The 55075-nt window shown below is 67.8% G+C and carries 54 protein-coding genes (1 of these 54 running past the window's edge); 30 read left to right on the top strand and 24 right to left on the bottom strand.

Translation table 11 applies throughout. The features are described 5' to 3' along the window. The 4 genes from ACO1BU_RS08610 to ACO1BU_RS08595 all read left to right on the top strand — a co-directional run. On the top strand, nucleotides 1-761 hold the 3' portion of the coding sequence (locus ACO1BU_RS08610; protein ID WP_424135506.1) for a LacI family DNA-binding transcriptional regulator. Its footprint begins 274 nt before the window's first position; 761 of the gene's 1035 nt are visible here — the last part of the coding sequence; its start codon lies off the left edge, out of view; its stop codon occupies nucleotides 759-761. A gap of 280 nt (nucleotides 762-1041) precedes the next feature. Further along, a complete protein-coding gene (locus ACO1BU_RS08605) occupies nucleotides 1042-1548 on the top strand; it encodes a hypothetical protein (RefSeq protein ID WP_424135505.1) in 507 nt (168 codons plus the stop codon). Nucleotides 1549-1772: 224 nt separating this feature from the next. After that, nucleotides 1773-2984, top strand: coding sequence for a PQQ-dependent sugar dehydrogenase (locus ACO1BU_RS08600; protein WP_424135504.1), 1212 nt, complete (start codon nucleotides 1773-1775; stop codon nucleotides 2982-2984). Between the two features lie 8 nt (nucleotides 2985-2992). Further along, nucleotides 2993-3592, top strand: coding sequence for a c-type cytochrome (locus ACO1BU_RS08595; RefSeq protein ID WP_424135503.1), 600 nt, complete (start codon nucleotides 2993-2995; stop codon nucleotides 3590-3592). Between the two features lie 83 nt (nucleotides 3593-3675). Here ACO1BU_RS08595 and pqqE read toward each other — a convergent pair whose 3' ends face one another. From pqqE to ACO1BU_RS08555, 8 genes are all read right to left on the bottom strand, one after another. After that, entirely contained in the window at nucleotides 3676-4773 is a 1098-nt protein-coding gene (gene pqqE / locus ACO1BU_RS08590; protein ID WP_424135502.1) for a pyrroloquinoline quinone biosynthesis protein PqqE, read from the bottom strand. Beyond that, complete coding sequence (gene pqqD, locus ACO1BU_RS08585) at nucleotides 4770-5045, bottom strand: pyrroloquinoline quinone biosynthesis peptide chaperone PqqD (protein ID WP_424135501.1); 276 nt, start codon at nucleotides 5043-5045, stop codon at nucleotides 4770-4772. The genes pqqE and pqqD overlap by 4 nt, the downstream gene beginning before the upstream one ends. After that, nucleotides 5042-5770: a pyrroloquinoline-quinone synthase PqqC gene (gene pqqC / locus ACO1BU_RS08580; RefSeq protein ID WP_424135500.1), complete on the bottom strand. Its 729-nt coding sequence runs from the start codon at nucleotides 5768-5770 to the stop codon at nucleotides 5042-5044. Before pqqC ends, pqqD begins: the two co-directional genes overlap by 4 nt. Next, the gene (pqqB, locus tag ACO1BU_RS08575) at nucleotides 5767-6699 is read right to left on the bottom strand and encodes a pyrroloquinoline quinone biosynthesis protein PqqB (protein ID WP_424135499.1); all 933 of its coding nucleotides are present in this window, start codon (nucleotides 6697-6699) and stop codon (nucleotides 5767-5769) included. Before pqqB ends, pqqC begins: the two co-directional genes overlap by 4 nt. Nucleotides 6700-6750: 51 nt before the next feature. Next, nucleotides 6751-6840, bottom strand: a complete 90-nt coding sequence (gene pqqA / locus ACO1BU_RS08570; protein WP_424135498.1) for a pyrroloquinoline quinone precursor peptide PqqA — start codon at nucleotides 6838-6840, stop codon at nucleotides 6751-6753. A 126-nt stretch (nucleotides 6841-6966) separates the two neighbouring features. Next, nucleotides 6967-8547 carry an ABC transporter substrate-binding protein gene (locus ACO1BU_RS08565; protein WP_424135497.1) on the bottom strand — a complete coding sequence of 527 codons (1581 nt, stop codon included), beginning with the start codon at nucleotides 8545-8547 and terminating at the stop codon, nucleotides 6967-6969. A gap of 62 nt (nucleotides 8548-8609) precedes the next feature. Continuing rightward, entirely contained in the window at nucleotides 8610-10124 is a 1515-nt protein-coding gene (locus tag ACO1BU_RS08560; RefSeq protein ID WP_424135496.1) for a serine hydrolase domain-containing protein, read from the bottom strand. A gap of 64 nt (nucleotides 10125-10188) precedes the next feature. Further along, nucleotides 10189-10788 carry a TetR/AcrR family transcriptional regulator gene (locus tag ACO1BU_RS08555; protein ID WP_424135495.1) on the bottom strand — a complete coding sequence of 200 codons (600 nt, stop codon included), beginning with the start codon at nucleotides 10786-10788 and terminating at the stop codon, nucleotides 10189-10191. 120 nt (nucleotides 10789-10908) lie between these two features. Between ACO1BU_RS08555 and ACO1BU_RS08550 the strand changes: the two genes are divergently transcribed. Both ACO1BU_RS08550 and ACO1BU_RS08545 read left to right on the top strand, forming a co-directional pair. Continuing rightward, nucleotides 10909-12039 (top strand): efflux RND transporter periplasmic adaptor subunit, encoded by a 1131-nt coding sequence (locus tag ACO1BU_RS08550; RefSeq protein WP_424135494.1) that lies wholly within the window; start codon nucleotides 10909-10911, stop codon nucleotides 12037-12039. Nucleotides 12040-12053: 14 nt separating this feature from the next. Continuing rightward, nucleotides 12054-15242: an efflux RND transporter permease subunit gene (locus ACO1BU_RS08545; protein WP_424135493.1), complete on the top strand. Its 3189-nt coding sequence runs from the start codon at nucleotides 12054-12056 to the stop codon at nucleotides 15240-15242. 90 nt (nucleotides 15243-15332) lie between these two features. Here the strand turns inward: ACO1BU_RS08545 and ACO1BU_RS08540 are convergent, their stop codons facing one another. The 3 genes from ACO1BU_RS08540 to ACO1BU_RS08530 all read right to left on the bottom strand — a co-directional run bounded on the left by ACO1BU_RS08540 (nucleotide 15333) and on the right by ACO1BU_RS08530 (nucleotide 16645). After that, on the bottom strand, nucleotides 15333-15593 hold the full coding sequence (locus ACO1BU_RS08540) for an SDR family NAD(P)-dependent oxidoreductase (RefSeq protein ID WP_424135492.1): 261 nt from the start codon (nucleotides 15591-15593) through the stop codon (nucleotides 15333-15335). A gap of 39 nt (nucleotides 15594-15632) precedes the next feature. Next, the gene (locus ACO1BU_RS08535; RefSeq protein WP_424135491.1) at nucleotides 15633-15785 is read right to left on the bottom strand and encodes a hypothetical protein; all 153 of its coding nucleotides are present in this window, start codon (nucleotides 15783-15785) and stop codon (nucleotides 15633-15635) included. Nucleotides 15786-15967: 182 nt separating this feature from the next. Next, nucleotides 15968-16645 (bottom strand): FadR/GntR family transcriptional regulator, encoded by a 678-nt coding sequence (locus ACO1BU_RS08530; RefSeq protein ID WP_424135490.1) that lies wholly within the window; start codon nucleotides 16643-16645, stop codon nucleotides 15968-15970. Nucleotides 16646-16786: 141 nt separating this feature from the next. Between ACO1BU_RS08530 and ACO1BU_RS08525 the strand changes: the two genes are divergently transcribed. The 7 genes from ACO1BU_RS08525 to ACO1BU_RS08495 all read left to right on the top strand — a co-directional run bounded on the left by ACO1BU_RS08525 (nucleotide 16787) and on the right by ACO1BU_RS08495 (nucleotide 24194). Continuing rightward, on the top strand, nucleotides 16787-17779 hold the full coding sequence (locus tag ACO1BU_RS08525; protein WP_424135489.1) for a Bug family tripartite tricarboxylate transporter substrate binding protein: 993 nt from the start codon (nucleotides 16787-16789) through the stop codon (nucleotides 17777-17779). A 12-nt stretch (nucleotides 17780-17791) separates the two neighbouring features. Next, on the top strand, nucleotides 17792-18994 hold the full coding sequence (locus ACO1BU_RS08520) for a mandelate racemase/muconate lactonizing enzyme family protein (RefSeq protein WP_424135488.1): 1203 nt from the start codon (nucleotides 17792-17794) through the stop codon (nucleotides 18992-18994). 22 nt (nucleotides 18995-19016) lie between these two features. Further along, on the top strand, nucleotides 19017-19994 hold the full coding sequence (locus ACO1BU_RS08515) for a Bug family tripartite tricarboxylate transporter substrate binding protein (protein WP_424135487.1): 978 nt from the start codon (nucleotides 19017-19019) through the stop codon (nucleotides 19992-19994). An 11-nt stretch (nucleotides 19995-20005) separates the two neighbouring features. Beyond that, nucleotides 20006-20959, top strand: a complete 954-nt coding sequence (locus ACO1BU_RS08510) for a 2-hydroxyacid dehydrogenase (RefSeq protein WP_424135486.1) — start codon at nucleotides 20006-20008, stop codon at nucleotides 20957-20959. 31 nt (nucleotides 20960-20990) lie between these two features. After that, entirely contained in the window at nucleotides 20991-21953 is a 963-nt protein-coding gene (locus ACO1BU_RS08505) for a Bug family tripartite tricarboxylate transporter substrate binding protein (RefSeq protein ID WP_424135485.1), read from the top strand. A 103-nt stretch (nucleotides 21954-22056) separates the two neighbouring features. Continuing rightward, nucleotides 22057-23106 (top strand): malate/lactate/ureidoglycolate dehydrogenase, encoded by a 1050-nt coding sequence (locus ACO1BU_RS08500; RefSeq protein ID WP_424135484.1) that lies wholly within the window; start codon nucleotides 22057-22059, stop codon nucleotides 23104-23106. 86 nt (nucleotides 23107-23192) lie between these two features. Then, on the top strand, nucleotides 23193-24194 hold the full coding sequence (locus ACO1BU_RS08495) for a Bug family tripartite tricarboxylate transporter substrate binding protein (RefSeq protein ID WP_424135483.1): 1002 nt from the start codon (nucleotides 23193-23195) through the stop codon (nucleotides 24192-24194). Between the two features lie 689 nt (nucleotides 24195-24883). Here ACO1BU_RS08495 and ACO1BU_RS08490 read toward each other — a convergent pair. The 7 genes from ACO1BU_RS08490 to ACO1BU_RS08460 form a co-directional block, all read right to left on the bottom strand. Continuing rightward, entirely contained in the window at nucleotides 24884-25969 is a 1086-nt protein-coding gene (locus tag ACO1BU_RS08490) for a TRAP transporter substrate-binding protein (RefSeq protein ID WP_424135531.1), read from the bottom strand. A gap of 19 nt (nucleotides 25970-25988) precedes the next feature. After that, nucleotides 25989-26813, bottom strand: a complete 825-nt coding sequence (locus tag ACO1BU_RS08485; RefSeq protein WP_424135482.1) for an ABC transporter permease — start codon at nucleotides 26811-26813, stop codon at nucleotides 25989-25991. Further along, nucleotides 26806-27621 (bottom strand): ABC transporter ATP-binding protein, encoded by an 816-nt coding sequence (locus ACO1BU_RS08480; protein ID WP_424135481.1) that lies wholly within the window; start codon nucleotides 27619-27621, stop codon nucleotides 26806-26808. Before ACO1BU_RS08480 ends, ACO1BU_RS08485 begins: the two co-directional genes overlap by 8 nt. Next, nucleotides 27605-28636 (bottom strand): ABC transporter substrate-binding protein, encoded by a 1032-nt coding sequence (locus tag ACO1BU_RS08475; protein WP_424135480.1) that lies wholly within the window; start codon nucleotides 28634-28636, stop codon nucleotides 27605-27607. Before ACO1BU_RS08475 ends, ACO1BU_RS08480 begins: the two co-directional genes overlap by 17 nt. 116 nt (nucleotides 28637-28752) lie before the next feature. Then, complete coding sequence (locus ACO1BU_RS08470) at nucleotides 28753-29859, bottom strand: xanthine dehydrogenase family Fe-S subunit (RefSeq protein ID WP_424135479.1); 1107 nt, start codon at nucleotides 29857-29859, stop codon at nucleotides 28753-28755. Beyond that, nucleotides 29856-30686: an FAD binding domain-containing protein gene (locus ACO1BU_RS08465; RefSeq protein WP_424135478.1), complete on the bottom strand. Its 831-nt coding sequence runs from the start codon at nucleotides 30684-30686 to the stop codon at nucleotides 29856-29858. The genes ACO1BU_RS08470 and ACO1BU_RS08465 overlap by 4 nt, the downstream gene beginning before the upstream one ends. Then, nucleotides 30683-33064, bottom strand: a complete 2382-nt coding sequence (locus ACO1BU_RS08460; RefSeq protein ID WP_424135477.1) for a xanthine dehydrogenase family protein molybdopterin-binding subunit — start codon at nucleotides 33062-33064, stop codon at nucleotides 30683-30685. The genes ACO1BU_RS08465 and ACO1BU_RS08460 overlap by 4 nt, the downstream gene beginning before the upstream one ends. A gap of 187 nt (nucleotides 33065-33251) precedes the next feature. Between ACO1BU_RS08460 and ACO1BU_RS08455 the strand changes: the two genes are divergently transcribed. Continuing rightward, nucleotides 33252-33821, top strand: a complete 570-nt coding sequence (locus ACO1BU_RS08455) for a MarR family winged helix-turn-helix transcriptional regulator (protein WP_424135476.1) — start codon at nucleotides 33252-33254, stop codon at nucleotides 33819-33821. Here ACO1BU_RS08455 and ACO1BU_RS08450 read toward each other — a convergent pair. Both ACO1BU_RS08450 and ACO1BU_RS08445 read right to left on the bottom strand, forming a co-directional pair. After that, nucleotides 33818-34339: an aromatic-ring-hydroxylating dioxygenase subunit beta gene (locus tag ACO1BU_RS08450; protein WP_424135475.1), complete on the bottom strand. Its 522-nt coding sequence runs from the start codon at nucleotides 34337-34339 to the stop codon at nucleotides 33818-33820. The two genes, ACO1BU_RS08455 and ACO1BU_RS08450, sit on opposite strands and share 4 nt — an antisense overlap. Before the next feature lies 1 nt (nucleotide 34340). Next, complete coding sequence (locus ACO1BU_RS08445) at nucleotides 34341-37199, bottom strand: FAD-dependent oxidoreductase (RefSeq protein ID WP_424135474.1); 2859 nt, start codon at nucleotides 37197-37199, stop codon at nucleotides 34341-34343. Nucleotides 37200-37417: 218 nt separating this feature from the next. On the opposite strand from ACO1BU_RS08445, the gene ACO1BU_RS08440 reads away from it, so the two are divergent. The 3 genes from ACO1BU_RS08440 (at nucleotide 37418) to ACO1BU_RS08430 (ending at nucleotide 40389) form a co-directional block, all read left to right on the top strand. Then, complete coding sequence (locus ACO1BU_RS08440; protein ID WP_424135473.1) at nucleotides 37418-37741, top strand: flavin reductase family protein; 324 nt, start codon at nucleotides 37418-37420, stop codon at nucleotides 37739-37741. A 318-nt stretch (nucleotides 37742-38059) separates the two neighbouring features. Continuing rightward, nucleotides 38060-38989 carry an amidohydrolase family protein gene (locus ACO1BU_RS08435; RefSeq protein ID WP_424135472.1) on the top strand — a complete coding sequence of 310 codons (930 nt, stop codon included), beginning with the start codon at nucleotides 38060-38062 and terminating at the stop codon, nucleotides 38987-38989. A 425-nt stretch (nucleotides 38990-39414) separates the two neighbouring features. Beyond that, entirely contained in the window at nucleotides 39415-40389 is a 975-nt protein-coding gene (locus tag ACO1BU_RS08430; protein ID WP_424135471.1) for a Bug family tripartite tricarboxylate transporter substrate binding protein, read from the top strand. Between the two features lie 265 nt (nucleotides 40390-40654). Here the strand turns inward: ACO1BU_RS08430 and ACO1BU_RS08425 are convergent, their stop codons facing one another. Together ACO1BU_RS08425 and ACO1BU_RS08420 are read right to left on the bottom strand one after the other, a co-directional pair. Continuing rightward, entirely contained in the window at nucleotides 40655-41902 is a 1248-nt protein-coding gene (locus ACO1BU_RS08425; protein WP_424135470.1) for an alpha-hydroxy acid oxidase, read from the bottom strand. Further along, nucleotides 41892-42659: an MBL fold metallo-hydrolase gene (locus tag ACO1BU_RS08420; RefSeq protein WP_424135469.1), complete on the bottom strand. Its 768-nt coding sequence runs from the start codon at nucleotides 42657-42659 to the stop codon at nucleotides 41892-41894. The genes ACO1BU_RS08425 and ACO1BU_RS08420 overlap by 11 nt, the downstream gene beginning before the upstream one ends. 336 nt (nucleotides 42660-42995) lie before the next feature. On the opposite strand from ACO1BU_RS08420, the gene ACO1BU_RS08415 reads away from it, so the two are divergent. The 5 genes from ACO1BU_RS08415 (at nucleotide 42996) to ACO1BU_RS08395 (ending at nucleotide 46276) form a co-directional block, all read left to right on the top strand. Continuing rightward, nucleotides 42996-43976 carry a Bug family tripartite tricarboxylate transporter substrate binding protein gene (locus ACO1BU_RS08415; RefSeq protein WP_424135468.1) on the top strand — a complete coding sequence of 327 codons (981 nt, stop codon included), beginning with the start codon at nucleotides 42996-42998 and terminating at the stop codon, nucleotides 43974-43976. 159 nt (nucleotides 43977-44135) lie between these two features. Continuing rightward, on the top strand, nucleotides 44136-44543 hold the full coding sequence (locus ACO1BU_RS08410; protein ID WP_424135467.1) for a Rid family hydrolase: 408 nt from the start codon (nucleotides 44136-44138) through the stop codon (nucleotides 44541-44543). A gap of 44 nt (nucleotides 44544-44587) precedes the next feature. Continuing rightward, entirely contained in the window at nucleotides 44588-45103 is a 516-nt protein-coding gene (locus ACO1BU_RS08405) for a 3-hydroxyanthranilate 3,4-dioxygenase (protein ID WP_424135466.1), read from the top strand. Between the two features lie 312 nt (nucleotides 45104-45415). Beyond that, nucleotides 45416-45859 carry a class II aldolase/adducin family protein gene (locus ACO1BU_RS08400; protein WP_424135465.1) on the top strand — a complete coding sequence of 148 codons (444 nt, stop codon included), beginning with the start codon at nucleotides 45416-45418 and terminating at the stop codon, nucleotides 45857-45859. Nucleotides 45860-46069: 210 nt separating this feature from the next. After that, nucleotides 46070-46276: a hypothetical protein gene (locus ACO1BU_RS08395; RefSeq protein WP_424135464.1), complete on the top strand. Its 207-nt coding sequence runs from the start codon at nucleotides 46070-46072 to the stop codon at nucleotides 46274-46276. Nucleotides 46277-46299: 23 nt separating this feature from the next. On the opposite strand, the gene ACO1BU_RS08390 is transcribed toward ACO1BU_RS08395, so the two are convergent. Beyond that, complete coding sequence (locus ACO1BU_RS08390; RefSeq protein ID WP_424135463.1) at nucleotides 46300-47274, bottom strand: Bug family tripartite tricarboxylate transporter substrate binding protein; 975 nt, start codon at nucleotides 47272-47274, stop codon at nucleotides 46300-46302. Between the two features lie 180 nt (nucleotides 47275-47454). On the opposite strand from ACO1BU_RS08390, the gene ACO1BU_RS08385 reads away from it, so the two are divergent. Further along, nucleotides 47455-47883, top strand: coding sequence for a DUF805 domain-containing protein (locus ACO1BU_RS08385; protein WP_424135462.1), 429 nt, complete (start codon nucleotides 47455-47457; stop codon nucleotides 47881-47883). A gap of 27 nt (nucleotides 47884-47910) precedes the next feature. Here the strand turns inward: ACO1BU_RS08385 and thrC are convergent, their stop codons facing one another. Further along, the gene (gene thrC, locus ACO1BU_RS08380; protein WP_424135461.1) at nucleotides 47911-49311 is read right to left on the bottom strand and encodes a threonine synthase; all 1401 of its coding nucleotides are present in this window, start codon (nucleotides 49309-49311) and stop codon (nucleotides 47911-47913) included. 101 nt (nucleotides 49312-49412) lie between these two features. Between thrC and ACO1BU_RS08375 the strand changes: the two genes are divergently transcribed. From ACO1BU_RS08375 to ACO1BU_RS08345, 7 genes are all read left to right on the top strand, one after another. Then, complete coding sequence (locus tag ACO1BU_RS08375) at nucleotides 49413-50051, top strand: histidine phosphatase family protein (protein WP_424135460.1); 639 nt, start codon at nucleotides 49413-49415, stop codon at nucleotides 50049-50051. Beyond that, nucleotides 50048-50443, top strand: a complete 396-nt coding sequence (locus ACO1BU_RS08370; RefSeq protein WP_424135459.1) for a putative quinol monooxygenase — start codon at nucleotides 50048-50050, stop codon at nucleotides 50441-50443. The genes ACO1BU_RS08375 and ACO1BU_RS08370 overlap by 4 nt, the downstream gene beginning before the upstream one ends. After that, nucleotides 50440-50919 carry a CinA family protein gene (locus tag ACO1BU_RS08365; RefSeq protein ID WP_424135458.1) on the top strand — a complete coding sequence of 160 codons (480 nt, stop codon included), beginning with the start codon at nucleotides 50440-50442 and terminating at the stop codon, nucleotides 50917-50919. The genes ACO1BU_RS08370 and ACO1BU_RS08365 overlap by 4 nt, the downstream gene beginning before the upstream one ends. 88 nt (nucleotides 50920-51007) lie before the next feature. Further along, nucleotides 51008-51568 carry a TetR/AcrR family transcriptional regulator gene (locus tag ACO1BU_RS08360; protein WP_424135457.1) on the top strand — a complete coding sequence of 187 codons (561 nt, stop codon included), beginning with the start codon at nucleotides 51008-51010 and terminating at the stop codon, nucleotides 51566-51568. Further along, nucleotides 51565-52596 (top strand): HlyD family efflux transporter periplasmic adaptor subunit, encoded by a 1032-nt coding sequence (locus ACO1BU_RS08355; protein WP_424135456.1) that lies wholly within the window; start codon nucleotides 51565-51567, stop codon nucleotides 52594-52596. The genes ACO1BU_RS08360 and ACO1BU_RS08355 overlap by 4 nt, the downstream gene beginning before the upstream one ends. Next, the gene (gene devC, locus ACO1BU_RS08350) at nucleotides 52593-53816 is read left to right on the top strand and encodes an ABC transporter permease DevC (protein ID WP_424135455.1); all 1224 of its coding nucleotides are present in this window, start codon (nucleotides 52593-52595) and stop codon (nucleotides 53814-53816) included. Before ACO1BU_RS08355 ends, devC begins: the two co-directional genes overlap by 4 nt. After that, nucleotides 53816-54517 (top strand): ATP-binding cassette domain-containing protein, encoded by a 702-nt coding sequence (locus ACO1BU_RS08345; protein WP_424135454.1) that lies wholly within the window; start codon nucleotides 53816-53818, stop codon nucleotides 54515-54517. Before devC ends, ACO1BU_RS08345 begins: the two co-directional genes overlap by 1 nt. The last annotated feature ends 558 nt before the right edge of the window (nucleotides 54518-55075 follow it).

Below are 55075 nucleotides of genomic sequence, written 5' to 3'. Positions count from 1 at the left end.
CTGCCGTGCTGGCGGATGCCAGCTATGCGCTGCTGCTCGCCGATCCAGGCGACGATCCGGACCGGGCCGCGAACTTCGTGGCGGAACTGGCTGCGCGCCGCGTGGATGGCATGCTGATCGCAACCGCGGCGCGGGAGGGTGACCCGGCCCTGGCCGCCTGTGCTGCCCGAGGACTGCCGGCGGTGCTTCTCAACCGCTCCAGTGGTGATGCGCCCGCCGTGGTGTCGGATGACCGTATCGGCATGGGCCTGACGGTGCGGCACCTGATCAGCCTGGGACACAGGCGGATTGGCCATATCGCGGGGCCGGCAGCCCTTTCCACCGGCCTGTTGCGGACCAAAGGCTTCACGGCCGCGATGCGCGAGGCAGGGCAGGAGGTAAATTCCGCCGATATAGAGGCCGCCACCGCCTATTCACGCGCCGAGGGGGCGATGGCGACGGAACGCCTGCTCGCGCGGTGTCCGGATCTGACGGCGCTCGCCTGCGCGAATGACCTTCTGGCGCTGGGGGCCTATGACGCCTGCCGGGCGCTCGGGCGCCGCATCCCGGACGACATCTCCGTCACCGGGCATAACGACATGCCGCTGGTGGACATGATCGACCCGCCGCTCACGACGGTGCGCATCGCGCATTCGGAAATGGGACGGCAAGGCGCGCAGCTCCTGCTCGCGATGCTGGCAGGGCGTATCTCCGTGCCGGGGGTGGTCCTGACGCCCGAACTCGTCCTGCGCGCATCGACCGCGCGTCCTGCCGCCGCCTGAAGATGGTGAGATGCGGGAGGCAGGATCACGCCGCCGGGACGAGCCGGCGGTTCGAGCATGGCTTTCCAGCCCCGGGCCAAGCCCCAGGATGGCAGCCCCTCTCCTACAACCTGCCCTTCGCCGTGCCCAAATAACCCCTTCGCCAAAGACCATTGTGGTCAGAAACATGCTGCGGACAGACGGATCAATGCCTCGTGCGCCTTTCAGGCGGCCCTTGCCTGAGGCGCCGGATTGGAGGAACGCTCCCCCCAGCCCCGTTGTTTGGGCCGGAGGTATGGGCATGGCATGGCGTATGAGGGCGGTCCTGGCCCTGGCTCTGCCTCTCATTCTGTCCGCCCATCCCGGCCTCGCCGCGCCGCGGGAGCGCGCGGTGGGTTCCATCATCGAGATCGCTCCGTCAAGCCGTCCGGCACCCAGGTCATCGGTCGACCATTCCGGGAAGGCACGCCGGCTTGAGGCCGCCGTGCTGAATGCCGATCCATCCGGCGCGCCGGCGACCGCGGTCAGTACGGTGTTCCCGCCGGGCACGACGGCCAAGGTGCAGAATGTGCAGAATGGACGCGCCACCCTGGTTCAGATTCGGGGCGCCAGCGCAGGCGAGGACACCCGGCCGCTTGCGATCACGCCGTCGGTCGCCCGTGCCCTGGGCGTCAGCGGGAATCATGCCCAGATTTTAGTCATGCCCCTGGCGGTGCCGCAGCCGGATGGGACGATCCGGCTGGGCGAAGGCACCGGCCTGGCGGGACGGACCGCGGCTCCCGCGCTCAGCGATCGCCCGCAGGATTAAGCTGAATGCCATATGGCCTGGCAGATGTATCTGCCAGACGCCACCGGCCCTTGAGGGCCGCGATCAACCATCGCGGTCGGCTGCACCTCCTTTGATGGATGGAGTAAATCGGAGGAAGAGCAGGGCGGCGGTCACAGGACTGGACCGGTCCGACATTGTTTTTGGATGGGGCGATGGTTAGGCTTCCGCCGCAATGGCGCAAAGCGCCAAGGGAGGAAGTTTTGATGTCCCATCTCGCGTTGCGTATTTCGCTCGCCGGCATGCTCTGCGCTGCAATCAGCCTGCCTGCGCTGGCCCAGCAGCCCGCCGCCCCACCCGGATGGGCGCAGGGGCGCCCGCCGGAGCAGGCCAACAGTCCCCTTGCTCCCCATGCCCCGCGCCTGACCGCGACGCCGGTCGAACGCATTCCTGTGAATTCATTGCGCCTGCCCGAGGGCTTCCGGGCGGAAATTTGGGCATCCGGCATGCCCGGCGCGCGCATGATGACGCGGGGCGAGGACGGCACGGTTTATGTCGGCACCCGCACCATCGGCCGTGTCTATGCCGTGAAGGAGGAGAACGGCACTCGCACGACGCGCGTGCTGGCGCAGCGGTTGAACAACCCGAACGGGGTCGCCGTGCGTGATGGCGCGCTCTATGTCATCGCGATCAACCAAGTGCTGCGCTACGATAACATCGCGAGCAACCCGAATGCGCAGCCCGTCGATCTGACCGAAGCCTTCGCCCTGCCGACCGAGGCGCATCACGGCTGGAAATTCGCGGCTTTCGGGCCGGACGGCAAGCTCTATATGAATGTCGGTGCGCCCTGCAACAGCTGCAATGTCGACGAGAATCGCCACGCGCTGATCCTGCGCTACAACCCCGATGGCACGGGCCGCGAGATCGTCGGGCGCGGCGTCCGCAACTCGGTGGGCTTCGACTGGAGGCCGGGCACCAACGTGCTCTACGCCACCAATAATGGCCGTGACTGGGTTGGTGCCGATACCCCGCAGGACACGATGCACCGGCTGGACCGCGTGGGGCAGCATCATGGCTTTCCCTATTGCTCGGGCGAGGGCTGGCAGGATCCGGGCCATGCCGGTCGTGTCTGCTCCGAATTCCCGGCGCCCGTCGCACTTCTCGGGCCTCATGTGGCGGCGCTGGGAATGCGCTTCTACACCGGCACGATGTTCCCCGAAGCCTATCGCGGCCGTGCCTTCGTCGCGCGCCACGGGTCCTGGAACCGTGATGAGAAGAGTGGGTTCGACGTGGTGACAGTGACGCTGAACGAGGACGGCACGCAGGGAAAGGTGGAGCCCTTCATGACCGGTCTGCTCGACACCAGCAACAACAGTTACAAGGGCCGCCCGACCGATGTGCTGGTAATGCCTGATGGCGCGCTGCTCGTCTCCGACGAGGAGAATGGCGCCATTTACCGCATCTCCTACGGGCGGTGACCGGACGGGTGCGGAAGCTTGTTCTGTTGGGGCTGGCGTTGATAGCGCCAGCCCTTTTCTCTCCCCACTCCCATGCCGAGGATACGCCTGCCACGCACGGTGCCGCGCTGGCCGAGGAGCGGGGTTGTGGGGCATGCCACGGCGAGCGCGGCATCTCCGCGACGCCGAGCATTCCCTCTCTGGCCGGGCAGCAGAGCGCGTTCGTTGCGTTGCAACTTGTTCTATTCCGGGAGGGTTTGCGTGACGTGCCAGCCATGGAGAAGGCCTCCGAGGGTTTGACGGACGCGCAGGTGGAAGAGTTGGGCTCCTGGTTCGCCTCTCTGCCGCATGCGCCGCCGCCGGATCGGTCAGAGCGGAATGCTGGCGTCTATGACAAAGGCGCGGAACTCGCCGAACGGCTGCGTTGTGGCGTGTGCCACCTGCCCAATCTGACCGGACAGAATCAGGTGCCGCATATCGCCGGCCAGCGTGAGGAGTACCTCGCGGCGACGCTGCGGGCCTATCGCGACGATCAGCGACGGGGCACGGACACGCAGATGAACGGCGTGGTGCAAGGGCTGAGCGATGCGGAGCTCGACGCGATCGCGCATTACGTGTCTCAGCGGTGAGGTGAAACGGCCGGGGGAGTGAACTCTCACCGCCATGCACGGGTCCGGGGAGAATTCTTTCTCGCCGGACCCATTCCGCCGCATTACGCTTTGGCGGATGTCATCTCGCGATAGGTGAAAACCGTATCGGCTGCTGCCGCCTCTTGCACGGCAAGATCCAGCAGATGGTGGTGCGGCGACAGCGCACAGGCGGGATCGACATTCGCGGCATCGCCGGTCAGGGCGAAAGCCTGGCAACGGCAGCCGCCCCAGTCCTGCTCTCGCCGGTCGCAGCCACGGCACGGCTCGGGCATCCAGCCTGTGCCGCGGAAGCGGCGGAAGGCGTCGGAATTGGCCCAGATCTCGGCCAGAGAGGCGTCGCGGACATTTGGGAAGTCGAAGCCAGGCAGGCTTTCGGCGGCGTGGCAGGGCAGCACGCGGCCGGCAGGCGAGACGGCGATGAAGGAGCGTCCCCAGCCCCCCATGCAAGCTTTGGGACGCTTCGCATAGTAGTCCGGAACCACATAGTCGATCACCAGGCGGCCTTTCAGAGCGGCGCGCGCCTGCGTCACGGTGGCGGTGGCGGCATCGAGCTGCGCGCGGCTGGGCAGCAGCGTGTCACGGTTGCGCAGGGCCCAGCCGTAATACTGCACATGCGCCACTTCCAGCCGCCCTGCACCGAGCGACAGGGCAAGCTCGATCAACTCGGGCAGATGGTCGAGGTTCTGGCGGTGGACCACAGCGTTCAGTGTCAATGGCAGGCCGGCGACGTGCACCGCCTCCGCAAAGCGCAGCTTGCGTGCATGGCCGCCGGGGAGGCCCCCGATGCGATCGGCCGAGGCTTCTTCCGCGTCCTGCACGGAGAGCTGGACATGATCGAGTCCTGCTTTTGCAAGGGCAGCAAGGCGCGCAGCGTCAAGCAAGACGCCGGAAGTGATCAGGTTGCTGTAGAGTCCGGCCGAGGCGGCATGGCCGACGATCTCCGCCAGGTCACGCCGGGCCGCCGGCTCTCCGCCGGAAAGGTGAAGCTGCAACACACCAAGTGCAGCCGCCTCACGGAACACGCGGCCCCAGGTTGCGGTGTCCAACTCCGCCGAGGCGCGCGACAATTCCAGAGGGTTGGAGCAATAGGGACAACGCAACGGGCAGCGATGCGTCAGTTCCGCGAGAAGACCCAGCGGCGGGGAGACGGCGCCGTTCATTCCGCCACCACGCCACGTGCGGCGAGATCCTCCAGCAAGGCCGTCACATCGGTGGCGATGGTTGCACGCGGCGCGTCGAAGCGGGCCGCAAGGTCATCCACGATTGCATCCAGGCTGCGCGTGCCGTCCATCAGGCGCAGAATTTCCAGTGCGACAGGATCGGGCACGAAAAGGCGCTCCGGTCCCATCACAACCCAGCGGTCGCGCGCCAGGTCTTCGCGCAGGCGCATGCCCCTGGCAAAGCGCGGGATGGTGCTGCCTTGCATCGTCATGCCGGTACGAAGGCGCCGGGCGGAGGCAGGCCCGGGCTGACATAGGCGTGGTGCAGCGCGTCCAGCTGAGCCCAGAGCAGGTCGCATTTGAAGCGCAGCGCCCCGAGCACGAGTTCCTGCTCTTCCCGCCTGCGCGCTTCACGCTTCACATAGTCCAGCGCGAAGGCGACATCCTGCGGGGCCTGGGTCAGGCGCGGGGTGAAATAGGCGAGCGTGTCCTCGTCCACGAAGTCATAGGCGCGCAGCATGCCGCTCACACGCTCCGAGATGATGGCGGGGGAGAACATTTCGGTCAGCGAGGAGGCGACCGCCTCCAGCACCGTGCGCTCCCGCACGAAATTGACATAGGCATCCACAGCGAAGCGCGTCGCGGGCAGCAGGCCGGCGAGGGAGGTGACGTAGTCATCCTCCAGCCCCAACCCGCGCGTCAGGCGCAGCCAGCGCTCCACGCCGCCGGGCTTGGTGCCGTCGCCATCATGGTCCTCCAGCCGCCGGCGCCACTCGCGGCGCAGGGCGGTGGTGGGCAGGCGTGCCAGCAGGGTCGCATCCTTCGCGGGAATGCGCGCCTGATAATAGTAGCGGTTCAGCGCCCAGGCCTGCACCTGGCCCTTGTTGAGCTTTCCGCCATGCAGCAGCCGGTGGAAGGGATGCAGATTGTGGTAGCGCTCGGCGCCAATGGCCCGCAGCCGTGCCTCCAGCTCGGCGGGTGGCAGAAGCTCGCTCAAAGAGTGATCTCCAGGCCGTCCTCGGCCACTTCCCAGCCCGCCGCCTCGGCCTGGGCGCGTTCCGGGCTGTCGGCCAGCAGGACGGGGTTGGTGTTGTTGATATGGATCAGGATTCGGCGCCGCACACCGAGATCCGCGAAGCCCGCGATCACGCCTTCCGGCCCATCGATGCTCATATGGCCCATGCGTGCGCCTGTCTTGGGGCCGGCGCCGGCGCGAATCATCTCGTCATCGCGCCAGAGCGTGCCGTCGAACAGCACCAGGGCCGCACCGCGCAAGCGGTCCTGCAAGGCGGGTGTCATGGCGGCGCAGCCCGGGATAAAATAGGCGGGCGGTCCAGCACCGGCGCGCAGGGTGAGGCCGATCGTCTCACCCTCCTCGGCACGGCCAGGATCGGCTCCGTTCTCAAGAAACAACGGCACCTTGCCGGGCACCGGGAAAGCCTCGACCGTCAGGCTCAACTCTTCGCCGGCCGCGTCGCACAGGGGCAGGGGACCTGGCACCGGTAGCGCGCGGCGGGGCACCAGGGCCGGGTCCAGCGCGCGGAAAATCGGGTTGGCATCCAGCACCGCCAGCGAGGGTGGCGCGGCGTAGAGCGCGAAAGCGTGGCGTTCCCGGAGGGAGAGCAGCCCCGCGATCGTGTCCACCTCGGCCCCTGTCAGGACCACGGCCGCGATTGGTGAATGGCGGATGGCGCCCGGCGCCGGGTGGGGATGCAGGGCGGGGGTGGCGGCGATCTGGGCCGTCAGTTCGGGCGCCGCGTTCAGCAGCACCCAGCGCACCCCATCCGCGCTGGCGGCCAGGGAACACTGGGTCCGGGGGCGCGCGGCCGGATCGCCGGCGCGCGCACGGCGGCATCCAGGGCCGGCGGAATTCCATTGCGGAAACCCGCCGCCCGCTGCCGCGCCGAGCACGATCAGCCTCAGCACGCCATTCCGCCCCGCGTGGCGATGCGGGGGCCGTTCATGCGGCGCGGTGGATCAGGCCTTGGCCTCGATCTCCGCGCAGGCATAGGAGTTGATCTCCATGGCAACGGAGATTTCAACGATCTTCGGGGTGGACCAGGTCATAAGGGCTCCTCCTGCTTTGGGTCGCTGTTCAGGACCAGGAACATTCGGCACTGCCTTGCCCTGGCCCGTCAACCGGAGATGGGGAGGGACCAGGCAATTTCACCGGGTCCGCCCGGCCTGGATCGCTCAGCGCTTCTCGATGTTCCAGAACAGCATCACCGGGGCATCCAGCACGCCGGAGATGTTGGTGCGCCGGGCATAGGGTTGATCGAACTGCCCGAGCACGCGGTAGGGCTGCATTTCCGCCAGCCGGCGGTGAACCACCTCCGTCGCGCTGCGCCGCGCAGCCTCGTCCGGCGCGTCCACCACGGCGGCACGCAGCCGTTCCGCCTGTTCGTCGCAGGGCCAGCCGGCCCAGGCCCGGTCGCAGGCCATGTTCGTGCCGATATTGGTGATGGGCGACTGCATGGTGGCGCCGGAGGCTGTGGTGACGAAAAGGTTCCAGCCGCCTTCCGCCGGCGTGCCGCGGTTCTGCTGGCGCGTGGTCACGGTGCCCCAGTCCGATACCTGCAGGTCGATGTTGAAGCCGGCCTGCTTCAGCCGGTCCGCCGCCACCTCGGCCATGCGGCCGATCGGGGGAATGTCGTAGGAGGTGGTCAGGACCAGCTTCTCGCCACGATAGCCGCTTTCGGCCAGCAGGCGCCGGGCGGTTTCGAGATTGGGCCGGGCATAGGCCTCGCTGCCCGCTTCCGTGCCATTCGCGGTGCCGCAGATGAAATAGGAGGCGCAGCGACGCCACCAGCGCTCATCGCCATATCCGGCGGCCAGGAAATCGGCCTGGTCGGTCGCATAGGCGAGGGCCAGGCGGGCGCGCGGGTCGTTGAAGGGCGGGTGCAGGTGGTTCGGCCGCAGCATCACCTGATTGGACAGGCTTGTGTAGCGCTCCACCCGGATGTCGCGGGACCGGCTGAGGGTCGCGATCAGGTCTTGGGACGGCTGCTCCCAGATATCGATCTCGCCGGTCTGCAGGGCGGCGGCCGCGGTCGCCGCATCGGGCATGATCTGCCACTCCACGCGGTCCACCTTCACCACGCGCCCGCCGGCCAGCCCGTTCGCCGGTTCGCTGCGTGGCACATAATCGGGGTTGCGGTCATAGACCACGCGCGCCCCGGCCCGCCATTCGGCCCGGTTGAAGCGGAAGGGGCCGGAGCCGATTGTTTCCGTTACCGGCCGGAAGGGATCGGTGCGTGCATCGCTTTCGCGCATGATGGCTGGAATCATGCCGACGGCGGAGCCGAGCGCGAAGGGCACGATGCCGACCGGCCGGTTCAGCCTCAGGGCAATGGTGCGGTTATCCACCACCTCCATTGCCGCGACATATTCCTTCAGCTTCCCGCCCACTGTGTCTCGCGCCATCCAGCGCTCCAGCGAGGCGACCACGTCGCGCGCCGTCACGGGCTGGCCGTCATGGAAGCGCAGCCCGTCCCGCAGCCCGATGGTGTGGGTCAGCCCATCGGCCGATACCTCGTGCCGCGCGGCCATTTGCGGCTGCGGGTTTAGCTTCGAATCCCAGGCAAAGAGGGTTTCGTAGATCATCAGCCCGTGCATGCGGGTGATGACAATGGAGGCGACCACGGGGTCGAGCGTGCGCAGATCCGCATGGGGCGCGACGCGCAGCACCCGGTTCGGCGCCGGCTGCGCTGCGGCCTGACCCAGGCAGAGAGCGGCAAGGCCGGTGCAGGCGAGCAACAGGCGGCGCAGGCCCATGGTCGAATCCTTCTTTCCCCTTCGGGAAAGTGCAGCACGCCAGGAGACGGCCGCCAACTGCTTCAGGCCCGGCGGAAAACCAACACCCGTGAGCGGTGGGACACCAACCGGAGCGATCCGTCCGGCTGGAGCCAGAGGAGGGGGCGCGCGCGCCAGGGGCCATGCCGCCGGTCCGCCACGGCCCTTCCGCCGGGCAGGGGCCGCAATGTGCAAGCCTCCCGTGGATGGATGCCGGGCAGCAGCGCGGTTCCATCCGCCTGCACTTCGAGCGTGACGCCGAAGGCATCGTTCCGCCAACTGCCGTGCAGGGCCGGGTCCAGCGCCGTTTTTTCCGACACCGGAAGAAGACGGCGGAGGACGCCACCGATGCGGCCCTCGATTGCGCCATCCGGCGCGCTGCGCAGCGTGGCCTGCAAATAGGCCGGCAAGGTGCGCGCACCCTCTGCGGTCGCGAAGAGCCGGTCGGTCACGCCCATGAAGGTGATTGTTCCCCCCTCCACCTCAGCCCAGGCCTCGCCTTCGGCTTCCGCATAGCGGCCAGGGGGCAGGGTGCCGGGCTGCGGCAGGACCCGTCCGGTCATGACGGCCATGACCTGGAGCGCAAGCCAGAGCGGGTCCGTATCCTCGCGGTTGGAGATGAGCGCGACGCCACAGCCGAGTTCCGGCGCCATCAGGATATGCGTCTTCACCCCGGGCAGGGAGCCGCCATGCCCAATGAGCGCCAGCCCATCCAAGTCAATGGCGGAAAGGCCGAGGCGGTAGAAGTTGTCCGCCCCATCCGGGAAGGGGCGCGGGGCCGAGAGGCGGGCAAGCATCCCGGCCAAGGGCCCCTTCCCAGCCAGGAGGGCCGATCCCCAGAGGGCCAGAGCCTCCACGCTGCCGGCCAGCCCGCCGGAGGGGGAGAAATGCAGGCCGTAGCGGCCCCGGCGCCAGGCATGTCCATCCCGCCAATAGGGGGTGGCCAGACTGGGCACGGGCGTGGCCTCGTCCTCGGGAAAAGCCACTTCCCCCAGGCCCAGCGGCTCCAGCACCAGGCGGCGCAGCGCCTGTCCATAGGACTCCGGCCGCCCAGCCGCGAAGGCGGCGGCGACCAGCCGCCAGCCGGTGTTCGAATAGGCCATCTCGGCCCCTGGCGGCCCCGAAGTGCCGGGCAGGCGGCGACACAGATCCAGCAACTCGGCTTCCGAGAGGCTGGCGGTGTAGGGAAGGCCAAGCAGCCACAGGGTTTCCATCAGGTCCGGGATGGCCCCGGTCATGCCCAGCGCGTGTTCGAGCGGGACGGCGGCCAAGGTCTCCGGCAGGCCCGGCACCAGCGTGCCCAGGGGCGATGTCAGGTCCAAACCGGCGCGCAGGGCGGTCACGGCGCAGAACTGCTTGCTGATGGATGCCCAGCGGCTTGGAGTCCGGGTTTCAAAGGGGATGCCGTGTTCCAGGCTGGCGAAGCCGCCGGCCGAAGCGCCGCGAAGGCCATGCCGATCGAAAAGGGCCATTGCTCCGCCCGGTCCGCCCTCCCTGGACCAGAGATCAGTGATGGAGGCGGCCATGGTGGCCCCGCGGGACAGATCGGCTTGGCTCATCGCTGCATCCTAGGCCTGCCCCCCATGCATCAGAAGGGAGGCACTTCAGGCGCCAGGGCCGGGATCAGCCTTCCGAGGGGGCGGGGAGCGCGGCTTCCAGCAATGCCGCACCAGCGTGCTCCAGGGCACGAGCCGCCTCCTCATTGCCGAGATAGGCCGCTGAGGAGAAGGCGCCCTCCACCAGCAGGAGAAGCGCGTCGCCCAGTACCTCCGGCTCCGCTGTGCCCGCTTCGACGCAGATCTGCCGGATGAGGCTGCGCATCTTCAGCTTATGCGCATCCGCAACCTTGCGTGCCGGATGCTCGGGATCCGGGAACTCCGCGATGGCCAGCCCCAGCGCGCAACCCCGGAAGCCCGGCGTGCGAAGCTCCTCGACGGCGAAGGCCAGATAAGCCGCCGGCCGTTCCCGTGGCGGCAGGTTCGAACCCTTCACCCGGTCGTACCAGCAAGCCATCTCCTGGCAGTCGTCCCGCAGGATGGAGGCGATCAGCTCATCCTTCGACGGAAAGGCCCGATAGAGGCTGATCTTTGTCGTGCCGGCAACGCGGCACAGCTCCTCGACTCCCGTGGCGCGGATGCCCTGCTTGTAGAACAGCTCTTTCGCCACCTCGCGCAGGCGCTGCGCCACTGGGCGGCGCGGCGTGGTGGTCGGGGCATCGCTCACGGTCAGTCTCCTTCTGCTCTCCGGAATAGAGCCCCAGATGGAGCCCCTTGCAATGTTACTGACCGGTTCGTATCAATGTGACGAACCGGTCGGTATCATCCGGCCTCCCGGAGATTGGTCGTGTTGACCCTTACCCGCAAGACCCTGGCCCTGCTGGCCCTTGCCTTCTTTCTGCCCACCCTGCCCGCCCTGGCGCAGCCGGCTCCGCCTGCCGTGACCGTGGCCGAGCCCCTGCGCCGCAACATCACGGAATGGGAGGAGCACATCGCCCGGCTGGAGCCTTCCGCCCGGGTGGAGTTGCGCGCCCGCGTCTCCGGCCAGGTGGACAAGGTGAATTTCCGTGATGGGCAGATCGTCCGCGCGGGCGAGCTTCTCTTCACCATTGATCCCCGTCCCTTCGACATCGCGATCGAGAGTGCCCGGGCCGAGCTGGCGCGGGCCGAGGCCAAGCTGGAACTGGCGCGGCAGGAGATCGACCGGACCTCCTCCCTGGTGCGCGACCGCTATGCCCCCCAGGCCCAGCTCGACACGCGCCGCGCAGCGCAGCGGGATGCCGAGGCCGGCATCGCCGAGGCCCGCGCCAGGCTGCGCCAGGCCGAGCTGGAGCGAAGCTGGACCGAGATCCGCGCCCCCCAATCCGGCCGCGTCTCCGACCGCCGGGTGGACGCGGGTAATCTCGTGCAGGCCGGCAGCACCCTGCTGACCACGATCGTGGCGCTTGACCCGATCTACGCCAGCTTCGACATGAGCGAGGCTGACTATCTGCGCCTGACCCGCCGCGGTGGCCCGCGGCCGGAGGCGAATGGCAGTGCTGACACGGTGCAGCTGCGCCTGGCCGATGAGACCGGCTGGAACCGCCAGGGTCGGCTGGACTTCCTGGATACGGTCGTGGATGCGCGGTCCGGCACCATCCGGGCGCGCGCCACGGTCCCCAATCCCGATCTGTTTCTGACGCCCGGCGTCTTCGGGCGCCTGCGAGCGGGAGAGGGGGAGGTGCTGATGGTGCCCGACGCCGCCATTGCCGCTGATCAGGCCGCGCGGGTGGTGATGACGGTGGCCGCTGACGGCACCGTGGTCGCCAAGCCCGTCGTGCTTGGCCCGGTCGTGGACGGGATGCGTGTGATCCGCGATGGGCTGGGCCAGCGGGACCAGGTGATCGTCGCCGGGCTGCATCTCGCCCGGCCGGGGGCGCGGGTCACGGCGGAGGTGAAGCCCATCACCGGCCCCGCCCGCCTCGCTGAAGTCCGCTGAACGAGGCCCGTGCCATGCGCTTTGCCCAATTCTTCATATCCCGGCCGGTCTTCGCCTCGGTCATTTCCATCGCGATCGTGCTGATCGGCGCCATTGCCGGGCTGCGCCTGCCGATCAGCGAGTATCCGGAAATCGCGCCGCCCACGGTCACGATCGCCGCGACCTATCCCGGCGCCTCCGCCGCCGTGATCGCCGAGACCGTCGCCTCGCCGATCGAGCAGGAGATCAACGGGGTGGAGGGCATGCTCTATGTCTCCTCCCAGGCCACGGGCGATGGACGGCTGACGGTCAATGTCGTCTTCCGCCAGGGCGTCGATGTCGATCAGGCCCAGGTCCTCGTGCAGAACCGCATGGCGGTGGCCGAGCCTCGCCTGCCGGAGGAGGTGCGGCGCCTCGGCATCACCGTGCGCAAGGCCTCGCCGGACATCATGATGGTGATCCACCTCACCTCACCGGACGGCTCGCGCGACGAGCAATATATCTCCAACTACGCGATGCTGAATGTGAAGGATCGCATCGCGCGGCTGGATGGCATCGGCGACGTGCAGGTTTTCGGCGCGCGCGACTACGCCATGCGGATCTGGCTTGATCCCGCCAAGGTCGCGGCCCGCGGCCTGACGCCGGGCGAGGTTCTGGACGCGCTGCGCCGCGCCAATGTGCAGGTGGCAGCCGGTGGCCTGAACCAGCCGCCCACTGGCGCCGGAAGCGGCGCCTTCCAGGTGAATATCCAGGCTCTCGGCCGTCTCCGCAGTGTGGAGGAGTTCTCCAACATCGTGGTGGCCACGGGCGAGGGCGGCGCGCCGCTGCGCCTGCGCGACATCGCCCGGGTGGAACTTGGCGCCCAGGACTATTCGCTCAACGCCTATCTCGATGCGGACAAGGCGGTCGCCATCCCCGTCTTCCAGCGGCCGGGCTCCAATGCCCTCGACACGGCCAAGCGGCTGCGCGCCACGCTGGAGGAACTGAAGCGCGACTTCCCACCGGGCCTGGCCTACCACACGGTCTATGACACCACGCAGTTCATCGAGCAGTCGATGGAGGCGGTGGTTCACACCTTCGTCGAGGCTATCATCCTCGTCGTGCTGGTGGTGATTCTCTTTCTCCAGTCCTGGCGCGCCTCGATCATCCCGCTGGCGGCCATCCCGGTTTCCATCATCGGCACGCTCGCGCTGATGGCGGCGCTGGGTGTCTCGCTGAACAGCCTGTCGATGTTCGGCCTGATCCTGGCCATCGGCATCGTGGTGGACGACGCCATCGTGGTGGTCGAAAACGTGGAGCGGCACATGGCGAACGGGCTGGACCCCGTGACCGCCACGCGCCGCACCATGGACGAGGTGGGCTTCGCGCTGATGGCCATCGCGCTCGTCCTCTGCGCCGTCTTCGTGCCCACGGCCTTCATCGAGGGGCTCTCCGGCGCCTTCTACCGGCAGTTCGCCGTGACCATCGCCGTGGCGACGCTGCTCTCCGCGCTGGTCTCGCTCACCCTCTCCCCCGCACTCGCGGCGCTCCTGCTGCGGCCGCATGGCCATGGCCATGCGACGGGCTGGCGGGCTTGGCTGGGGGCGCCCTTCGGGCTCTTCTTCCGCGGCTTTAACCGGCTTTTCGACCTGCTCTCCATCGGCTACGGGTCACTGACCCGCCGGCTGGTGCGGCTCTCCGCGATGCTGCTCGTCCTCTATGCCGGGCTGCTGGCCTTCACCGGCTACACCGTGCAGACCACGCCCACCGGGCTAATCCCGCCGCTGGATCGTGGTTACCTCATCGCCGCCTTCCAGCTTCCGCCCGGCGCGGCGCTGGCGCGCACCGATGCGGTGATCCGTCAGGCAGCGCGTGATGTGATGGAGGTGCCGGGGGTTGCGCATTCCGTGGCCTTCACGGGCTTCGATGGCGCGACCTTCACCAATGCGCCGAATTCCGGCGTGATCTTTGTCACGCTGAAGTCCTTCGAGGAGCGCGCGGCGGAGCACCTGACCTTCCCTGGCATTACCCAGGCGGTGCAGGCGAAGCTGATGCAGCAGCGCGATGCCCTCGCGCTGGTCATCCCGCCCCCTTCCGTGCCCGGCATCGGCACGGGTGGCGGCTTCAAGCTCTATATCCAGGATCGTGGGGATCGTGGCCCCCGGGCGCTGGAGGAGGTGACGAACCGTGTAGTCGCCGCCGCCAACCAGCGGCCGGAGATCGCCATGGCCTTCACCTTGTTCAATACCTCCACGCCGACGCTGCGGGCTGAGGTGGACCGGACCAAGGCCGAGATGCTGGGCGTGCCCCTCTCCCGTGTGTCGGAGGCACTTTCGGTCTATCTCGGCTCGGCCTTCGTCAACGACTTCAACATTCTCGGCCGTACCTACCGCGTCACGGCCCAGGCGGAGGAAGCGCAGCGCCTGACGCCGCGCGACGTGGCCCTGCTGCGGACGAGGAATGACAGCGGCGCCATGGTGCCGATCGGCTCCCTCGCGGCTCTGGAGGATGACACGGCCGCCTATCGCGTGCCGCGCTACAATCTCTATCCTGCGGCAGAGGTGCAGGGTGCGCCACGGCCGGGTGTCTCCACCGGCCAGGCGATCGCAGCCATGCAGCAGGTGCTGGCGCAGGAGCTGCCTCCTGGCTTCGGCTATGAGTGGACGGAGATCGCTCTTCAGGAGACGACCCAGGGCAACACTGCCCCCATCGCCTTCGGTCTGGCCGTGGTCTTTGTCATTCTGCTGCTCGCGGCACTGTATGAAAGTTGGCTGTTGCCGCTGGCGGTGGTGCTGATCGCGCCGATGTCGGTGCTGGCGGCCATGGCCGGCGTGGTCTGGCGCGGGCTGGACAACAACGTGCTGGTGCAGGTCGGGCTGGTGGTGCTGATCGGCCTGGCGGCGAAGAACGCCATCCTGATCGTCGAGTTCGCCCGGGCGGCCGAGGCGGAAGGAATGACCCGGTGGCAGGCCGCGGAAGCCGCGGCGCGCACCCGGCTTCGCCCGATCCTGATGACCTCTCTCGCCTTCATCCTGGGCGTGCTGCCGCTGGCCGTGGCAACCGGGGCGGGGGCGGAGATGCGACAGAGCCTTGGCACTGCTGTCTTCGCGGGCATGCTCGGCGTCACTGTATTTGGCTTGATCTTCACCCCCGTCTTCTACGTGGTCGCGCGGGCCCTGGCCCGTCGTGAGAGGCGGGAAGCGGAGGGGAGCTTGCCCAGCCCGCTGGGCATGGCCGAGCACTAGGGGCGGCATGGATCGCGCCGGGCTGAAGCCAGCCCGGCGCGTCGAACTACTGCAGGACAGCGAGGCCGGGCGGCAGGATCCGGACCGCTTTCAGCGTGCCAGGAAGCCGCCATCCGCTGCCAGGATATGGCCGGTTATCATCGACGCGGCGTCGCTGGCCAGGAAGAGGGTGGCGGCCGCGACCTCCTCTGGCTCCGCAATTCGGCGGAGCGGCGTCACATCGGCGATCCTGGCCATCAGCGCGCGGTCTTCTGCGAATTCTCCGATGAAGCCGGTCCTCACCCAGGCCGGGGCAACGGCATTCACGCGAAGGTCCTCCGGCGCCGATGCCCCCCGCGGCCCCAGTGACAAGGACGGTTAGGCCGGAGAGATCCCAGGGGCGCGGTAGGGTCACGGGGCGTCCACCTTCGTGGCGGCGGCCGCATTCTCCAGCTCGTGGCGGACTTCCTCGGCCGTTCGGCGCATATGCAACTCGGTCACTCGGGTGGCACGCAGCACGTTGCGCGCCATGGCTGCCTCGAAGATCGCCGCATGCTCCTGCACGGAGCGGCGCCCGCGCGAGACCTTCAGCGAGACCCGGCGGTAGCGCTCGGACTGCTGGTAGCCGCGAGGAACGACGCTGTTGCGAGCACGGCATCCGGCTGTCCGGCTTGCTTGGCCAGTGGCACGCGCGACTGGACAGGCGGGCAGTCAAGTCTCAGCCCAACTGTGCGCTCACCCTGTATTCAGGCGCCAAAGAGGCGTCGGATGCCGCCGCGCAGGTGCTCCGTCATCGCCTGCCGTGCCGCCTGCTCATCCGCCGCCACGATGGCTTCTGCGATGCGGGCATGCTCGCCTGCGATCTCCGGGCGGCGCTCCCTGTCTGGGCGGCCCGAGAATTCGCGCGTCAGGCGAATGCCGGACATCATCTGCTCGCGGAAGGCCTCCAGCGTCGTCAGGAAGAAGCGGTTGCCCGTGGCGCGTGCGATCGCAAGGTGAAACGCCGCATCGGCCTCCGGCCCCGCCGTGTCTTCTTCCAGCTGCAACAGGGCCTGGCGGATGGTTGTAATCGCCATGGGGTCAGCGCGCCGGGCTGCATGGGCCGCCACCTCGCTCTCGAGGCTGCACCGAAATTCCAGAAAGGCGCGCATGTCGGGGATACTGTGCAGCGGGCCAAAGCTGGGGGAGGCGGGTCGGGTCGGCTCCCGCACATAGCTGCCCGACCCTTTGCGGGAGAGGATATGGCCCTCCGCCCGGAGCCGGGCGAGCGCTTGGCGCAGCACGGGGCGTGAGACGGTGAGGCGGCGCGCCAACTCCGCTTCCGCAGGCAGGCGAGAGTCACGCGGGAAGCTTTCGGATGCCAGCAGGTCCCGAAGGCGATCATAGATCTCGTCGCTGAGCGGACGGCGTGCGGCTTGGCCCATGGCTATTCCGTACATTGCCCAGCCAATTAGCCCCAAGTTGTAAAATCTGTCACTTGGAAACGCCATTACGAAGAAGCTGATTGACAGATTTGGTGGATCGGTAAAGCTGCTGGCAATCAGAACAGGCCGGGAGGGATCGGCATGGCCCGTCGTGTTGGGCTGGGCATTGTCCTGGCCGGGCTGCTCTCCGTCATCGCGTCCTGGGCGGTGCCGGCGACTGCCCAAATCCCGAGCCGGCCCGTGCGAATCGTCGTCCCCTTCGCGCCTGGCGGAACAAGCGACATCGTGGCGCGCATCCTGGCCGCGGGCGCGGCTCCCTACTTGCCCGCGGGCGCCGTCGTGGACAACAAGGCGGGGGCGGCAGGCAATATTGGCACGGCAGAGGTGGCGCGCGCGCAGCCGGATGGCACGATGCTGATCCAGTGCACCATCGGCACCTGTGCGGCGAATCCCTTCCTCTACGCTAATCCCGGCTACGACCTGCAGCGCAGCTTCGCGCCCGTAATCCTGACGGGGGCAGTGCGCAATGTGATGTCTGTCAGCAACGCCTTGCCGGCCAGGAATCTGGCCGAGGTTATCGCACTGGTGCGCGCCAAGCCTGGCACCATCACCTTCGGCTCCTCGGGGGTCGGCGCCTCCAACCAGCTGGCACCGGAGCTGCTGCGCGGCATGCTTGGCATTAATTGGGTGCACGTCCCCTATCGTGGCAGCGGCCCGGCGATAACTGACCTCATCGGCGGACGAATCGACGTCTTCTTCGACAACCTGCCCTCCATTCTGCCGCAGATCCGCGCCGGCACGGTGCGCCCTATCGCCGCTGTTTCCAATGAGCGCATCCCCGAGCTGCCAGACCTGCCCACCTTCCGCGAATCCGGCCTGCCCGAGCTGGCGCAAGGGCTGGAGATCGACAGCTGGTTCGGCTTCCTTGCCCCCGCCGGCACACCGGAAGTGACGGTCAACGCCCTCAATGCCGCCTTCAACAAGGCGCTGGAGGACCCGACCGTCCGCCAGCGCTTGCAGGAGGCTGCGGTGGTTCCGCTGGGCGGTCCGCCCTCTCGCATGGCCGAGCAGCTGCGCAGCGAGGCAACGCGCTGGGGCAATGTGATCCGCGCCAACCACATCAGCGCCGAGTAGGAGACGAACTCTTTGTCCAAAGTAACGCGCCTCCGCACCATCCGCATTGCTGAGCGTCCCAACCTCATCTGGGTGGAGATCGAAACGGAGGAGGGGCTGACCGGCCTCGGGGAATCCTTCCGCGGTGCCCAGGCCGTGGAAGCGGTCCTGCATGAACAGGTTGCGCCCTGGCTGATCGGCAAGGATTCGCGCCGCATCGAGCAGGTCTCCCGCCATCTGATGACGCCCTATCTCGGCTTCCACAGCGCGAGCGCCGAGGTGCGTGCCGCCAGCGCTGTGGACATCGCGCTGTGGGACCTCGCGGGGCAGCGCCACGGCATCCCTGTGCACGAGGCCCTGGGCGGTGCCGTGCGCACCGAAATCCGCGCCTACAACACCTGCGCCGGCTATGCCTACAACACCAGCGGCGGCCGCCGTAGCACCTCCGGTCAGGAGGAGGCAGCCGGCCCCTATGACGACCAAATCGCCTTCATGCGCGATGCCGGGAAGCTGGCCGAAAGCCTTCTCTCCGAGGGTTACACCGCCATGAAGATCTGGCCGCTCGACATCTACGCCGAGGCTTCGGGCGGCCATATGATCACGCTGGAGGACCTCAAGGCCGGCATCGAGCCCTTCCGCAAGGTTCGCCGCGCGGTGGGCGACCGGATCGAGATGATGGCCGAGCTGCACAGCCTCTGGTCCAGCCACGCCGCCATTCGCATCTGCCGCGCACTCGAGGATGTCGGCGTCTTCTGGGCCGAGGACCCCATCGCCAAGATGGATGATGCCCACGCCCTGGCCGACCTGCGCCGTCAGACGCGCACGCCCATCTGCGGCAGCGAGACGCTGGGCGGCGCCGTGCCCTTTCGCGACCTGCTGGCGGCCGATGCGCTGGACATGGTGATGATCGACCTCGCCTGGTGCGGCGGGCTGACAGAAGGCCGCAAGATCGCCGCCCTGGCCGAAGCCTATGCCAAGCCTCTCGCGCCACATGACTGCACCGGTCCCATCACGCTGATGTCCGGCCTGCACCTCGCGCTGCACGCGCCTACCGCCATCTTCCAGGAGGTGGTGCGCGCCACGCTGGCCACCTGGTACCGCGACTTGGTGACGGAACTGCCGATACTGAAGAACGGCTTGGTACAAGCGCCTACGGCGCCGGGGCTGGGCACGAAGTTGCAGAATTCCGTGCGGACGCGGCCGGATGCCGTGATTCGCGAGAGCGTGCCGCGATGAGCCGGGCCGGAGGAAGTGTGCCATGAGGCGCCGCATCCTCCTCGCCGCCGGAGCCCTGGCCCTGCCCTGGGACGCGCGGGCTCAGGAAGGCCGTCAGGACGCCTGGCCGTCGCGGCCCGTCACCATTATTGTACCCTTCGCGCCCGGCAGCTCCTCCGACATCATCGCGCGCGCCCTTGCGCAGGCGATGCAGCAGGCGCTGGGCCGGCCCTTCGCCGTGGAGAACCGGCCGGGCGCCACGGGCGAGGTGGGTGCGCGACAGGTGATACGCGCGGCGCCCGACGGGTACACGCTGCTGCACGCACCGATCAGCACCTGGGCCATCAACGTCGCGCTGCGGCCTAACCTCGGCTACGATCCCGTTACGCAGCTCACCCGCATCACGCAGACCGTGCGGACACCGAACGTGCTGGTCGTGAACCCGCTGGTGCCGGCGACGGACCTGCCGGGGCTGGTGTCCTGGATGAAGCGCAACGCCAGCAACGCCTCCTATCCCTCCTCCGGAGTCGGCGCCTCGGACCATTTGACGGGGGAGATGTTCAAGATCGCCACGGGCACCGAGATGACGCATGTGCCCTATTCCGGCGGTGGCCCAGCGATGACAAGCGTGATCGCGGGCGATACGCAGATCTCCTTCCAGAACCTCGGCGCTGTGATTCCACACATTCAGGATGGGCGACTGCGTCCGATCCTCATCACATCGGCCGAGCGCAGCCCCGTGCTGCCGAAGGTGCCGACCGCACAGGAGGCCGGATTGCGCGACTTCGTCGTCTATTCCTGGCAGGGCTTCGGCGGTCCGCCGGGAATGGCGCCGGCGCTCCTGGCACAGGTGCATGACGCGGCGGTGGCAGCGCTGCGCAGCCCCGCCGTGGCCCCGCGCCTAACCGAACAGGGTTTCGAGGTGGTGGGCAACAGCCCCGGGGAGTTCGCTGCCTTTCAGCAGGCTGAAATCGAGCGCTGGCGGCAGGTCGTGAAGACCGGCCGGATCACGGCGGAATAGGAGTTGGCTCGATGCTGATCCAACTCATCGGCGCGCAGGCTCCGCAGGTCCCGCGGCTGAGCGTACTGCTCGGGACGGGCCATGAGGTCGTGTCTCTGGAACGCTTGCCGCCGGAGGGGCCGATCCGCGCGGATGTGCTCGTCACGAACCGCCTGACGGAGGAGGAGGCTGGGCGGCTCGACTGCCGATTGCTCCAGCTTCCTGGCGCGGGGCTGGACGGCGTCGCGCTGGAGGCACTGCCGCCGGGTTGCACCGCCTGCAACGTCTTCGAGCACGAGATTCCGATGGCGGAGTACGTGCTCTTTGCCGTGCTGGAGCATGTGCTGGAGCTGGGCGCGCTTCCGGCACGGCTGGATGCGGAGACCTGGCCGGCCGCGCACCGGAGCCGGCCCTTCCATGGCGAGGCCTGCGGCCGGACCATGACCCTGGTCGGCTTCGGGCATATCGGCCGGGCGATCGCCACCCGCGCGCGGGCGCTCGGTATGCGGATTATCGCCATCACCCGCCGTGGCCAACCGGACGTGGCGGCGGATCAAAGCCTGGCTGTGGCGCGGCTGTCGGAAGCGTTGCCCGAGACCGACGTGCTCGTCCTGTGCTGCCCGCTGGACGACAGCACGCGCGGCCTGATCGGTGCGACGGAGCTGGGTGCGATGAAGCCTTCCGCCTTGCTGGTGAATGTGGCGCGGGCGGAGGTGGCGGAGGAGGAGGCCCTGTTTGAGGCGCTGCGGAACCGCCGCATCGCGCGGGCGGCCATCGATGTCTGGTACCGCTACCCGAAGCCGGGGGAGGCGGAGTGCCCGCCCTCTCGCTTTCCCTTCCACGAACTGCCGAACCTGCGCGCCACGCCGCACATCTCCGGCTGGACGGAGGGACTGATGGAGCGGCGCTACGCCTTCATCGCGGAGAACATCCGACGGCTGGCCGAAGGAATACCGTTGGAGAACGTGGTGCGCACCGTCAGATAGCGGCGGCGCGAAAGAAGGGGAGGAGAAGGCCATGGTCATCATCCCGCGGCGCGCGGTGCTCTCGCTCGCGGCCCTTTCCGCCATTCCGCGCGCCCTGGCGCAGCCGCGCTCTGCCTGGCAGCCCGCACGTCCGATCGAAGTAATCGTGGGCTTCGCCCCGGGCGCAAATTCGGACTTGCCGGCCCGCGCGATCGCTCAGGCTGCGGCGCCGCTCTTTCCCGTGCCGCTTGTGGTGGTGAACCGCCCGGGCGCCAGCGGTGCGCTGGCCGCGCAATACGTGGCGGGGCTGCCGCCGGACGGACAGACGCTGCTGATCGCGGGCGGCAGTGAATCCCTCACCCTGCCGGCCTTCCGCGAGGTGCCCTACGATCCGCGCACCTCTTTCCGCGCCATTATCCGGCTGACGCGCCAGCCACTCTTCATCGTTGCGCGCGGCAATGACGGCGCCGCGGGGCTCGCCCCCATCCTGCAGGCGGCGCGGGAGAGGCCGGGCGAGATCGCCTATGCCAGCTCGGGCATCGGCTCAATCTACCACGCACTTTTCGTGCTGCTGGAGCGGGCGAGCGGGACGGAGCTACTGCACGCGCCCTATCAGGGTGGCGCACCAGCCCTGCAGGCGCTGCTCTCCGGCACGGTGCGGCTGACGGGTGCGGCGCCCGAGGACATGGGCGGTTTGTTGGAGACGGGGCAGATCCGCCTGCTCGCCGTGGCCTCCCCTGAGCGGCTGGACCGCTTCCCGGCGGTGCCGACGCTGCGGGAGCTGGGCTTCGACGTGCAGGTGGAAGGGATGAAGGGCTTGGTGGCGCCGGCGGGATTGCCGGACGCCGCGGCCGCCGGCCTGCATGACCGCTTCCGCGAAGCGATGGCCTCCCCGGCCTGGAAGACCTTTCTGGAGCGCACCGGTGCAACCGAGGGCTACCTGGATGGCCCCGCTTTTCAGGCGGAGATGAACCGGATCACCGACCGCCTTCGGGCGGCCCTGAAACCTGCCTGAGCGTGGCGGAGGGGCGGGCGATGCCCGGCGGGGTGGACCGAGGGCACGAAGTGAGGGCGCCGAAGGGTGGTCGGGCCACAAGGCGAGAAGAGGAACGAGACTGATGCTGATTGAGGCGGAGCGGTTGCGTGCCGGGGTGAATCGGATCCTGTGCGGTGCGGGCAGCGGTGCGGAGGAGGCTGCGATCGTCGCTGACCACCTGATTGAGTCCAACCTCCGCGGCCATGACAGTCATGGCGTCGGCGTGCTTCCCGCCTATATCCGCAATATCGGCGCCGGCCGCCTGCACCCGAATCGCCATGCCGAGTTCATCCGGCGCGATCCGACGATCGCCGTGGTGGATGGGGAGATGGGCTTCGGCCAGGTCATCGCCCGCGAGGCAACGGATTGGGCCATCGGCGCCGCGGGGGCGAACGGGCTCGCCCTTCTGGCGCTTCGCAACGTCCATCATATCGGTCGCGTTGGCACCTATGGCGAGCAGGCGGTGGCGGCCGGGCTGATCATGCTCGCCTTCGTCAACGGTATCTCCGGCGCGCCGCGCGTGGCGCCCCATGGCGGGCGGGAGCCGCGTACGGGCACGAATCCCATCTGCATCGCCGTGCCGCATGGCGATGCGCCCATCGTGCTGGATTTCGCCACCAGCCGGATCGCGCTCAACAAGGTGCGCGTGGCGCGCAACGAGGGCCGGCATGTCGCGCCTGGCTCAATCATCACCCATGAGGGCCAGCCCTCCACTGACCCGGATGTGCTGTATGGGGAAGGGCCGCGTGGCGCGCTGCTGGCCTTCGGCGAACACAAGGGCTCCGGCCTCTCGCTCATCTGCGAGCTGCTGGGCGGCGCACTGACCGGTGGTGGTGCCGCGCAGCGCGCCGATGCCGCGGACCCTGCCATTATCAACGGCATGACGGCCATCCTGATCGACCCCGGCCGCGTCGTGGACCTGCCCTGGTTTGCGCAGGAGGTGGAGGCGGTGGTCGCGCATATGAAGACCGCCGCCGCCATTGATCCGGACAAGCCGGTGATGGTGGCGGGCGACCCTGAGCGTGCCAGCCGCCGCAAGCGCCTCGCAGAGGGCATCCCCGTCGACGCCACCACCTGGCGGGAAATCGGCAAGGCCGCGGCAAGCGTGGGCGTCGCGCTGGAGGCTGCCTGAGGGGAACTGCGGGCCTCGCAGGCGCGAGGCCCGCGCCGGAGCGGAACGGGAACAAGCTGGCGAGACGGCCGAGAAGGGAGGAAGGGATGAACAACGGGAATTTGTCGCCAGCGGTGATCACCCGGCGTGGCCTGGGTGCGGCCGTCCTCGGTACCGCGCTCGCGGCACCAGCCCTGGCCCAGCGCGCCTGGCCTACGGACCGCCCGATCGAGGTGGTGGTGCCCTTCACCCCCGGCGGTGGGAGCGACATCATCGCCCGGGTCACGCTGCCCTATGTGCAGAAGCTGCTGCCCGGCGCCAACTTCATCATCTCCAATCGCCCCGGCGCCTCCGGCCAGACCGGTAATGAGTATGTCTTCAACGCGCGGCCGGATGGTTACCTGCTGACGGTGGTGACCTCCCCCACGCTGGTCACCATCCCCATCGAGCGCCCCACCCGCTACAAAGCTGGCGAGTTCAGCTTTATCGCGAATGTGGTGGACGACCCGGGCGGGCTCTGGCTCCGTCCCGCTTCCCCCTACCGGAGCATCGCCGACCTGCTGGAGGCGGCCCGTACAAAGCCCGAGGGCCTGTCCTACGGCACCACAGGCGTTGGCTCGGACGACCACCTCCTCGTCCTTGACATCGCGCAGAAGATGCCGGGCACGCGCTTCGTCCACATTCCCTTCAACAGCTCCGCGCCCCTGCAGACCGCCATGATGGGCGGCCATATCGATTTCGGGTCCTTCAACATGAGCGAGGGCTATGAGGGGCTGACTGATGGCCGGTTCCGTTGCCTCGCCCAGGCCGGTGCCTCACGCTGGCACAAGGCAGCGGAGGTGCCCACCTTGCAGGAGACCGGCCTGGCCCTGTCCGGTGGCGGCGCCCAGCGTGGCATTTGCGGCCCGCCGGGCCTTCCCGCCGAGATCCATGGCCGGCTCGTAGAGGCCTTCCGCACCGTCCTGGCCGACCCCGCCTTCCTGGCCGAGGCGGACCGGCTCGGCATGCCTATCCGCTCGATCGTCGGGGAGGAGTACCGCGCCTTCACCCTGGGGCGGGAGGCCGAGTTCCGGAAGTTGTGGTCGGAGAAACCCTGGCGGGAGGGGTGATGCCCTGTCCGGAGTCCGTGAAGGCATGCGGGCTGATGCAGCGATCGTGGAAGCTGCCTGCCGCGTTCCGGCCCGGAGGCTGAGGGTCGTATGGTCCGGCACAGCCAGAGCAGCCCGGGCCGGGCGATAATGGGGGCAGATCAGCCCCTCGGTCTGGCGCAGCGCCAAGCGGGCCCACCCCCGAGGGGTCGGGCCGTCGTGGTGGCTGGCTCCGGGTGGTGCGGCTATCTGCCCCACGTGCTCCGGGGCTAAGCCTCCCAGGCCGCGCTCGCGGTCTCCGTGAACCATTCGGGCAGATTGCCTCGCCTGCGTAGGGCCGCATCGTACTCTGCCCAGCCCGTCCCTCCGAAGCACTGCTTCGGGATGTGATGCGGGTGGTCGGTGTTCGCCTCTGACGGCAAGCTGGACGTCCCTGGAAGGCAGGCCGTCGTCCCCTCTCGCAATCCTATTCCACCCAGACCGGCAGACCGAGCCTGTGCAACACAGTCAGTCGGCAATCATCAGGCAGGCCAGCAGCGTCATCCAATTGGTGATCCAGCGACATTCGCGTTTAAGCGGCCCACGACGTGACCGAAGGCGAGTAGTGGTTCTGTCATCCCGCATCCCGGTAGTGTGTCCGCATGCGGGATGCCGGCCCTTGGCGGGTGGAACGGTGCGGGACCATCAAGCCCCGCACGGCCCCGGTCCGGTTACTGCGGTGAGCTGGGGATGTCGTGGCTAAGCCGGAACCCATCAAGGCTGGCCTCGGCGACGCGGAACCACGGGTTGGAGCTCTCCAGGAAGCGCTTCCATGGCCGATAGATCGTACGGAAATCCTCATTCTGCCCCGCAATCTCCTCGAAGGTCTCGAAAGAGGCTTTGTAGGCAGCTTCAAGGATAGGGCGGGGGAAAATGCGAAGCTGGGTTCCGGCGCCGAGGAGGCGGCGTAGTGCGTCCGGGTTGCGGGCGTCGTACCGCGCTAGCATCAACAAGGTCTGTTCGGTCGCGGCCATCTCGAAGGCCAGCTTGAAGCTGGCGGGCAGCGCCTCCCAAGCTGCGAGGTTTACCGGCGCAGTGATACCTGCGCTGCCTTCCCACCAGCCCGGTGAATAGTAATACGGCGCAACCTTATGAAGGCCGAGCTTCTCGTCGTCATAGGGGCCGATCCACTCGGAGGCGTCAATCGTGCCACGCTCGAGAGAAGCGTAGATATCCGAAGCAGCAAGCTGCTGCGGCACCGCGCCGAGCTTGGTGAGAATGGTGCCGCCAAGCCCCCCGATGCGCATCTTCAGGCCCTGCAAATCCTCCAGCGTGCGGATCTCCTTGCGATAGAAGCCGCCCATCTGCGTGCCGACATTCCCGCAGGGAAAAGGAACGACATTGACCTTGCGGTACAAGTTCCGCACCAGCTCCAGCCCACCAGCCTCGAAAAGCCATGCCGCTTGCTGGCGCGCATTGAGCCCGAACGGAAGTCCGCCGTCGAACGCATAGGCTGGGCTCTTGCCAATGTAGTTCGGCGAGAGAATGTGGCCACACTCGACAGTGCCGTTCTGCACACCATCCAGCACTTGCAGCGCCGGCATGATCTCTCCGCCGGCGAAGCACCGGATCTGGAAGCGGCCTTCCGTCACCTCGCTAACGCGACGGCAAAGCGCCTCAGCAGAGCCGTACATGGCGTCGAGGCTCTTCGGCCAGGCGGTAGCCATTCGCCAACGCACCAACGGCGCCGGCTGCGCGAGCGCCGGGGTGGCGAGCGGGGCCGCGGCTGCCGTGGCGGCACCCACCCCGAAAATCATTCCGCGACGCTTCATGCTTTCAGTCTCCTCTGGCCTGTGTCGCGGGGAGCGCAGCGGCCGCGTCCGCCCTTTCGCGACGGCTAAGCCGACGCGTCGTCCCGTGGCGCCAGGGCATGGCCCGACGTTCCAGAGCATCCACCGCACCAATCAATGCCACACCGAGCACGGAGAGGATGGCGAGGGCCGCAAAGACCCGCGGCGTGTCGAACTGCCCCTGTGCAGTAAGGATGACATATCCCAGCCCGGCCTGTGCGGAGACGAACTCGCCGACGATTGCGCCCACGAGGGAGAGTGACATCGCTACTTTCAGCCCCGCGAAGATCGAGGGCAGCGCGGCGAAGATCCGGATCCGCAGGAGTATCTTCCAGTGCGGCGCGCGCAGGGCGCGCGCCATGTCGAGCACGTCGGGCGAGACGGAGCGCAGGCCGAGCGCCGCGTCGATCACCACGGCGAAGACGGCGATAAGGAAGGCAATGGCCACCTTCGGCGTCGCGCCCGTGCCGAACCAGATGACGAGGAGCGGCGCCATCGCGACCTTTGGCACGCTGTTCAACGCGACGAAAAGCGGAAAGAGCAGCCGGTCGAGCATCGGAGATTCAACGATCAGCACGGCGAAGGCGATGCCGAACACGGCGGCGGCGACGAAGCCGGCCAGGGTAACGGCCGTGGTGTAGGCCGCCTGGCCTGCGAACCAGCCCGGAAACTGCATAATGTCGGCGAGCACCAAGCTGGGGGCCGGAATGAGGAAGGGCGGCAGCGCGAAGAGATGCACGGCCGCTTCCCAGAGTAGCACGAAGCCGATGGCACCAAGCCAGGGCAGGAGATGGGAGGAGTACTTACTCATGGAGCAGCCCCATCGCCTCGAAGCGTCCGCGCAGCTGGCGGCTGAGCGCGCCGAACTCAGGCGTTTCCCGCACAGCGAGACGGCGGTGCTCCGGCAGTTCCACCTTGATGTCGTCCACAAGGCGCCCCGGGCGCGGCGCGAGCACCACCACGCGTGTGGAGAGGAACAGCGCCTCTGAAATGGAGTGAGTGACGAAGACCACTGTCATCCGTTGCTCTCGCCAGAGCCGGTGCAGGTCAACGTTCAATTGGTCCCGCGTCATCGCGTCCAGTGCGCCGAAGGGCTCGTCCATGAGAAGGAGCGAGGGGCGCAGCAGGAGGGAGCGGCAGATGGCGACACGCTGCCGCATGCCGCCGGAGAGAGTGTGGGGATAGGCGTGCAGGAAATCGCTCAGCCCGACCATGGAGAGAAGCTGGCGCGCGCGGGCAACATGGTCCCGCCGCGGCAGCCCGGCGAAATCGGCGGGCAAGAGAACGTTGTCGAGTACATCCGCCCATTCGAGGAGGGCGTCGCGCTGCAGGGCGATGCCGAGCCCCTTAGGGGGCGCGGTGATGGGCTCGTCCGCGAGGCTCAGCAGGCCGCCGCTGGGTTTCTCAAGCCCTGCCAGGCAGCGCAGGAAGGTGCTTTTGCCGCAGCCGCTGGGACCGAGAAGGCTGACGAACTCGCCCGGCCGGATATCGAGGTCCACCCTGTCCAGCGCGAGCACGCCGGCCGGTCCGCCGAAGCGCTTGGTGACGCCGCGTGCGGAGATGAAGGGCTGCACCGCCGGCACGGCGGTGGCCTGCCCTGCTTCAGCGGGGAGCAGCACCGCTCGCGCCCTTCGCAAGGTCCTCGATAATCCGCGTATCGAGCAGCGTCGCGTCGAAATAGGCGCCCGCCGGCTCGGCTTTGGGAATCTGGCCCGCGGTAGCAAGATTCGCCGCGGCCTCGGCCCAGTCCGCCTCCGCCATAGGGCCGATTGGCTGGCCCTTGGTGGCCTCTGTGGTCACATAGCCGCGGATGAGTTCGATTTGCTCCCGCAGCACGGCCGGTTGCAGCCGGGCCTGCGGGCGCGCGGCGATAATGGCCCGCACCGCCTCGTCCTCATGCCCGTCCAGGATGTAGGACCAGGTGCCTGCGACGACGCTGGAAAAGCGGCGAAGCGCATCCGGCTTCTGCGCGATGCTGCGCTCGGTGGCAAAGAGGCCGAAGCTGGGGAAGGCCAGCCCGTGATCCGCGAAGCGGATGGCGATGGAGGGCCGCTGCGCGCGGACGGATGGAAGGGTGAAGGGAATGGTGGAGAGCATGCCGTCCACCCGGTTGTTGACATAGAGGCCGACCTTGCCGGCCGCGTCCACGCTTTGCAGCTCCAGATCGTCGCGCTTCAGCCCGCCAGCGGCGAGGAAGCGGTCGATGAAGGGCGCCTCCAGCGAGCCGGGCGTGTAGGCGAGCTTCTTGCCACGTAGCGCCGCGATGGTGGTGATGCCGCTGCCCTCGGGCAGCATCGCGCCGATATCGTTCTGTCGCAGGAAGGCGGCGGTGGCGCGCACGGGCACGCCGCGGCCGCGCGCCATGATCATCGGCCCGAGCGCGGCATGGCCGATGTCGAATCCGCCATTGCCGACAATCTGCACAGTCGCGGTCGAGCCGTTGCCGTCCTCGAACTGCGCGGCGACGCCGTGGCGCTCGAACCATCCCTTCGCGAGGGCGAGGTGAAAGGGCGCGTGCACCCCCCAGGTGGACCAGTCCAGCCGAGCCGTGACGCGCTCGGCCGCGCGGGCCTGTTTCGACAGGAAGGGCGAGGCCAGGAGGACGGGCAGGATGCGTCGGGTGGTCAGAAGCATTGATCTTGCTCCAGGCTAGGTCTGTGGATCGATCCTGCTCAGCTCGGCGCCGCCGTGCCGAAGCTCAGTATGCCCCGTTATGTAGCAAGAGCCGGGCCATGTTCGCGTGCCCGCGCTCAACGTCCGAAAATTCTTGCCTTCAGCATTGCCCAGAGCAGGGCCAAGGCGTTCAGACGCGCCGTCTTCGCCGGCGGCTCGCGCCCGGCCAGCTCAGCCTCGAGATTCGCGGCGAACTGCTCTGCGAGCCTTCCCACAAGATCTGCCACGAGGTTGCCCCGGTTGAACTGCGCGAGAACGCCGGTGAGCTGCCAGGAGAGAATGACGGTGACCATGCTTCCAGCGGTCCCATCAGGCCGCACGCGCCAGCGGATATCGCCTTCCGCCGCGGAGTTGGTTCCGCTGTCGCGCCCGCGTCCGACGACATGACCCTCTCGTGCCGCGCCATCCATCTCGAAAGTCCCCGTACCACCGAAGGCCACCTTCAGCGGCCCGAGGGAGACCCGCATCCGGCCGGAGAGCCGGTTGCCCTCGATCGTGTCAATCTGCGCACCCGGCAAGCATGCGGCGACGCGACGGAGATCCGATAGTGCGTGCCAGACCGCGTCCGGAGCAGCATTGATGTGCACTGCTTTCTCGAGCGAGGGTGCGCCATCGCGCAAGGTGACCTGGCCGCCTGTGCTGCGTGGCACTGCGGCCGCGGCCGGGGCGGCGATATCCATGGCCTTTTTTGCCACCGGCGCGGCCTCCTCGGCCTGCTGGGGCGCCCGGCCGGCGCAGACCGAACCGATCGCGTCCACGATACCGACATAGCCGGTGCAGCGGCACAGATTGCCGGACATCTCCTCGCGGATGCGCTGCTCCGGAATCTCGCCTAGGCGCAGGACCACGTCACGCGCCGAGACGAGCATTCCCGGCGTGCAGAAGCCGCATTGGAGAGCATGGTTCGCGGTGAAGGCCTCCCGCAGCTCGCCCATCAGCGGATCGCCGTCAAAGCCCTCAATGGTGCGGACGCTGCTGCCGTCGCAATCCACGGCATAGGCGATGCAGGCGCGTTGCGGCGCGCCGTCGATCAGCACCGTGCAGGCGCCGCACACGCCCTGCTCGCAGCCCAGATGGGTACCGGTCAGGCCCAGCGTGCCGCGCAGCCAGTCCGCCAGATGCGTCCGGGGTTCGACATCGCCGGAATGGATGCGGCCGTTCACCTCAAGCGTGATCTGCATCATGCGCGCGCTTCCGTCAGCTGGTCGAGTGCGCGCCGGACGGTCACGGCGTGCTGTTGTCGGGACAGGGCGTCGATCTGGGGCAAGAGGCTGGCCAACTCCTCCGGCAGACCCGTGACGGCGGCCTCGGCCTGGCCTGCCAGGACGCGCGCGGCGGTGGTGGGCAACAGCACGGGCGCGCCGCCCGTGGCGCCGGCCACTACCCGGGCCAGGCCGCGCCCGGGGTCCAGAATGACGGCGCCGATCGCCTTGGCGAACTCGCCGGTCTTGCGGGTGATCTTGTAGTAGCCCCAACGTGCCCCGGCGGAGAGGCGCGGCACCTCCACGGCGGCCAGCAACTCGTCCTCCGCTAGCGCAGTCGCGAAAGCGCCGCGGATGAAATCCTCCACGGCTACGCGGCGGGTGCCGCGCGGCCCCTGCAGCACCATGGTGGCGCCGAGGGCGAACATGGTGCTCACCCAGTCCGCCGCAGGGTCCGCATGGGCGAGGGAGCCGCCCAGCGTGCCGCGGTTGCGCACGGCGCGGTAGGCGATGCGGGCTGCCACATGGCGCATCATGCCGCGGGCGGGGTCCTCGACCACCCCATCCTCGATGGCCGCATGGGTCCAGCCTGCGCCGATGGAGAGGGTTCGCGCGTCACCCTCGATGCTGCGGAGGCCGGCGCGCTTGATGTCAATGAGGCGCGCGGGACGTGCGAGGCGCAGGTTCAGCGTCGGGCCAAGCGACTGGCCGCCGCCCAGGATCCGCGCATCGCCCGGCATGGCGGCGAGCATGGACACGGCCTCGGCGGCGCTGGCCGCCCGGGCGTAGTCGAAGGCGGCGGGCTTCATGCCGCCTCCATTGGCGCGGCGGCCTGTATGGCGTGCAGGATGCGCTCGGGGCTCGCGGGGATGGCGCGCAGCGTGGCGCCGAGCGGCGCGAGCGCATCGTTGATCGCATTGGTGATGGCGGCGGCTGGCGCGATGGCGCCGCCCTCCCCCACGCCCTTGATGCCGTGCGCGGTGTAAGGCGAGAGCGTCTCGGTGTGGTGAATACGAAAGCGCGGCAGCTCCGTCGGCCCCGGCAGGAGATAGTCTATCAGGGTGGAGGCCAGGGGCTGTCCATTGCCGTCATATGGGCTCTCCTCGAAGAGCGCCGTACCGATGCCCTGGGCGGCGCCGCCATAGGTCTGGCCCTCCACGATCATCGGGTTGACCATGCGGCCGCAATCCTCGGAGATGACGTAGTCGAGGATCTCGACGATGCCGGTCTCAGCATCCACGGCCAGCTTCACGGCGTGGCTGGCATAGGAGAAGACGCCGGTGTCGATATCGGGCTTGTAGCCCTCCGTTGCCTCCAGGCCGCCCGTATCCACGCCGTCAGGCAGCTGGTCGGGTCGCAGATACCAGGCGCGTCCGATATCGGCATAGTCCAGGCTGGCAGCACCCGCATGGATGCGGCCATCGCGGAAGGTGACCGCCGACGGGTCGGCCTGCAGAAGGTGCGCGGCGATGGCCTTGATGCGCTCCGCTACCTTGGCGCCCGCGCGGGAGACGGCACCGCCCGCCATGACAATCCCCCGGGAAGCGTAGGCACCGGTGGAGTAAGGGGTGGCTGCCGTGTCGCCCAGGGTCACGCGGATGTCGCGGATGGGCACGCCGGTCATCTCATTCGCGACCTGGGCAAGGGTGGTCTCCAGGCCCTGGCCGATGGTGTGGATGCCCGCCCGGACCTCCAGAGATCCATCGGGCGTGAGCTTCACCAGAGCCTGCTCATAGCCCGGCACCAAGGGCAGACCCCAGGCGGCGAAAACCTTCGTGTTATGCGCGGACTGTTCCGTGTACGTCGCGAAGCCGATGCCAAGATAGCGGCCCCTATCGTCGCGGCGGGGGCCGTTGCGGAAAGCGTCGAAGCCGATCATGCGGCGCACTGTCTCGAGCGAGGCAGGATAGTCGCCGCTGTCGTAGAACTTGCCGGTGACGTTGGTGTAGGGCATCGCCGCACCGGGCACGAGGTTCTCCGCCCGCACCTCCCAGGCCTCCCGCCCTACGGCCTTGGCGATGGCATCGATGACAGACTCGATCGCGAAGCAGACGCCCGGGCGCGCCACGCCGCGATAGGGCGCGTAGGGCGGCTTGTTCGTGGCCACGGAAAGCACGTGGCATCGATAGGCCTTCAGATCGTAGGGGCCCGGCAGATTGCCGCCGGCCTGTGCGGCCTCCAGGCATGCCGTGAAGGGCCAGACGGAATAGGCGCCGGTATCCACCATGATCTCAGCATCCAGCCCGAGCAGCCGGCCGCGCCGGTCGGCATAGGCACGGAGCTTGTAGTGGTGCTGGCGGGCATTGGCCCCGGCCGTAAGATGCTCCCGCCGATCCTCGGTCCAGCGGAAGGGGGCCTTGCGCGTCAGTGCCAGCCAGGCGACGCATATCTCCTCGGGCTGCAGCAGGCACTTGTAGCCGAAGCCGCCGCCCACGTCGGGTGGCGCGATGCGGATCATTCCCTGGCTGATGCCCAGCACCTCCGCGAGGCCGGAGCGGATAAGGTGGGGTACCTGCGTGGAGGTGTGCACCACGAGCTGGCCAGCGCGGTGATCCCACCAGGCCAGAACACCCTTGCCCTCCATGGGATGCATGGTCTGCCGGGCAGTGGAGAGTTCCAGATCCACCCGCACCGGGGCAGAGGCCACGACGGGCTCAAGGCCACTGTCGAACCGGGTTTCCAGGAAGAAGTTGTCGCCCCATTCCGGATGCAGCAGCGCGGCGCCCGGGGCGCGGCCGGCATCGCAGGAGGTAATGGGAGGAAGCTCGTCAAATTCGACCTCGACGGCCTCGGCGAGGTCCTCCGCCCGCGCACGGGTCTCGGCGACGCACATCGCGATTGGCTCACCTACGAAGCGCACGCGTTCCGCGGCCAGTGCGTGGTAGTCGGAAACCTTGTAGCCCGGGATGGTTGAGCGCACCGTCATTGGAATGACGCCGGCAAGGTCCGCGTTGAAGACCACGTCATCCTCATGGCCGGCCGGCTTAGTGCGATTGAGGATGCGCGCATGCGCGACGGGGGAACGGAGGAAGGCTACCTCGCGCAGGCCCGCCATTTGGATGTCGCCCACGAAGCAGCCGCGACCGGCCAGGTGTCGGACATCCTCTTTCCGCCGAACGCGGGCGCCAATGCCCTCGCCCGTCTCCGCACGCCCCCCGACCAGCCCAACAGACGAAACTTCGCCCATCAACAACCTCCCTGGGTGACGTGGCGCTCCGGTTCTGACGTCCGGTATTGCGCGGTACACTGATGAAGGTGAATGCGAACGTCAAGTAGGTTGGCCATCTCCCTTCTGAACGGTGCGCCGATGTTGTAGATAACGACTCTCAACACGAGAGATGGGGCCAGGATCAGGCCCGGACAGGAAAGTCTCCATGAACGCCATCACTCCGCCGCCGCCGCGCAAGCGCGCCGCCCCGAAGGCAAAGGCGAGCGCTGATCCAGCGGAAGCGGTGAGCAGTCCGGAGCTGCGGCAGCTGATCGAGAGGCTGCCACTCTGGCGGCGGCCGGGCTACTTGGTACGGCGCCTGCACCAGATCCACCAAGCGCTGTTCCTTGAGGAATGCGCGGAGTTTGATATCACGCCCGTGCAGTATGGACTGTTAACCACCCTCTCCCTGCGCCCGGATGCGGACCAGAGCTCGCTGGGGGCCGAGGTGGGGCTGGATCGCACCAACGTGGCTGATGTGCTGGGCCGGCTGGCGCGGCGCGGCCTGGTCAGCCGCAGACGCGGCTCGCGGGACCAGCGTACGATGGTGGCGCGCCTGACGCCGATGGGCGCAAAGCTGACGAAGGAGATGCACGCGGCCATGAGCCGCGCGCAGGAACGCTTCCTCTCGCCGCTGGACGAAGGCGAGCGGCAGCACTTCGTGGAGACACTGATGCGCCTGATCGACGCCAACAATCACCACGGGCGCGCCGTGCTCGGCAAGACAGAGGACTAGACGGGGACACAGAGCGCGTTCGGCACCAAGAGGCTGTCGTAGATGCAACGGCGGGAGGCCAGACGCAGCCGGCCTCCCACGCGACGGAACACGTCCTCGTAGCGGCCTAGCTGGTGCAGCGTTGCGTCCGGGCGGTCGAAGAGAACTTGCAGGACGAGGTAGTTCGACCGCGCGCGCACCTCGCCATCCTGCTCCGGGCCAAGGATCTCTGTGTTGCTGATCATATGGCGGAGGTAACGGGGAGCAAACATCGCTGTCTTCGCCAGTGCGAAGGCGCGGTCGCGGATCATTCCGATGCCCTCGCAGTAGATCAGTCCGACCGGGCGGTTCCGGTCGTGGTTCTCGCGCGAGATAACGACGTAGAAGCCGTCCTCCGTGAACATCTCCGCCCAGTCGCCCAGGCGCATCTCGTCGAGCGCGGCCGAGTAGGCAGCATTGAAGGCCTCTACCTCCTCACGAAGGAGCAGGCGGTCGATCAGGGCCTCGCGAGAGGTCGGGGCGGCGGGCGCGTCCAGCATTTCAGAGCCCCATTTCCTGGCGCCAATGACGGTACATGGCGCGGATGGCAGATTCGGAGATGAGCGTGTCGGAGGTTCCGGCCTCCACCGCCGGGTCCAGCTTCACCACATGCGTGCCGCCGGGCACGCTCTTCATGCCGTCCTGCACGAATTTGATGGCTTCGTTGTCCTCCAGGCCGAGGAAGCCGGCGGGGCCCATCAGGTTGCCCTGGCGCAAGCGGTGGCGGGTCATCTCCTCGCTGTCGCCCTCGAAGCCGAACATCGTCCACTTCATGATGAACTCGTTCGGTCCGGTCGGAACGATCTGCCGGATGCCGAGCGTGTTCATCTCGCGCTGTACGATCAGGTTAGGCCAGATGGTCGCCATGGTGACGGACCAGGGGCTGTCGAACTCGTCCACGAAGTCCATGAAGCGCGGCTCCTGCAGCGTCATGCCCTCGCGATAGGCCCTCATCTCCTTCTTACTCTCGGCAGACAGCTTGGAGGCGTCTGATTTCGCCGAGGCCATGACGCCGTGGCGGCCAGTCTCGTCCGCCAGCATAAGTGACTTGTTGCCCGCAACCAGCAGCCCGAAGGTCACCAGGAAGGTGTGCAGCAGGGTCGCGTGGTACGGGTCCTTCAGGTTCTCGTGGTACAGCTTCCAGTTGCCGGGCAGCGTGTGGCGATAGTGGCCGAGGATGGTCATCTTGCGGCCATCGAAGGTCGCCTCGAACTCGCGCAGCACCTCCGGACCCAGGTATTCGGGGAAGCTTTCCATGTCCTTGGCATAGGAGGCGAACACCACGCCACGGTGAGTGGTGACGTTGAGCTGCCGCAGGCCGTGCTTGGATACGTCGAAGTCAGCGGGCATGCCGCCCTGGCCGTTGACTCCGCGGCGGAAGGGCACGCCGGCGAGGTTGCCCTTCAGGTCGTAGGTCCACTGATGATAGGGGCAGACGAACTCTTTCACATTGCCGTCCATCTCGCGGCAGAACTCGGCGGCGCGATGAGTGCAGCGGTTCTCGAAGACGCTGATGGACCCGTCCTCGGCGCGGGAGACGACAACCGGCGTCGGACCGACATTGGAGCGGATAAAGTCTCCCGCCTTTGGGATCTCCGCCTCAAGCGCGACGTAGTTCCAGGTCCGGCCGTGGAAGATTCGCTCCACCTCGCGCTTGTAGATCGTTTCGTCCGTGTAGACCCAGTCGGGGATCGCGGTCAGGCCCTCGGCGGGCCAGGCGAAGCGCTGACGCATCGCTATGTCGCCCATGCCGTCCATCATGTCCGTCTCCAGAGAGCTGGGGGCGGCCTCCTCGCCCAGCCAGCGCGCGTCATGCTCCGCCGGGTCGAAGGCCTGGTTGCGGGTAAAGGCGCCGCGCGCCTCGCGGATGGCTGCAGGACTGCCGAAGGCAACGACGCCGGTCAGGCGGCCTGTGGCGCGGTCCACGGTCCGGTAGATGGCGCCCGCCTCCGCACCCGACCCGCTCAGCGCGACGCGGTCCTCAGGGCCCGGCAGGCCGATCATCTGGATGTTCAGGCCGAACTGGTCGGTCCAGAACCAAGGGCGCTTTGGCGCTTCGCCTGGCGCGCCAGCCATGGAACGGCCGGCGGCCGCGCCGCCCTCTTCGGCATTCTGCCAGCTCTCCAGCCGCACGCGGCGGCCGTGCACGCGTTCATCGAGGGCCACGCAGTCGCCGGCCGCCCAGATGCCGGGTACGCTCGTGCGGCCCTCCGCATCAACGACGATAGCGCCCGCCTCCATGGCACAGCCGGCGGCTTCCCCGAGTGCTGAGGCAACCTGCAGCCCGACACCGACCAGCACGACATCCGCATGCACCGATCCCTTGGTCGTGCGAACAAGGAGGCCCTGGCCATCCTCCTCGATGCTGTCGACGCCCTCGCCCAAGCGAATGGTCACGCCATGGCTCGCGGCCAGGGTGCGGAAGGCAGCCCCGAGCGGCGGGGGAAGAAGGCGGGCCATCAGCTCCGCCTCGCGCTCCATCAGCGTCACCTCGCAGCCGCGGGCGCGGGCGGCGGAAGCCAGCTCCAGGCCGATGAAGCCGCCGCCGATGATTGCCACGCGCCGGGACCGGCCTAGCGACGCGGCGATCGTCTGGGCATCCTCCAGGGTGCGAAGATGCAGTACGCCGGGATGGTCCGCGCCGGGTATGGAGAGGCGCCGAGCATCGCCGCCCGTGGCGATGAGGAGCTTGTCGTATGCAAGCGTTTTGCCGTCACCGAGGATCACCTGGCGGGCCGCCGGGTCCACGCCCTCGACACGGGTGCCGAGGCGCAGAGTAACGCCCAGATCTCGGGCATCGGCTTCCGTCAGGCGACAAGGCGGCGACGCATCGGGGCTGGCCAGCACCTCCTTGGAGAGGGCGGGGCGCTCATAGGGAAGATGGGCCTCCTGCCCAATGAGCGTGATCTCGCCGTCGAAGCCCGCCACCCGAAGCGCGCGGATGGCTGCGGCCGCGGCCTGGCCGGCGCCCACCACCACGACCCGCTCGGAACGCGCCGGAGAGGCTGTGGCGACCATCTCCTGCAGCGAGGGCGCTGCCGTATCGGCCGGGCGCTCCAGGTCCACAAACACCTCTCCAGCCTCGACCTTCACGGCATAGGTGCGAAGGTCTTCGGTGAGGGGCGCGCAGAGCGCCCGGCCGGTGCGGATGTCGAACCGGCCCTGATGCAGAGGACACTCCACCTTGCCATCCTCCACCCAGCCGTCCGCCAGGAAGGCGAGGGCGTGGGTGCAGATGCCGTGGGTCGCGTAAACCAGATCGCCGTTGCGGAAGAGCGCGACGGGGGTGCTGGCAATCTCGGCCTTGTCCACGCCGCCGTCTGTGAGCGCCTCGAGGGCGGCGACCCTATGCCAAGCCATCAAATACTCCCATGAACAGGCTAACTTTACTCAGCATACCTCTCTTCCCTGCACTCTAGTCGGGGATTCGCGCTTGCGTCAAATCATTCAGTACACCATCATATCTGCCGAATTCGGGGAGATCATGGCCGTGCGCGATGCGCCAGTCCGGGAGAGCCGCTGCTCCGGCGCTAGGGCTTCCATCCGGTCCATCACGCCCTGAGGCCGGGGGCTCCCGTATGGACCAGCACTTCTACGAAACTCGGCTCGGCCATGACCTGCCGCATGACCCGTTCAAGGCGATCATCGCCCCGCGCCCCATCGACTGGGTCAGCACGGCTGATGCGGAAGGGCGCGTGAACCTTGCCCCCTACAGCTTCTTCAACGCCTTCAACTCGACCCCGCCCATCGTCGGCTTCTCCAGCGAGGGCCGCAAGGACAGTCTAAGGAATGTGGAGGCAACAGGCGAGTTCGTCTGCAATCATGCCGAGGCAGGCGAGATGTTCGAGATGTTCTGCCCGCAGTTCTCGATGCTTGACGCAGCCGGGTCAGAACGGTCGTAAACCGCCGTGCTGCCCTGGCGCCGAGCGGTGGTCATGCGGAAGCGTGGATTGGAATGCGCCATTGCCGGCCCGCACCGATCTCGGTTTGCTCACTCCAAGTCGGAGGCGGGCTCTCTGACTCGCTCGGCAGGTCCTGCAACCTCCTGGGTACGACCCGGCAGAGCCCTAGGCGAGGTCTCCGACTGGCCAAAGGGTTGCGCATGAAGCCAACGGGCCTCCGGGCTGGCGGAAGCATATCTTGGCTCAGCCACGCATCACGAAAGGGGAGAGTGAAAGATGCCGACAAGAACTCCAAAGATTGCATTCGAGGAGCACTTCATGGCTCCGGGCTTCGAGGACTACTCGAAGGTCTTCACCAAGCACATCGCGAGTGCCTCGGCCTCCGACCTCTCCGCCCGGCTCGCAGAGTTCGGTGAGCTTAGGCTTGCGGCCATGGAGGAGGGCGGTATTGACCTCATGGTGCTGTCGCAAACGGGCCCTGGCGTGCAGGCAGAACGCGATGAGGGCGTCGCGATCCGCCGGGCAAGGGAGAACAACGACTACCTGGCCAGGCAAATCGAGCAAGATCCGAGAAGGTTCGCGGGCTTTGCGATTCTACCGATGCACTCTCCTAGGGCGGCCGCTGAGGAGCTGACGCGGGCGGTGCGTGACCTCGGCTTCAAGGGTGTCCTGGTGCACGGCCATACCAATGGCCGCTACTACGACGATCCGGCCTATGACGAAGTATGGGAGCGCTTCCAGGAGCTTGATGTTCCCCTCTACTTGCACCCGATCGACTTCCCTGAGCTGCCGAAGTCCTTCGAGGGACATCCGGAGCTCACCGGCGCTGCCTGGGGATGGGGGGTGGAGACAGCGACGCACACGTTGAGGCTTCTCTTCGGAGGTGTGTTTGACCGCTTCCCCAATCTCAAGATCGTCATCGGGCATATGGGCGAGGGGCTGCCGATCCTCCGCTGGCGCTTCGACAGCCGGTTCGCCGTGTACTCGCACGGTATCACCCTGAAGCGCGCGCCATCGGAGTATTTCGGCCGGAACATCCTTATCACGACAACCGGCGTCTGCTCGCACGCTGCGCTCACCTGCGCGCTGGACGAGATGGGGACGGACGCGGTGATGTTCTCGGTCGACTATCCCTACGAATCGACGAAGGTCGCGGGAGACTTCATCGAGAGCGCGCCGATCTCGCAGGAGGTGCGGGAAAAGGTGTGCTTCCGCAATGCCGAACGCCTGTTGAAGGTCAGCCTCTAACGACCTCAGGCAATCCGCGGCCGGCAGCGACAGCGTTCCATGTTCTGCCGGCCAGCAATTACGGGACGTTGCCTAGCCAAGATCCAACGAGCCTGAATGCGACGACCGGCTGCACTCCCCAGATGTGCCTGGCTCCGCTCTAAGCAATCACCTGCTTCGAGAATGAGGAGGGCCCTCGTCCGGATGCGATAAAAGCAGCGCGAAGATGCCCTCCCCATCCTCATCCATAAACTGAGGATCATCAGGCGTGCCCGCTAAGGGCTTTAAAAGAGCAAAGCTGGCTTTGAAGGGGGCTGGCCCTGTCGACACGTGGTGACCTTCTTGCCACTCGGCGCTACAAATGCCACCCCGAATGATCGACCACGAACCCGCTCGGTAACTCCGCGCGGACATAATGGCCAAGCTCAAGGCCCGGAGGGAAGTTCATGATTGCACGCCGCACCCTGCTCGCCGCACCTGCTGCGCTCACGACGGTAAGCGCCGCGCGCGCCCAGCCGACCTGGACCCCAGACCGCCCGATCCGCTTCATCGTGCCTTACGTGGCGGGTGGGTCGACCGATGTTGCTGCCCGCCTCCTGGGGGACGCGATGGCGGAAAGGCTGGGCCAACCTGTTATTGTCGAGAACCGCGGCGGTTCGGGCGGCAATATCGGGGCAGAGATCGTGGTCCGCTCCCCTCCTGATGGTCATACGCTGCTGATGGGCACCACGGGATTGCTGACCACCAACCAGCACATCTACCGGAACATGACCTTCGATCCGCTGAAGGACTTGGCGCCGGTTTCCATGGCCTACACGTCGGACATGGTTCTCGTCATCGCGCCAAGCGTGCCTGCGCGGAATCTTGCGGAATTCGTGGCGCTGGCAAAGGCACAGCCCGGAAAGATGTCTTTCGGCTCGTCTGGCCATGGCGCCTCGACCCACACGGCGGCTGAGTTGTTCAAGCTTGCGGCCGGCATCCAGATGGAGCACGTGCCCTATCGGGGCAGCGCCGCCGCAATGAATGACCTCATGTCCGGCACGCTGGAGATGATCGTTGTGCAGATCGCGCCGACCGTCGGCCTCATCCAGGCGAACAAGATCCGGCCGCTGGCCGTCACCGGCCCGCGGCGCCACCCGCTGCTGCCGGAGGTGCCGAGCATCGGCGAACTCGGCTATCCCAACGCCGAGGCGACGTCCTGGGGTTGCGTCGTGGTGCCGGCAGGAACGCCCTCTCCCGCCATCCGACGCCTGAATGCTGTGACGCGCGAGGCAATCGCTATGCCGGCCGTCTCCCGCCGCATGGCCGAGGCGGGCGTGGACGGCGTCTCCTCCACCCCTGAAGAGTTGGCTGACATTCTTCGGAAAGAAGCGGAGAAGTGGGGGCGCGTCGTGAAGGAGGCCCACATCAAGGTGGATTGACGCTAGAACTCCTCGCCATTCATGACGGAAGCTGTCTCGGTTGCCGGCGATCAGCGTCATGAGGGCTTTCCGTCCCGCAGGACGCGGCGGCCAATCGATGGGGTCGATGCGACCGGAAGCGTATGACGTGATCCATTTCGTCACCGCATCAGCGGCAGCCATGCTGCGGGGGCCGGAAATGGTTGTGGGTGCCCCGGTGGAGTCCAGGAGGCAAAGCCTCCTGGCAGCACGGGTGCCCACCCCTCGAGGCGTCCGCAAGGTGGCGTCAGCCTTCTGTCATACGCACCAACCGATCCGGCATCTCGTCCAGCCTGTTGATCCCGACCGCCCCCATATCGCGCAGGATCTCGCTGCGCAGGATGTTGATGGCATAGGCGACCCCGGCCGCCCCCCCGACCGCCGCAGCATAGTTGAAGGGCCGCCCCACGAAAACGAAGCTGGCGCCGAGCCCGATGGCTTTCAGGACGTCAGTCCCGCGCCGGACGCCGCCATCCAGCATCACTGGGATGCCGCCCGCCGCCTGGACGACCCGGGGCAGCACGCGCAGCGGCGAGACCGCCCCATCGAGTTGCCGTCCTCCATGATTGGAGACGATGATGCCGTCCGCCCCGCTCTCGCGCGCAAGGCGGGCGTCCTCCGCATGCAACAAGCCCTTGATGACCAGCTTACCCCGCCAGCGCCGGCGGATCCGCTCCAGCCAGGTCCAGTCAATCTGCGCGCGGTCTCCGAACTCCCGCTCGACGTTGCGCGCCACGATCGGGGCGCCGCGGGTGGCGAAGGAGTTCTCGAAATGTGGCACTCCGTGACGCAGCAGAGTTTGTAGGAAGGTGCCGAACAGCCACCGCGGCCGGGTCAGGCCATCCCAGGCAAGCCGCAGGCTGGGCCTCAGCGGTGTCGAGAAGCCGGTCCGGATGTTGTTCTCGCGGTTCGCGCCGACCGTGGTGTCCACCGTGACCACGAGTGTTTCAATGGAAGACTGCATCACCCGATCGATCAGCGCCTCGATGCGGGGCATGTCGGGGGGCAGGTAAGCCTGGAACCAGGTCGTGGGGCCTGCGGCGGCGATGTCCTCTAGCCGGATAAGCGAGGAACCGCTGATGATCATCGGGATGTTCGCCTGTCCGGCCGCGCGTGCCAGAACGAGGTCGCCGCGATAGGCCGAGAGCGCGCAGATTCCCATCGGAGCAATCCCGAAGGGCGCCGCATAAGTGTGGCCCAGCAGCGCCGTCTCTTGCGATCGCTTCGAGACGCCGACCAGGAATCGCGGGACGAAGCCGTATTCCCGGAAAGCTGCGCGGTTGTCGTCAAGCGACTGGTTGTCCTCGGCTCCGCCGGAGACATAGCCGAAGATTGGGCGCGGAAGATGGCGTCGCGCTGCCACCTCGAAATCCTTCAGCGCGAGGATGCGGCGGAAGCGCCGCGGCACGTCCTTGCTCGAGCGGCGCCGGTCGTTGACCGCCGGCTCCGGAAGGCGCTGCTCTCCCGTCGGCGCAACCTCCCGCTCAGCCGGCATTACGAGCTCCTCCTGCCTGCCAGTTCAGCTCGAACAGGGTCGTGGTCTCCAGCTCTCCCTCCGTCCAGGCCGTGATGCCGGCCTGCCTTTCGCCGAGGTAACGTGGAACGCCGTCCTCCAGAACCATGGGAAGATCATGGCCCGGCAGCAGGATGCTGCCGGGGCGCGCTTGCCATAACTTCCAGATCATCTCGATGGACCGCCGGCTCGCCGCCTGGTCCAGGCTCATGTCAGAGCGGCGCTCCAGTAGCTCGGCCCGGTTCTTCGCCGCGTCGCCGGTGAAGATGATGTCGTGCTCGGGCCCGGACAGCCGGTAGACGAGGCAGCCCGGGGTGTGGCCGGGCGCCTCATAGGCCGTGATGCCTGGAATGACCTCCTCCCCGTCCCGCACCGTCCGCAGCTGCGGCGACGCGTCCAGCTCCCGGATGTACAGCTCCGGGACCGCGTTGGCCCCCCAGGGCTGCGCACGGGACCAGGATAACTCCTGCTCCCCGATCACGACCCGCGCTTCTGGAAACAGAAGCCAGTTCACCGAGTGGTCCCAGTGCGAATGCGTCAGCAGCACGTCGGTCACCGCGGTGAAGGACAGCCCGCGCGCTTCCAGGCGCTCCCGCAGCAGGCCGCGATAGCTGAACGCGCCGACATCCACCGCGATCACGCGCCCGCCGCCACGGATCAGGGCCACGGTGCTCCAGCCGAGGGCGCCGTGGCACACGGACTTGCCCGGATAGCCCTGAACCAGGATGTCAACATGCATATCGCTGAGCATCATCCCCCCATTGATCTTCTACTGACCTGCCCCGGTCACTTTCGGCGATATGGGCCGGTGACGGCTACGGACGCCAGATCGCGCCAGCACGCAACCCATGGAGCCGGATGTACGACGGCCGCCGTTCTTCGTGAATTGGTGCAACGCCCAAATCTGCGCCTCAAAGATTTGCCGCCGTGCAAGGATGAAGATTGGGGGCAGCTTCCCATGCCAGCGCTTGGTTCCTCCGGCCTGTCACGGGTTCCACACCCGGTCGATTGCTTCTCTTGCCACTGCGGATCGCCTCTGGCTGGATGCGGTTAGAGAAAACAAAGGGAGGAGACGATGTCCGAAGTCTCACGCCGCGGCCTCTTGACCTTGCTTGGCGCCAGCTTCGCAGCGCCCAGCTTGGCCGCGGGATACCCGGATCATCCCCTTCGCATCATCGTGCCCTACGCACCAGGCAGCAATTCCGACGTACAGGCGCGGATTGTCGGGGCGGCGATGTCCGATCGGCTTGGCCAGCCGATCATCGCTGAGAACCGTCCGGGCGCGGGAGGATCAATCGGAGCCGCTGCCGTGGCCAAGGCCCGCGCGGACGGATACACGCTCCTGCTCGGCTCGAACGGGCCGCTGACGATCACGCCCTTCTTGCAGGCGAACCTGCCCTACGACCCGCTCAAGGATCTGTTGCCGGTCGGCCTCATCAGCCGCATGCCGCAGGTGATCGCCGTTCCGACGGCATCGCCGTTCCGGAGCTTCGCCGCCCTACTCGAGGCGGCCAGGATGCGGCCGGGGCAGATCAGCATCGGATCCTCGGGAACCGGGAGCGGGACGCATATGACCCTCGAACTGCTCATGGCGGCCTCGCGCGCCCGGCTCAATCATGTGCCCTATCGTGGCAGCAGCGCGACCGCGACTGATCTGGTCGCCGGCACGCTCGATACCGCGATCATCGAGTTCTCTACGGTGCTGCCGATGATACGCGACGGCCAGGTTCGCCTGCTCGCCTCGGCTTCGGCCGCTCGGCTGCCGCTGGCACCTGACGTACCGACGTTGATTGAGTCCGGCATGACCGACCTCATCGGCGCCAGCTACAACGGGCTGGTTGCACCAGCCGGAACGCCGCCCGCCGTCATGGCAACCCTCAGTGGAGCCCTGGCGGCGGCGCTCAATGCCCCGGCGGTGCGGGAGCGGATGCAGGAAATCGGCTCCGAGGTGGCCGGGCCGTGGGAGGCGAGCCCGGAGGGCTTTGCCGAGTTCATCCGTGCTGAGTATGCGCGATCCCGCCGGGCTGTGGAACTGGCCGGCCTGAAGGCAGAGTAGGGTGCAAGTGCCGGCAGCCCCTTAGGAAAATGATGTCTTTGCAATCAGGTTTGTGTCTTGGCGACGTAGATTCTCTTTCGCGAGTTTCGGGTTGCGCAGGCGAGATCAGAACAGCGATGAGGAGGACTCTGGTGCGTCAGCAGGCGGAGGAAATTGGACATGCCCGCAGTCACCATTCAGACTGCAGCGCACGCTACAGCACCGCGAGAGCGTGACGTCACTCGGGTATTGCGCCCGGTTCGGCAGCCCCGCTGGGGCAACATGCTCTTTGTCTCTGGACAGGGCCCCTTGGACCCCGAGACGAAAACGGTGGTGGAGGGCGAGATCGAGGTGCAGCTGCGCCGCACCCTCGACAACCTGCTCAGCATGCTGGACGCGGCGGGCGCGACGCTTGCCAGCGTGGTGAACATGCGCGTGGTGCCGCGTGACGTGGCCGACTTCCCGCGCTTCAACGAGGTATTCGGCAGCTACATGGAGGCCGAGAGGGTCACCCGCACCTGCATCGGCGCCACGCCGCACCGAAAGGGCGTGAATGTCGAAATCGACTGCGTCGCCATGTTTGGCTAACCCCCAGGACAAGGGCAGCCCCCGTGCTCACCACACCATTCAAGATGCCAGTTGTTGACCTGCAGCAGCGAATGAAGGAGCTGGAGGCAAGCGGGAAGCACGTCAGCGTTCTCTGGCAGCACCCCGATTCGCTGGTCTTCATGGCGCGCGGCCGCGAATACCGCAGCGAGTTCCATATCAATCCCTCAGACGAGGTGATGTTCCAGGTCAAGGGAACCATGCACCTCCACTCCCGCACGCCGGACGGGAAGGAGGAGATCACGGTCCTGCCCGAGGGATCGATGATCTACACCCCGAAGGGCACTCCCCACTCGCCCCGCTTTCCGCCTGACGCCTTCGCGGTCATCCTGGAGCAGGAGCGCCGGCCGGGCGACGTGGACCGCTTCCAGTGGTACTGCCCGAACTGCGACGCCCTGGTGCATGAGGAGTCCGCGCCGGTCGCCCAGTACAGCGCTGATCCCGTGGGCCAGGCCTACAAGCGCTTCTACGGCAGTGAGAAGAACCGTACCTGCGAGGCCTGCGGGCACATCACGCCGGTGCCTGAGGGTTTCGAGGTCTGATGACCGACTGCTCTTTCCATCATCAGCCCATCCTCGGCAAAGTATCCCTTCTGAATGGCCGCGTGGAATGGCGTGACCATCGCTGATGAGGCTGACCCTCAGCCGCCTGGGACCGGTCACTCGCAGCGGCCTGTCGCCGGCGGAGAGGGGAGCGCAGAGGCGCCGTAGCCATTCCAGGGAGCATGGCCCTTACTCGGTCGTCCAATATCCCGGCCAGCTCGCGTCTGTACCGTTTTCGGCTTTCGCCGCTCCGCAAGCGGCACGCGGCCCGCAAGCCGGTCCTTCTCCGCGACTTCGGCGAGGATGATGCGCATGCTTTCGGCGTGGGTGGCGGCAAGGGCCCTGGGCCGCCACGGGCTGGTGCATGCCTATGGCCATTGCAGCCTGCGGCTGGACGAGGTCCATTTCCTCGTCGCCCCCTCCCGCCCGCTGGGCCTGGTGGCGCCAGGGGAAACCTGCGCCGTGGTTCCGCTGGAGGGCGGCCTGCCCGAGGGCGTGCTGGGCGAGGTCCGCATTCACCGCGAGATCTACCGGCGTCGCGCGGAGGTGAGGGGGCCGCTCCATGCCGCCACGCACCATGAGCCTGGGCACCATGGGCCGCACCGCGCGGCCGCGCCACGGCTTTGGCTGTTATCTCGCCAGCGCCGGCCCTGTGGGACGACCCGCAGCTCATCCGTACTGACGCCCAGACCAAGGCCATGGCCGAGCAACTCGGTGGGCGCCGTGCCATCGTCATGCGCGGCAATGGCGCGGTGATAGCCGGAACCTCGCTGAAGCAGGCAGTGGTGCTCACCTGATATCTCAAGGATGTCTCGCGGGTGGAGTTGAACTGCCTGGCCGCTGGCAACCCGCCGGAGCAGGGCGTGATCAGGGCCGAGGCCGCTCGGGCCCGCGACCGCCAGAAGGGTGAAACCGGTTCCTCCGGCCCGCGCTTTGTTCGGACCGACGGCGGCGCAGGACTATCCGATGACCCAGGAAAATCGCGACGATCCCGGCCATGACCCGGGCGACTCAGTGCCTTCAGGCGTCGCACCGGTGAGCCCGGTGCCGCTTACGGAGGAAGACCGCAAGGTGAAGCGCAAGCTGGAGCAGCTTGGCAGCCATGGCGAGGCGGAGCACGGAAAGCCGCAGGGCCGCGCGGAAACGGAAGGACCCGAACAGCAGGGCCGTTGAGCCCCGCTCCAGGGCCACTTGCGTCACTCGATGCGGATGTTTTCCGCCCGCACCACCTCGCGCATCGCCACCCGCTGATCCGCCACGAAGCGCGCCAGCTCCTCCCGGCTGCCGCCGGTGGGCAGCACGCCCATGCCGTTCAGCATCCGGTCACGTCGTGCCGCATCACGTAGGGCCTCGTTCAATGCTGTATTCAGGCGCTCCAGCACCGGGCCGGGCGTTCCGGCCGGGGCCCACATCGCAACCCACTCATTCACGTCGTAGCCTTCGAAACCCTGCTCGGCCATGGTCGGTACATCGGGCAGGAAGGGCAGCCGCTCCCGCGTCGTGACCGCCAAAGGACGAAGCCGGCCCTCCCGGATCAGCGGGACCGCCGCCGGCGTGGTGGAAAAGGCCATATCCACCGCGCCCGACAGCACGTCCTGCATGGCTGGGGCCGAGCCGCGATAGGCGACATGCACCAGCCCCAGATCCGCGCGACGTGACAGCACCGCCCCGGCCAGATGCGGCCCCGAGGCGATGCCGGAGGAGGCATAGGTCATGCCGCGGTTCTTGCGGGCGCGTTCCATCAGTGCGGCCAGGCTCTGCGGCCCGCCCGGCAGCACCACCAGCACCTGCGGTAGCGTACAGAGATGCCCGATCGGCGCGAAGGCGGTGACGTAGTCGAAAGGCAGGTTGGGCATCAGCGTGGGGTTGAGCGCCTGCCCCGAGGCGTCGGAAAGGATGGTGTAACCATCCGGCGCGGCCTGGGCGACGACGCTGGCACCGATGGAACCGGTGGCGCCGCCACGGTTCTCCACCACCAGCGGCTGGCCGAGAAAAGCGCCCATCGGTTCGGCCAGGAGCCGCGTGGGCACGTCCACCCCGCCGCCGGGCGCGTAGGAAGCAACCACCCGGATCGGCCGGCTCGGCCAGGGGGCCTGCGCACGCGCGAGGGAGGGCAGGAGCGTGGCGGCCGTTGCCGCCGCGACGATTTGCCGGCGTGAGAGGTCGGGCATGATTGTTGTTCCGGACATTTCCACCGGCAGCTTAGGGCCGTGGCAAAATCCGGCACAACCGCAGCCAGCCCGCGCCGATCTGCAGAGATGACGTTGACAATTCGAACCGAATGCGTTCCGTTCCGAACGTGATCTGAAAGGGATTGAGCAGTGGGATTTCAGGAGGCAGTTTCGACCTGCTTGCGCCAGTACGCGGTGTTCCGCGGCCGCGCTCGGCGCTCGGAATACTGGTACTTTGTCCTGTTCCTCGTGCTGGTGAACATCGTGGCGTCGATCCTCGACTCTGCTCTGTTCGGCAGTTCAAGCACCGGCCCGCTGGGCAGCCTCGTGGGGCTCGCCTTCCTGGTGCCGGCCCTGGCCGCTGCCACGCGGCGGCTGCATGACACGGATCGCTCCGGCTGGTGGCAGCTCATCGTGCTCGTCCCGGCACTCCTGACGATCGGACTCCTGGTGCCCGGGATCGGCTTTCTGCTCTACGGGCTCGGCATGCTCGGCGTCCTGGCCGCGGGCATCCTGCTGCTGGTCTGGCTTTGCCAGCGGGGCACGCCTGGGCCGAACCGCTTCGGTACGCCGCCTGTCGCGGCCAGCGTCAACCCGGCCCTGGCCTGAGGTCCGGGGCCGGGCGCGGCGGGATGATTACCCGTTCCGCCGCGCGTGGGCCCGCACCGCCGTCTCTACGGCAGAGAGGTCGTTCGGTAACACCGTGAAGCGCTCCTCGCGATCGTAGAGATCGGCCATATGCGGTGGCAGGGCCGGGCGCTGGCCGGTTGCCTGTTCAACCGCATCCGGGAACTTTGCGGGATGGGCGGTGGCGGCGATGATGATGGGCGTCACCTTGTCGTCCGGCATGCAGCCATGGCTGGCGGCGGTGCCGGCGGCCGTGTGCGGATCAGCGAGATAGCCCTGGGCGTGGAGGCGGCGCATCTCAGCGACCGTCTCCTCATCCGACACGGCATGGCCGCGGAACAGGGCGGTCGCGGCACGCCAGGTGGCCTCGTCGATGGGCATGCGACCGGTGTCGCGGAAGGCGCGCATGGCGGTGGCGGTCCTCATGCCATCACGGCCCAGCAGCTCGAAAAGCAGGCGCTCGAAATTCGAGGAAACCTGGATGTCCATGCTCGGCGAATAGCTGGGCACCACGGGCTGCGCCGACATGTCGTTGGCAGTGATCCAGCGCGCGAGGATGTCGTTGCGGTTGGAGCCGATGATCAGCGTGGAGACGGGTAGCCCCATGCGCCGCGCCGCCCAGGCCGCGAAGACATTGCCGAAATTGCCGGTCGGCACGGCGAAGGCCACTTCCCGCTGCGGAGCGCCAAGGGCGAGAGCGGAATAGACGTAGTACGGGATTTGCGCCGCGATACGCGCCCAGTTGATGGAGTTGACGGCGGACAGGTTCATCTCGGCGCGGAAGGGCGCGTCGTTGAACATCGCCTTCACCAGATCCTGACAATTGTCGAAATCGCCCTGGACCGCGATGTTCTTCACATTCGGGGAAAGCACCGTCGTCATCTGCCGGCGCTGCACGGCGCTGGTGCGGCCCTCCGGATGCAGGATGACGATATCGAGGTTCTGCCGGTCGCGGCAGGCTTCAATGGCGGCGGAGCCGGTGTCGCCGGAGGTGGCGCCGACGATGGTGATGCGCTCACCGCGCCGGGCCAGCACATGGTCGAACAAGCGGCCGAGGAGCTGGAGGGCGAAATCCTTGAAGGCCAGGGTCGGGCCGTGGAACAGCTCCAGCGCAAAGCGGCGCTCGTCCAGCTGAACCAGCGGGGCCACGGCGGGGGTGGTGAAGCCCGCATAGGCGTCCCGGCACATGGCCAGCAGGGCGCCATCCTCAAAGGCATCGCCGGTGAAGCGGGCGATGATGTTGGCCGCCAGGTCAGGATAGGGCAGGCCGCGCAGGGCGTTCCAGTCCTCACTGGTCAGGACGGGCCAGGTCTCCGGCAGGAACAGCCCGCCATCCTCAGCCAGGCCGGCCAGGAGAACGGATTCGAAGTCGCGGGGGGCGGCCTCGCCGCGGGTGGAGACGTAGCGCATGGGCGGGGCTTAGCGGAAAGGGGCCGCCGCCGGAATGGCGCATCGCGCATGGGGGCATCGTGATTGGAAGGGGGTGGCGGAGGCACGCCAGGATGGCGGGCATGATCCGCCGAGCCTTTCTGCTTCCTCTGTTGGTTTTGGCCCTGCCTGCTCTGGCGCAGGAATTGGTCGCGACCCGGCCCGGCACGCCGGAGGGCGACGCGCTGGTCGCGCGCCTGCGGCAAGGCGGGCTGGTGCTGTTCATGCGACATGCCGACACGCGGGGCGAAGCCTGCGACCGCTCCTTCCGGGTGGGGGACCGGGCCGGGCAGCGGAACATCTCCCCGATGGGGCGGGAACAGGCGGCCCTGGTCGGGCGGCGCATCGCGGAACTGGGCATTCCGCTGGAATTCCCTGTGCTGGCCGGGCCGGTGTTCCGGGCGCGGGACACGGCGGAGGCGGCCTTCGGGCCCAACCGGGTGCGGGTGACCGACGACCTGCTCGCCGATGACTATGCGGGGGCGCGGCTGGAAGAGGTGATGGCGGGCCACCGGCGCCTGCTCTCCGAGCCCGTTCCAGCCGGGGTAAACCGCATGCTGGTCGGGCATCGCACTCCACTGATCATGATCGCCGGCCCGCCTGTAGGCGGGCGCGCCCTGCCGGAAGGGTCCTTCGCGGTGGTCGAGCCGGGTGGGGCCTTCCGGGTGCTGGGCGTGCTGGAGCTGGCACCGCTGCCAGGGGGCGGCTTCCACGGGTGTTGAGCGGAACCCGCACCGAAGCGCATTCCGGCCGGGCCGCCGCTGGCCTAGCCTGCACGGCCGAATACCGGAGCGAGCAGCAGCCCATGATCCATGTCGTCGCCATCATCACCGCCAAGCCCGGCCAGCGCGATGCGCTTCTGGCCCTGTTCCATGCCAATATGCCGGCGGTGCTGGCGGAGGAGGGATGCATCGAATACGGCCCGGTCATCGACCAGCCGGATTTCGGGCCGGCGCAGACCCCGATCGGCCCTGACACCTTCATCGTGATCGAGAAATGGGCCTCGCCCGAGGCCCTGAAGGCCCATGGTGCCGCCCCGCACATGGTCGCCTATGGGAAGGCCTCGCGCGATCTGATCGCGAGCCGCACCATCCATGTGCTGACGGACGCATGAGCAGCACGGAAGCCGCCGCACGGGTCGCGGCCCTTCTGATCGAGCGGAAGCAGACCGTCGCGGTGGCCGAGTCCTCCGCAGGCGGGTTGATCGCGGCGCGGCTGCTCGCCGTGCCCGGCGCCTCGGCCTATTTCATGGGAGGAGGCGTGGTCTACACCGCCGCCGCCCGGGCCAGCCTGCTCGATATCTCGCCCGAGGACATGGCGGGAATGCGCAGTGCCACCGAGCCTTATGCGCGACTGCTGGCCGAGCGGGGGCGGCAGCGGCTCGGGGCGGATTGGGGGCTGGCGGAAACGGGTGCGGCCGGGCCGTCCGGCAATCGCTACGGTGATGCGGCGGGGCATAGCTGTCTGGCCGCCTGCGGTTCCCTGACCTTGTCGCGCACCCTCGAAACCGCCTCCACCGACCGGACGACCAATATGGAGGGCTTCGCCACGGCCGCCCTGGAACTCCTGGAGGAAGCCCTGAAGGGCTAATCCGCAGGGGTCGCCCCCGAAGGACTCGTGACGGTTACTATACCGTCCGGACGGTTGAAAATCCGTCCGGACGGTATAGCTCTTGGCCATGAGTACCGAGCCCCGTCCTGACGCCCGCACCCGGGTCCTCGACGCCGCAGAGGCCATCATCCGCGCCCGCGGCGTACCCGCCCTGACGCTGGAAGGTGCGGCCAGGGAGGCGGGCGTCTCCAAGGGGGGGCTGCTCTATCACTTCGCCTCCAAGGAGGCGCTTCTGATCGGGCTGATGCGCCGCCTCGCCGAAGGCATCGAAGCGGATTACCGCACCATCCTCGCGGCCCAGCCGGAGGGGCCGCATCGCGCGCTCAGGGCCTGCCTCTCCTTCACCTTCGACCAGCCCGATATTTCGGAGGCCCATGCGCGCGCGGCGGCCGTGCTGCTGGCCGCCTTTCACCACGATCCAGCGTTGATCGACCCGATCCGCGCCTTCTTCGCCCGCATCCGTGAGGCCGTGGCGGCCGATGGCACGCCGCCCGGCATTGCCGCTGCCATCATGCTGGCGGGGGACGGGCTGTTCATGTCCCGGCTCTTCCGCCTCTACGAGCCGGGCGCCCATGAGGTGGCCGCCCTGCGCGCGACGCTGTACGGGCTGCTCGAGGGCGCATCGTGACGCGCTGGGGCTGGATCGGCTGCACCCTGCTGGCGGCCGGGCTGTCCGCCTGGGCGGCCGGGATGGGGCCCTTCGCAGAAGCGCCGGTCGCTCCGCCCGCAGCGGCCTTTGCGCCGGCCGGTGTCGGCGCGCTGGGGCGGGTAGAGCCAGCAGAGCGGATACGGCGCCTGGCGGCCCCCGGCGTTAGCCTCGGAGCCAGGCTGGAGCGCCTGCTGGTGGCCGAAGGCGATGTCGTGAAAGAAGGCCAGGTGCTGGCCGAATTCGCCGACGCCGCCCAGCGCGACGCGGCGGTGGCCGAGGCGGCCGCCCGGCTGGCCCAGGCGAATGCCACGCTGGAACGCACCCGGCGCGGTGGCAGCCCGAGCGAGCTGGAAGCCGCCGAGGCGCGGGTGACGGCGCTGCGCGCCGCCGAGGAGACCGCGCGGCGTGAGGCTGCAAGGTCGGAATCGCTCGTCGCCTCCGGCGCCGGCGCGGCGGCCCAGGCGGAGCGCAACCGCTTCCTGGCTGCCCAGCGCGCCGCCGAGCGGGCGACGGCAGAGGCCGATCTGGAGACGCTGCGCCACCCACGGCCGGAAGACGTGGCGCATGCCGCGGCCGATCTCGCGGCGGCTGAGGCGACGCTGGCCCGCGCGCGGGCGGATGCGGCGCTGTCCCGCCTGCGCGCGCCCTCGGACGGCACTATCCTGCGTATCATCGTGCGGCCCGGTGAGGCGGTCGGCTCGGATGGCGTGCTGGAAATCGGCGATCTCTCCCGGCTCGATGTTGTGGCCGATGTCTATGAGACCGACTTGCCGCGCCTGCGGGAGGGCGCCCCGGCTGAAGTGATCGTCCCGGGCGAGGCCACGCGCCACAACGCGGTGGTCCGGGAAATCGGCTGGGTGGTGCGCCGCACAACCCAGGCCGGCACCGATCCTGTGGCCGCGGTGGATGCGCGCACCGTCGAGGTGCGCCTGACCCTGGATGAGGCTGCGAGGAAAGCCCTGATGCGGCGCTCTGGCATGCAGGTGCAGGTGGCGATCAAGCCATGAATGCGATCAGCGACATCCGCCCGGACCTGCTCGCCGCCCCGCGCAGCCCAGGCCTGCTCACTTCCATCAGCCTCGCGGTCCGGCTGGCCTGGCGGCAATTATGGTCCGAGAAGGCACGACTGGCTTCGGCCATCGCGGGCGTGATGTTCGCCTGCATGCTCGTCTTCATGCAGCTCGGCTTCCGCGCGGCCTTGTTCGAAAGCGCGACGACGCTGATCGGCGCCATGCGGGCGGACCTGTTCCTGATGAACCCGCTCACCGTCGCCTCCTTCCGGCCGGAAACGCTGCCGCGGGCGCGTGTCTCCCAGGCACTGGGCGTGGAGGAGGTACAGGCCGCAGTGCCCGTCTATCTCGCGCAATCCAGTTTCCGGAACCCGGTCACTGGGAGGCGGCGCATGGTCCAACTTGTCGGTTTCGACATGGAGGCAGGGGTGCTGGACCTGCCCGGCCTGGCGCCGCTGCGCGACGCGCTGAAGCAGCCGGACTCCTTCGCCTTCGACACGCGCTCGCGCCCCGAATTCGGGCCCATCGGCGATCTCTTCGCGGAGCGCGGGCCCTTTTCCGTCCAGATTGGCAACCGCGAGATGCGCGTTATCGGCACTGTCGCCATGGGCACCTCCTTCGGCGCGGATGGCAATGTCATTCTGTCGGAGGTGAATTTCCGGCGCGTGGCGCGCGAGAGGCGGGCGGAGCTGGTGGATCTGGCGGCGATACGGCTGAAGCCCGGCACCGACCTGCTGCAGGCGCAGGCCGCGCTGCGTGCCATCCTTCCACAGGATGTGGCGGTGCTGACCGCGGCGGAGCTGCACGCCCATGAGCTGCGCTACTGGCAGGAGGCGACCCCGATCGGCTTCATCTTCAGCTTCGGCAGCCTGATGGGGCTGATCGTCGGGATGGTGATCGTCTACCAGATCCTGTTCAGCGACATCGCCGGCCATCTGAAGGAATACGCGACGCTGAAGGCCATGGGCTATTCCAACGGCCATCTCTCCCGTGTCGTGCTGGGGGCGGCGGGAATCCTCGCCTTGCTGGGCTTCGTGCCGGGCGCGGTGGTCTCGGCGGTGCTCTATGGCGTGGTGGCGGATGCGACCTTCCTGCCCCTGGCCATGGAAGTTGGGCGGACCATGACCGTGTTCGGGCTAATATTCGGCATGTGCGGCCTGGCTGGTCTGCTCGCCATGCGCAAGCTGCGCGATGCCGATCCGGCGGATATGTTCTGATGCAGAACCCGGTGGAGGTTGCCGGCGTCACCTACGCCTATGGCGAGGGTGCGTTGCGGAGGGAGGTGCTGCGCGACGTGGATCTACGCGTGGCACCGGGCGAGATCGTGATCCTCACGGGCCCGTCCGGCAGCGGCAAGACGACCTTGCTGACACTGGTCGGTGCACTTCGTGCAGTGCAGCAAGGATCCTGCCGCGTGCTGGGGCAGGAGCTGGCCGGGGCACGGGAAGCGGATCGCGTCGTGCTGCGGCGCAGTATCGGTTTCATCTTCCAGAACCACAACTTGCTGGGCTTCCTGACCGCACGGCAGAACGTGGCCATGGCGCTGGAACTGGACGGCACCACGACGGAGCGCATGCGGCTCGAACGTGCGGAAAACATGCTGCGCGCGGTGGGCCTGGCGGAGCACCTGGAGAAATGGCCGGGGCAGCTTTCCGGAGGCCAGCGGCAGCGCGTGGCGGTGGCGCGGGCGCTGGTGGGCAGCCCCGGGCTGATCCTGGCCGACGAGCCCACGGCGGCGCTGGACAAGGCGAGTGGCCAGGAAGTGGTGCGGCTGTTGCGCGACCTCGCCCGCTCCCGCGGCACCGCAATCCTCTTGGTGACGCATGACCCGCGCATCCTGGACGTGGCGGACCGCATTGTGGCGATGGAGGATGGGCGCGTGGTTTCGGACGAAGCGGCTCGCGCGGTGAAAGGTTAGGGCCTGCACTGCAACATGCGGGATTGCCCGCTGCACTTCGCGCTGTTCATGCGCCGCGTCGTGCACGGGGAAGGGCCGTTTCAAAACGATTTCATCCTGTAAAGCGCGGCGACATGCCGGCCCCGGTCTCCAGGGGCTGGCGTCGGACGCGTGACTGAAGCTTGAGCGGCCGTCGCAGAGCGGAACCGTCCGGGAACGTGAACTGTCTGTCAGGCAATGGGCTTGAATGTTGAAATGAACCCAAAGGAACGGAGTTGTTCCGGCGCAGCAGTGCCCACGGGCTCGCTTGGGTAACATACGGCATCCAGCGGTGATCTCGGCTGGCTGTCAGCAACGCAGATGCAGCATGGAGCCGCTCGCACAAGCCTTACACTGGGGGGTGAAGAACGGCACCCGACGCGACATCGCGCATCACTTCGGCGTGGGTTTCCGGAATGGTGGAGGCAACGTTGCCGCTCGGGAAGAGCGCCACAAGCGTCGCCTCGACGAGAGGAGGTGGCCAAAGGAGAACGACCGGCTGACAGTTCTTTCGTGTTGCTCGCGTAAACGGCGCCGCCA

The organism is Roseomonas chloroacetimidivorans (genome assembly GCF_049629625.1).
Taxonomy (GTDB): domain Bacteria; phylum Pseudomonadota; class Alphaproteobacteria; order Acetobacterales; family Acetobacteraceae; genus Roseomonas; species Roseomonas chloroacetimidivorans.
The sequence above is the reverse complement of the archived record's forward strand: the minus strand, read 5'-3'. Positions and strand labels throughout refer to the sequence as shown.

Coding starts and splice junctions, on each gene's coding strand:
- ACO1BU_RS08470 (WP_424135479.1), bottom strand. CDS start 29,859: ATGATGCAGATCACGCTTGAGGTGAACGGCCGCATCCATTCCGGCGAT.
- ACO1BU_RS08415 (WP_424135468.1), top strand. CDS start 42,996: ATGTCCGAAGTCTCACGCCGCGGCCTCTTGACCTTGCTTGGCGCCAGC.
- ACO1BU_RS08425 (WP_424135470.1), bottom strand. CDS start 41,902: ATGCCGGCTGAGCGGGAGGTTGCGCCGACGGGAGAGCAGCGCCTTCCG.
- ACO1BU_RS08485 (WP_424135482.1), bottom strand. CDS start 26,813: ATGAGTAAGTACTCCTCCCATCTCCTGCCCTGGCTTGGTGCCATCGGC.
- ACO1BU_RS08420 (WP_424135469.1), bottom strand. CDS start 42,659: ATGCATGTTGACATCCTGGTTCAGGGCTATCCGGGCAAGTCCGTGTGC.
- thrC (WP_424135461.1), bottom strand. CDS start 49,311: ATGCGCTACGTCTCCACCCGCGGCGAGGCCGCCCCCCGCGACTTCGAA.
- ACO1BU_RS08440 (WP_424135473.1), top strand. CDS start 37,418: ATGGACCAGCACTTCTACGAAACTCGGCTCGGCCATGACCTGCCGCAT.
- ACO1BU_RS08530 (WP_424135490.1), bottom strand. CDS start 16,645: ATGGGCCAAGCCGCACGCCGTCCGCTCAGCGACGAGATCTATGATCGC.
- ACO1BU_RS08435 (WP_424135472.1), top strand. CDS start 38,060: ATGGCTCCGGGCTTCGAGGACTACTCGAAGGTCTTCACCAAGCACATC.
- ACO1BU_RS08605 (WP_424135505.1), top strand. CDS start 1,042: ATGGCATGGCGTATGAGGGCGGTCCTGGCCCTGGCTCTGCCTCTCATT.
- ACO1BU_RS08450 (WP_424135475.1), bottom strand. CDS start 34,339: ATGCTGGACGCGCCCGCCGCCCCGACCTCTCGCGAGGCCCTGATCGAC.
- ACO1BU_RS08545 (WP_424135493.1), top strand. CDS start 12,054: ATGCGCTTTGCCCAATTCTTCATATCCCGGCCGGTCTTCGCCTCGGTC.
- ACO1BU_RS08365 (WP_424135458.1), top strand. CDS start 50,440: ATGAGCAGCACGGAAGCCGCCGCACGGGTCGCGGCCCTTCTGATCGAG.
- pqqE (WP_424135502.1), bottom strand. CDS start 4,773: ATGAACGGCGCCGTCTCCCCGCCGCTGGGTCTTCTCGCGGAACTGACG.
- ACO1BU_RS08395 (WP_424135464.1), top strand. CDS start 46,070: ATGACCCAGGAAAATCGCGACGATCCCGGCCATGACCCGGGCGACTCA.
- ACO1BU_RS08560 (WP_424135496.1), bottom strand. CDS start 10,124: ATGAGCCAAGCCGATCTGTCCCGCGGGGCCACCATGGCCGCCTCCATC.
- pqqA (WP_424135498.1), bottom strand. CDS start 6,840: ATGACCTGGTCCACCCCGAAGATCGTTGAAATCTCCGTTGCCATGGAG.
- ACO1BU_RS08405 (WP_424135466.1), top strand. CDS start 44,588: ATGCCAGTTGTTGACCTGCAGCAGCGAATGAAGGAGCTGGAGGCAAGC.
- ACO1BU_RS08500 (WP_424135484.1), top strand. CDS start 22,057: ATGCTGATTGAGGCGGAGCGGTTGCGTGCCGGGGTGAATCGGATCCTG.
- ACO1BU_RS08505 (WP_424135485.1), top strand. CDS start 20,991: ATGGTCATCATCCCGCGGCGCGCGGTGCTCTCGCTCGCGGCCCTTTCC.
- ACO1BU_RS08600 (WP_424135504.1), top strand. CDS start 1,773: ATGTCCCATCTCGCGTTGCGTATTTCGCTCGCCGGCATGCTCTGCGCT.
- ACO1BU_RS08430 (WP_424135471.1), top strand. CDS start 39,415: ATGATTGCACGCCGCACCCTGCTCGCCGCACCTGCTGCGCTCACGACG.
- ACO1BU_RS08410 (WP_424135467.1), top strand. CDS start 44,136: ATGCCCGCAGTCACCATTCAGACTGCAGCGCACGCTACAGCACCGCGA.
- ACO1BU_RS08455 (WP_424135476.1), top strand. CDS start 33,252: ATGAACGCCATCACTCCGCCGCCGCCGCGCAAGCGCGCCGCCCCGAAG.
- ACO1BU_RS08495 (WP_424135483.1), top strand. CDS start 23,193: ATGAACAACGGGAATTTGTCGCCAGCGGTGATCACCCGGCGTGGCCTG.
- ACO1BU_RS08460 (WP_424135477.1), bottom strand. CDS start 33,064: ATGGGCGAAGTTTCGTCTGTTGGGCTGGTCGGGGGGCGTGCGGAGACG.
- ACO1BU_RS08465 (WP_424135478.1), bottom strand. CDS start 30,686: ATGAAGCCCGCCGCCTTCGACTACGCCCGGGCGGCCAGCGCCGCCGAG.
- ACO1BU_RS08345 (WP_424135454.1), top strand. CDS start 53,816: ATGCAGAACCCGGTGGAGGTTGCCGGCGTCACCTACGCCTATGGCGAG.
- ACO1BU_RS08490 (WP_424135531.1), bottom strand. CDS start 25,969: ATGATTTTCGGGGTGGGTGCCGCCACGGCAGCCGCGGCCCCGCTCGCC.
- ACO1BU_RS08565 (WP_424135497.1), bottom strand. CDS start 8,547: ATGGGCCTGCGCCGCCTGTTGCTCGCCTGCACCGGCCTTGCCGCTCTC.
- ACO1BU_RS08400 (WP_424135465.1), top strand. CDS start 45,416: ATGCTTTCGGCGTGGGTGGCGGCAAGGGCCCTGGGCCGCCACGGGCTG.
- ACO1BU_RS08445 (WP_424135474.1), bottom strand. CDS start 37,199: ATGGCTTGGCATAGGGTCGCCGCCCTCGAGGCGCTCACAGACGGCGGC.
- ACO1BU_RS08375 (WP_424135460.1), top strand. CDS start 49,413: ATGATCCGCCGAGCCTTTCTGCTTCCTCTGTTGGTTTTGGCCCTGCCT.
- ACO1BU_RS08360 (WP_424135457.1), top strand. CDS start 51,008: ATGAGTACCGAGCCCCGTCCTGACGCCCGCACCCGGGTCCTCGACGCC.
- ACO1BU_RS08510 (WP_424135486.1), top strand. CDS start 20,006: ATGCTGATCCAACTCATCGGCGCGCAGGCTCCGCAGGTCCCGCGGCTG.
- ACO1BU_RS08475 (WP_424135480.1), bottom strand. CDS start 28,636: ATGCTTCTGACCACCCGACGCATCCTGCCCGTCCTCCTGGCCTCGCCC.
- pqqD (WP_424135501.1), bottom strand. CDS start 5,045: ATGACGATGCAAGGCAGCACCATCCCGCGCTTTGCCAGGGGCATGCGC.
- ACO1BU_RS08515 (WP_424135487.1), top strand. CDS start 19,017: ATGAGGCGCCGCATCCTCCTCGCCGCCGGAGCCCTGGCCCTGCCCTGG.
- ACO1BU_RS08525 (WP_424135489.1), top strand. CDS start 16,787: ATGGCCCGTCGTGTTGGGCTGGGCATTGTCCTGGCCGGGCTGCTCTCC.
- devC (WP_424135455.1), top strand. CDS start 52,593: ATGAATGCGATCAGCGACATCCGCCCGGACCTGCTCGCCGCCCCGCGC.
- ACO1BU_RS08390 (WP_424135463.1), bottom strand. CDS start 47,274: ATGCCCGACCTCTCACGCCGGCAAATCGTCGCGGCGGCAACGGCCGCC.